The organism is Pseudomonas sp. IT-196MI5, from assembly GCF_949767415.1.
GTDB lineage: Bacteria > Pseudomonadota > Gammaproteobacteria > Pseudomonadales > Pseudomonadaceae > Aquipseudomonas.
This window is the reverse complement of sequence record NZ_CATKPZ010000018.1, coordinates 1-57671: the sequence shown is the minus strand read 5'-3', so window position 1 is coordinate 57671 and position 57671 is coordinate 1. Positions and strand designations below refer to the sequence as shown.

Annotated in this window: 43 protein-coding genes and 1 pseudogene (1 of these 44 running past the window's edge); 27 read left to right on the top strand and 17 right to left on the bottom strand. The window is 59.2% G+C overall.

Going from position 1 to position 57671, the window contains the following annotated elements; all coding sequences use genetic code 11:
- Both ACM6IK_RS13675 and ACM6IK_RS13670 read left to right on the top strand, forming a co-directional pair.
- Window positions 1-382, top strand: partial view of an ABC transporter substrate-binding protein gene (locus ACM6IK_RS13675; RefSeq protein ID WP_414874760.1) — the final stretch only. 407 nt of this gene lie to the left of the window's left edge; only the last 382 of its 789 coding nucleotides appear in the window; the start codon falls outside the window, past its left edge; it ends in the stop codon at window positions 380-382.
- Between the two features lie 30 nt (window positions 383-412).
- Window positions 413-532: pseudogene (locus tag ACM6IK_RS13670) on the top strand (histidine/lysine/arginine/ornithine ABC transporter ATP-binding protein); the annotation flags it as partial.
- Window positions 533-539: 7 nt separating this feature from the next.
- On the opposite strand, the gene ACM6IK_RS13665 reads toward ACM6IK_RS13670, so the two are convergent.
- Window positions 540-1280 (bottom strand): Mut7-C RNAse domain-containing protein, encoded by a 741-nt coding sequence (locus ACM6IK_RS13665; RefSeq protein ID WP_414874759.1) that lies wholly within the window; start codon window positions 1278-1280, stop codon window positions 540-542.
- A 181-nt stretch (window positions 1281-1461) separates the two neighbouring features.
- On the opposite strand from ACM6IK_RS13665, the gene ACM6IK_RS13660 reads away from it, so the two are divergent.
- The gene (locus ACM6IK_RS13660) at window positions 1462-1650 is read left to right on the top strand and encodes a ribbon-helix-helix protein, CopG family (protein WP_414874758.1); all 189 of its coding nucleotides are present in this window, start codon (window positions 1462-1464) and stop codon (window positions 1648-1650) included.
- Between the two features lie 21 nt (window positions 1651-1671).
- Here ACM6IK_RS13660 and ACM6IK_RS13655 read toward each other — a convergent pair whose 3' ends face one another.
- Entirely contained in the window at window positions 1672-3333 is a 1662-nt protein-coding gene (locus tag ACM6IK_RS13655; protein ID WP_414874757.1) for a SulP family inorganic anion transporter, read from the bottom strand.
- 175 nt (window positions 3334-3508) lie between these two features.
- Between ACM6IK_RS13655 and ACM6IK_RS13650 the strand changes: the two genes are divergently transcribed.
- The 3 genes from ACM6IK_RS13650 (at window position 3509) to ACM6IK_RS13640 (ending at window position 7836) form a co-directional block, all read left to right on the top strand.
- A complete protein-coding gene (locus ACM6IK_RS13650; protein WP_414874756.1) occupies window positions 3509-3739 on the top strand; it encodes a hypothetical protein in 231 nt (76 codons plus the stop codon).
- Between the two features lie 277 nt (window positions 3740-4016).
- The gene (locus ACM6IK_RS13645; RefSeq protein WP_414874755.1) at window positions 4017-4403 is read left to right on the top strand and encodes a YkvA family protein; all 387 of its coding nucleotides are present in this window, start codon (window positions 4017-4019) and stop codon (window positions 4401-4403) included.
- A 922-nt stretch (window positions 4404-5325) separates the two neighbouring features.
- On the top strand, window positions 5326-7836 hold the full coding sequence (locus ACM6IK_RS13640; protein WP_414874754.1) for a putative bifunctional diguanylate cyclase/phosphodiesterase: 2511 nt from the start codon (window positions 5326-5328) through the stop codon (window positions 7834-7836).
- A gap of 179 nt (window positions 7837-8015) precedes the next feature.
- On the opposite strand, the gene ACM6IK_RS13635 is transcribed toward ACM6IK_RS13640, so the two are convergent.
- A complete protein-coding gene (locus ACM6IK_RS13635) occupies window positions 8016-8336 on the bottom strand; it encodes an isochorismate lyase (protein ID WP_414874753.1) in 321 nt (106 codons plus the stop codon).
- A gap of 326 nt (window positions 8337-8662) precedes the next feature.
- On the opposite strand from ACM6IK_RS13635, the gene ACM6IK_RS13630 reads away from it, so the two are divergent.
- A complete protein-coding gene (locus tag ACM6IK_RS13630; RefSeq protein WP_414874752.1) occupies window positions 8663-9214 on the top strand; it encodes a VOC family protein in 552 nt (183 codons plus the stop codon).
- A 61-nt stretch (window positions 9215-9275) separates the two neighbouring features.
- Here ACM6IK_RS13630 and ACM6IK_RS13625 read toward each other — a convergent pair whose 3' ends face one another.
- Window positions 9276-11225, bottom strand: a complete 1950-nt coding sequence (locus ACM6IK_RS13625) for a sigma-54-dependent Fis family transcriptional regulator (RefSeq protein WP_414874751.1) — start codon at window positions 11223-11225, stop codon at window positions 9276-9278.
- 681 nt (window positions 11226-11906) lie between these two features.
- On the opposite strand from ACM6IK_RS13625, the gene ACM6IK_RS13620 reads away from it, so the two are divergent.
- The 8 genes from ACM6IK_RS13620 to ACM6IK_RS13585 all read left to right on the top strand — a co-directional run bounded on the left by ACM6IK_RS13620 (window position 11907) and on the right by ACM6IK_RS13585 (window position 18707).
- A complete protein-coding gene (locus ACM6IK_RS13620) occupies window positions 11907-12425 on the top strand; it encodes a transcriptional initiation protein Tat (RefSeq protein WP_414874750.1) in 519 nt (172 codons plus the stop codon).
- A 50-nt stretch (window positions 12426-12475) separates the two neighbouring features.
- The gene (locus tag ACM6IK_RS13615; protein WP_414874749.1) at window positions 12476-14056 is read left to right on the top strand and encodes a GMC family oxidoreductase; all 1581 of its coding nucleotides are present in this window, start codon (window positions 12476-12478) and stop codon (window positions 14054-14056) included.
- A gap of 12 nt (window positions 14057-14068) precedes the next feature.
- The gene (locus ACM6IK_RS13610) at window positions 14069-15058 is read left to right on the top strand and encodes a thiamine pyrophosphate-dependent dehydrogenase E1 component subunit alpha (protein ID WP_414874748.1); all 990 of its coding nucleotides are present in this window, start codon (window positions 14069-14071) and stop codon (window positions 15056-15058) included.
- A 59-nt stretch (window positions 15059-15117) separates the two neighbouring features.
- The gene (locus tag ACM6IK_RS13605) at window positions 15118-16197 is read left to right on the top strand and encodes a 2,3-butanediol dehydrogenase (protein WP_414874766.1); all 1080 of its coding nucleotides are present in this window, start codon (window positions 15118-15120) and stop codon (window positions 16195-16197) included.
- Window positions 16198-16221: 24 nt separating this feature from the next.
- Entirely contained in the window at window positions 16222-17247 is a 1026-nt protein-coding gene (locus ACM6IK_RS13600) for an alpha-ketoacid dehydrogenase subunit beta (RefSeq protein WP_414874747.1), read from the top strand.
- Between the two features lie 4 nt (window positions 17248-17251).
- Complete coding sequence (locus tag ACM6IK_RS13595) at window positions 17252-17485, top strand: lipoyl domain-containing protein (RefSeq protein WP_223547023.1); 234 nt, start codon at window positions 17252-17254, stop codon at window positions 17483-17485.
- Window positions 17486-17488: 3 nt separating this feature from the next.
- Window positions 17489-18193 carry a 2-oxo acid dehydrogenase subunit E2 gene (locus ACM6IK_RS13590; protein ID WP_414874746.1) on the top strand — a complete coding sequence of 235 codons (705 nt, stop codon included), beginning with the start codon at window positions 17489-17491 and terminating at the stop codon, window positions 18191-18193.
- Between the two features lie 211 nt (window positions 18194-18404).
- Window positions 18405-18707, top strand: a complete 303-nt coding sequence (locus tag ACM6IK_RS13585; protein WP_414874745.1) for a metal-sensing transcriptional repressor — start codon at window positions 18405-18407, stop codon at window positions 18705-18707.
- 94 nt (window positions 18708-18801) lie between these two features.
- On the opposite strand, the gene ACM6IK_RS13580 is transcribed toward ACM6IK_RS13585, so the two are convergent.
- From ACM6IK_RS13580 to ACM6IK_RS13550, 7 genes are all read right to left on the bottom strand, one after another.
- Window positions 18802-20118, bottom strand: coding sequence for an MFS transporter (locus ACM6IK_RS13580; protein ID WP_414874744.1), 1317 nt, complete (start codon window positions 20116-20118; stop codon window positions 18802-18804).
- A 313-nt stretch (window positions 20119-20431) separates the two neighbouring features.
- Entirely contained in the window at window positions 20432-20884 is a 453-nt protein-coding gene (locus ACM6IK_RS13575; RefSeq protein WP_414874743.1) for a chromate resistance protein ChrB domain-containing protein, read from the bottom strand.
- Window positions 20885-20967: 83 nt separating this feature from the next.
- Entirely contained in the window at window positions 20968-22326 is a 1359-nt protein-coding gene (gene chrA, locus ACM6IK_RS13570) for a chromate efflux transporter (protein WP_414874742.1), read from the bottom strand.
- The gene (locus ACM6IK_RS13565; protein WP_414874741.1) at window positions 22319-23263 is read right to left on the bottom strand and encodes a chromate resistance protein ChrB domain-containing protein; all 945 of its coding nucleotides are present in this window, start codon (window positions 23261-23263) and stop codon (window positions 22319-22321) included. Before ACM6IK_RS13565 ends, chrA begins: the two co-directional genes overlap by 8 nt.
- Window positions 23264-23545: 282 nt before the next feature.
- Window positions 23546-23752, bottom strand: coding sequence for a co-regulatory protein PtrA N-terminal domain-containing protein (locus ACM6IK_RS13560; protein WP_414874740.1), 207 nt, complete (start codon window positions 23750-23752; stop codon window positions 23546-23548).
- Window positions 23753-23833: 81 nt separating this feature from the next.
- Window positions 23834-24487 (bottom strand): hypothetical protein, encoded by a 654-nt coding sequence (locus ACM6IK_RS13555; protein WP_414874765.1) that lies wholly within the window; start codon window positions 24485-24487, stop codon window positions 23834-23836.
- A gap of 277 nt (window positions 24488-24764) precedes the next feature.
- Complete coding sequence (locus tag ACM6IK_RS13550) at window positions 24765-25043, bottom strand: DUF2790 domain-containing protein (RefSeq protein WP_414874739.1); 279 nt, start codon at window positions 25041-25043, stop codon at window positions 24765-24767.
- A gap of 659 nt (window positions 25044-25702) precedes the next feature.
- Between ACM6IK_RS13550 and ACM6IK_RS13545 the strand changes: the two genes are divergently transcribed.
- Window positions 25703-26395: a response regulator gene (locus ACM6IK_RS13545; RefSeq protein WP_414874738.1), complete on the top strand. Its 693-nt coding sequence runs from the start codon at window positions 25703-25705 to the stop codon at window positions 26393-26395.
- A 63-nt stretch (window positions 26396-26458) separates the two neighbouring features.
- Here ACM6IK_RS13545 and ACM6IK_RS13540 read toward each other — a convergent pair whose 3' ends face one another.
- A complete protein-coding gene (locus ACM6IK_RS13540; protein ID WP_414874737.1) occupies window positions 26459-27955 on the bottom strand; it encodes a sensor histidine kinase in 1497 nt (498 codons plus the stop codon).
- A gap of 715 nt (window positions 27956-28670) precedes the next feature.
- Here ACM6IK_RS13540 and ACM6IK_RS13535 point away from each other — a divergent pair.
- From ACM6IK_RS13535 to ACM6IK_RS13510, 6 genes are all read left to right on the top strand, one after another.
- The gene (locus ACM6IK_RS13535; RefSeq protein ID WP_414874736.1) at window positions 28671-39512 is read left to right on the top strand and encodes a peroxidase family protein; all 10842 of its coding nucleotides are present in this window, start codon (window positions 28671-28673) and stop codon (window positions 39510-39512) included.
- A gap of 580 nt (window positions 39513-40092) precedes the next feature.
- Window positions 40093-40374, top strand: a complete 282-nt coding sequence (locus tag ACM6IK_RS13530) for a hypothetical protein (protein WP_414874735.1) — start codon at window positions 40093-40095, stop codon at window positions 40372-40374.
- 53 nt (window positions 40375-40427) lie between these two features.
- Window positions 40428-40862, top strand: coding sequence for a hypothetical protein (locus ACM6IK_RS13525; RefSeq protein ID WP_414874734.1), 435 nt, complete (start codon window positions 40428-40430; stop codon window positions 40860-40862).
- A 231-nt stretch (window positions 40863-41093) separates the two neighbouring features.
- Window positions 41094-41600 carry a GNAT family N-acetyltransferase gene (locus tag ACM6IK_RS13520; RefSeq protein WP_414874733.1) on the top strand — a complete coding sequence of 169 codons (507 nt, stop codon included), beginning with the start codon at window positions 41094-41096 and terminating at the stop codon, window positions 41598-41600.
- Window positions 41601-42694: 1094 nt separating this feature from the next.
- Entirely contained in the window at window positions 42695-43513 is an 819-nt protein-coding gene (gene blaOXA / locus ACM6IK_RS13515; RefSeq protein ID WP_414874764.1) for a class D beta-lactamase, read from the top strand.
- Between the two features lie 75 nt (window positions 43514-43588).
- On the top strand, window positions 43589-44116 hold the full coding sequence (locus ACM6IK_RS13510) for a RidA family protein (RefSeq protein WP_414874732.1): 528 nt from the start codon (window positions 43589-43591) through the stop codon (window positions 44114-44116).
- Between the two features lie 290 nt (window positions 44117-44406).
- Here the strand turns inward: ACM6IK_RS13510 and ACM6IK_RS13505 are convergent, their stop codons facing one another.
- The 4 genes from ACM6IK_RS13505 to ACM6IK_RS13490 form a co-directional block, all read right to left on the bottom strand.
- Complete coding sequence (locus ACM6IK_RS13505; protein WP_414874731.1) at window positions 44407-45312, bottom strand: DUF2950 domain-containing protein; 906 nt, start codon at window positions 45310-45312, stop codon at window positions 44407-44409.
- Window positions 45313-45338: 26 nt separating this feature from the next.
- Window positions 45339-46829 carry a DUF3300 domain-containing protein gene (locus ACM6IK_RS13500; RefSeq protein ID WP_414874730.1) on the bottom strand — a complete coding sequence of 497 codons (1491 nt, stop codon included), beginning with the start codon at window positions 46827-46829 and terminating at the stop codon, window positions 45339-45341.
- A gap of 165 nt (window positions 46830-46994) precedes the next feature.
- Window positions 46995-48272 (bottom strand): flavohemoglobin expression-modulating QEGLA motif protein, encoded by a 1278-nt coding sequence (locus ACM6IK_RS13495; protein ID WP_414874729.1) that lies wholly within the window; start codon window positions 48270-48272, stop codon window positions 46995-46997.
- Window positions 48273-48359: 87 nt separating this feature from the next.
- Window positions 48360-50486, bottom strand: coding sequence for a TonB-dependent receptor family protein (locus tag ACM6IK_RS13490; protein WP_414874728.1), 2127 nt, complete (start codon window positions 50484-50486; stop codon window positions 48360-48362).
- Window positions 50487-50822: 336 nt separating this feature from the next.
- On the opposite strand from ACM6IK_RS13490, the gene ACM6IK_RS13485 reads away from it, so the two are divergent.
- The 5 genes from ACM6IK_RS13485 (at window position 50823) to ACM6IK_RS13465 (ending at window position 55652) form a co-directional block, all read left to right on the top strand.
- On the top strand, window positions 50823-51395 hold the full coding sequence (locus tag ACM6IK_RS13485; RefSeq protein ID WP_414874727.1) for a hypothetical protein: 573 nt from the start codon (window positions 50823-50825) through the stop codon (window positions 51393-51395).
- Between the two features lie 362 nt (window positions 51396-51757).
- Complete coding sequence (locus ACM6IK_RS13480) at window positions 51758-52282, top strand: hypothetical protein (RefSeq protein ID WP_414874726.1); 525 nt, start codon at window positions 51758-51760, stop codon at window positions 52280-52282.
- 130 nt (window positions 52283-52412) lie between these two features.
- The gene (locus tag ACM6IK_RS13475) at window positions 52413-53255 is read left to right on the top strand and encodes a DUF6502 family protein (protein WP_414874725.1); all 843 of its coding nucleotides are present in this window, start codon (window positions 52413-52415) and stop codon (window positions 53253-53255) included.
- On the top strand, window positions 53252-54799 hold the full coding sequence (locus ACM6IK_RS13470) for a DUF5666 domain-containing protein (protein WP_414874724.1): 1548 nt from the start codon (window positions 53252-53254) through the stop codon (window positions 54797-54799). The genes ACM6IK_RS13475 and ACM6IK_RS13470 overlap by 4 nt, the downstream gene beginning before the upstream one ends.
- A 103-nt stretch (window positions 54800-54902) precedes the next feature.
- A complete protein-coding gene (locus tag ACM6IK_RS13465; RefSeq protein WP_414874723.1) occupies window positions 54903-55652 on the top strand; it encodes a hypothetical protein in 750 nt (249 codons plus the stop codon).
- A gap of 237 nt (window positions 55653-55889) precedes the next feature.
- Here the strand turns inward: ACM6IK_RS13465 and ACM6IK_RS13460 are convergent, their stop codons facing one another.
- A complete protein-coding gene (locus ACM6IK_RS13460; RefSeq protein WP_414874722.1) occupies window positions 55890-57074 on the bottom strand; it encodes a hypothetical protein in 1185 nt (394 codons plus the stop codon).
- Between the last annotated feature and the right edge of the window lie 597 nt (window positions 57075-57671).

Genomic DNA, 57671 nt, shown 5'->3' with positions numbered 1-57671 from the left:
CATTGGTGTGGAGCAGGGCTCGACCCAGGAGTCCTATGCCAAAGCGATTTGGGGTGCCAAAGGCGTGGACGTTCTTTCCTATCAAAATCAGGATCAGGTGTACGCCGACCTGGTCGTGGGGCGGCTTGATGCCTCGTTGCAGGGTTCCATTCAAGCCAGTTACGGCTTCTTGAAAACCGCGGCGGGTAGTGACTATGAATTTGCCGGTGCCACTCTGGATAACCCGGGGTTCTTCGGCGTTGGTGATGGCCTTGGTCTGCGCAAGGACGATGTCGAATTGCGCGAAGACTTGAACAAAGCCCTGGCAACCATTCTCGCCAACGGTACTTACGCGCGGATCAACAACAAGTACTTCGATTTTGACGTCTACGGCGCCCAGTAACGCGTCGTCGTCAGCTTGAACAGGGCGCTCGTTCGAGCGCTCTACCCCAGGCAGTTACGGAGCCTGCGCAGCCGATTGTCGATGGTGTTTCAGCACTTGAACTTGTGGAGCCACATGACTGTGCCGGAAAACATCATCGAGTGCCCGCTGCGCTCGGCTATCGGTTCAGCAGCGGTGCCAGCAATGCACACATGCCGCGCCAGTGCGAACCTTCCCAGTAAACCCGTTGGCAGGCGTCGCAGCGCAGGAAGTGCGAATAGAGTGCGCCAATGCGTGGCGGTACCAGCGGCCGAGCCAGTTCCGGACTGATTTCGTGCAGCGGCAGGTTGCAATGAAGGCACAGGCTGAATGGCCGCGCGCTACGCGCCAGGTCGAGGCGCTCGTACAATTCGCGCAGCTGCAGCGACGGTTTCAGGGCATGCACGTAACAGCCGTGGCTGATGATCCGCCGCTTGAGCAGTTCGCGGTCACGGGTCAGCACGATGCGTCCTTGCTGCGCAGCGATCTCGGCGATCTCGCTATCCTCGAAACCATTGTCGTAGAGCGTGTCGAAGCCACTCATGCGCAGCAGGCTGGCCAGCCCGCCAAGGTGCGCATCAGCGACGAAGCGCAGCACCCGTAAAGGTTGCGCGCGAACCTTGAGCAGCGGGCTGATGTCCAGCGTTTCGAACTTGGGATACACCGCCAGTCGGTCACTGTCGAGGATCACCCGCTCCAAGCCCGCCGACTCGCCGTTGAGCAGCACCAGCTCGACCTCGGTGTGCGGTACTCCGAGCGCCTCGATCATGTGCTTGACCGTCGCCCCTTGCGCGCACTCGCAGGTGAAGGACTGCCGCCGCCGTTCGGCCGGCAGGAAATCGTTGAGCTCCTCATAGAAGCGGAAAGTTGCACGGGTCATGCTCAACAGTATGGCAGGGCTGCGGGATGTGCGAGTCTGGTCCGGACATCACACCTCTCGCTTGGGAGAACCAAATCTTTTCCTGTGGGTAAAGTCCAGGTAACGAGCAGCACAGTGACAGCACCGGACAAGGCAATTACAATTTGATTAACATCTAGCGACTTGAGCGATTGAATACCCCATGGAAAGCAAGACTGCGCGCCTCACTGTGCTCATTGATCCCGTCAAGAAAAAAGCGTTCGAGGAGCTCTGTGCAGCACAAGACCTGACGTCTTCGCAGGTTGTCCGTCAACTGATTCGTGACTACCTGGACACCCACGGTGCCAGCTATTCGACCAAGAGTAAGCATGCCGCCAGCACCAGGTCATGACCTGACACGGGCGGTAAGCCTCTAGAGCGTTGACGGACCCTCTGCAAGACTGACCGCTTTAGCCAGCGCGGTGGTGAAGTCGGCGTGGTAATGCTCCGTGCCGATTTTTTGCAAGATCCCCACCCTGTCGAGCTTGTTGAGCACCTTTGTGTTCGCTTCGCAGAGTTTCACCACGATATGGCGCTCGTGCAGCTGCTCAATGACCTCCTCCAGCACCTGCAAGCCAGTGATGTCCATGAACGGTACACGATTCAAGCGAATAATCAGCAGACGTGGATCGGTATGGGTCTGTGCCAACACACGTTCGAAGGTCTCGGCCGCACCAAAGAACAATGGCCCTTCAATTGTATAAATCAATGTCCCTGGCGGCAGGCGAGTGTGCCCATTGGCCCTCAACTCTTCTTCAAGCTCGTGCTCGACGACCTGTTGCACCTCCACCGATGAGGCCATGCGACGCATGAAGTGCAGCATGGCAAGAATGACGCCGATATTCACGGCGATCACCAGGTCGCTGAACACGGTGAGGCTGAAGGTGATGAGCAGGATAGCTACGTCTGCGCGTGGAGCCCGTTGGACCATGCGCTTGAAGTGCTTCAACTCGCTCATGTTGTACGCGACCACGAAAAGAATGGCGGCCAGGGCGCACAGCGGGATGTTTGAGGCCAGAGGTGCCAGGAACAGAACAATAAGCACCAGGGTGACCGCGTGCGTAATGCCGGCCAGCGGGCTCGTGCCGCCGTTACGGATATTGGTTGCAGTACGGGCAATGGCTCCGGTGGCTGCGAAACCGCCAAACAATGGCGTGACCAGATTAGCCACTCCCTGACCGATCAGCTCCTGATTGGAGTCGTGCTTGGTGCCCGCCATGCCATCGGCCACCATGGCGGACAGCAGTGATTCGATTGCTCCAAGCATGGCGATAGTGAACGCCGGACCAATCAAATCGACGACGCGAGACAACGTGATTTCAGGCAGGCTGAACGCTGGCAGACCTTGGGGTATGCCTCCAAATGCACTGCCAATCGTGGCGACCCCCTCGAAATGAAAGGTTGACTGTATCGCTGTAGCGACTGCCATTGCGATCAGCGGGCCAGGTACCCGTTTGAATCCGGGAATCCTGGACGCGGTGATGACCAGCAAAAGACTAAGTACCGCCAGCAGGGTCGTGGCCATGTGAAGATCCGGCAGGGCCTGGAGCAGATGCCAGAGCTTTTCATGGAAATGCTCTCCACTGATCTTCGGTAAACCGAAAAAGTCTTTCCACTGTCCGACCCAGATGATCACGCCGATGCCCGCAGTGAATCCGACTATCACCGGGTCAGGGATAAACTTGATGATTGCACCGAGGCGGGCCATCCCCAGCAATAACAACATGGCCCCCGCCATCATCGTGGCGATTTGCAAACCGTCAACACCATGTTTGGCCGTGACTCCGGCCAGAATCACGATGAACGCACCGGTCGGCCCGGCAATCTGCAAGCGGCTTCCGCCAAAGAGCGAAACCAGCAGGCCACCGATGATTGCGGTATAGATGCCTTGCTCAGGCTTGACGCCAGATGCAATGGCAAACGCCATTGCAAGGGGGAGTGCCACGACCCCGACGATCACGCCAGACACCAAATTGCGCAGCCAATGCTCTCGCCCCAACAACCCCGCCTTCCATGCCTCACCTATCGCAATCATGGCTAGCCCCTCAGTGGATGCATGTGCATAATATTAACATACAGTGATAATTGAAATGCCCTTGATCCAGCGCTTCGTGCGTTTGGAGATGTTTATCGTGAAAGTTCAGATGGAGCTGGGCGGGCATGCACTGCAAATAGAGAATCTTGAGAACGCGCGTAGCGTGGTGACGGACATGAATCGTAAAACTGTGAAAACCAAACATGCCGAAGGCGTGACCTTCGACACCCATGTGATCGCAAACCCGACCAACCCCAAGGAGTGGATCGTGTTTTTCAAGAAGGACGCCGGGAGAAGTTATTTCCTGGTCGACGACAACGAAGAAGTCGAGTCTTTCGGGCATCTGGATGACCTGATCGCCGAGCTTCGAGAGCTGGGTCTCAAGACTGCTGAAATCCATTTCTGAAAATCATGGCTGATCGGTACAGGCAGATTGAACCTCACCCTGCATATCTACCTGCTTGTTCTACATAATGGATCCGATTGAACTCGGGACCTCCGGTAAAAAGGCCGGGCAGCTCAATCGCCGGACAGATAGGCGTGTAACTACAAGGGAGGAAGCGTGGGGCACCGCTCCTCAAGAGCCTCGATTTTGGTTGACTGACTTCCTCAGGCGTGAGGCAGTCAATCACCCAAGGCGTTACGCTCGCAGGCACGCTCCTTCAGGTTCTGACAATTACGACATGAAACGCATACTTGATCCTTTACGTGGCTGGGCCAGAAAGCTGAAACGGCAAACCATGGTTCTCTGGTTTTGCTATCAGCATCCGCAAACACCCTGGTTGCCCAAATGGATTGCGGTTTTTGTCGTGGCGTATGCGCTGAGTCCAATCGACCTCATTCCTGATTTCATTCCTGTGCTTGGATACCTGGACGACGTGATCATTTTGCCGCTTGGCATTCTGCTCGCGATTCGGCTGATGCCGGCGCAGGTGCTCGAGGACTGTCGGCTCAAAGCGAGTGAGTGGGAAAAAAGCCAAGTGAAGCGGCCAGCGAACAGCTTTGCTGCAGTGATCGTTGTATCAGTCTGGCTCATTGCTGCGGGTATTTTGGGGGCCTGCTTCCTCTGATTGGAAGTCGGCTCCCCCACCGAACGGTCATGTTTGAATGACGCCCCCTGGTCAGCAGACCTGAAATTTGCACAGGAACGCGATTTTCGTTCTGGTTCTGACCGTCAAACCTGCTCCAAAGCGTTTTTACACAGCTCCGGCTGATGGCAGCCTGTCGTGAAGAGCCGCAACCGTGTGATTGCAGGCTTGTTCACCTACCAGGCCACGGTTTCAGTCTGGGCTGCTGAAAAACGTCGGGGTTTCCTGGCGCAATGCCTCGTTCCCCACAAAAGGTAGGCAATCAGGCGAGGTCCACGGTTTCCACAGTGATTTGCGCAATCGTGTGAAACGGTGCAAGCGCTGCGTCACCGGCAGTCGCACAAGTGATCAATCGCCATTCACGTTCGATAGGCGTCCACTGCTGTTGCCGCGCCCGTCCCGGTTTGTCGGTGTCGGCGAGAACGACGATCTGCGCAGCCCGCTTGATGATGCATTCCTTGAGATAAGCCTGCTACGTACTCGCCTCGCACAAGCCGAACTCCGCGACGACCCCGTCTGCGCCGAGGAAGGCTTTGTCCACGCTCAGGCGGCTCAACGTCAGTTCGGCCAAGTTCTGCACGTCCGCCAGAGGCGCAGAACGAGGCTGAGGAAATTGAAAGGAACAGAACATCTGGCAAAAGTGATTGCCGGCGTTCAGTTCTACAATAGAGAGCGAGGAGAATAGTTGGTTGGCGTGACACTTAAGATGTATAGCTTCGGTAGCTATTGCTTGTCTCGGGAGCTTCGCTCACGAAAACCAGCGTGAGTCCAGAACAGAGAAAAAATTTGGCTAATGCTACGTGCGGTGTGTTCTCAGGTTCAGGTGTCGGCACAAAAGGTCAATGGGTATCCGAATACCGCTTCTGTTGGTCAACTTGGAAGGATTATGTTTGGAGATTGTGAAATGGATTTTTTCAGGAATAAAAACGCCGCAAAGCACGCCATGCCCACCAGTTCAAATAAGCCGCGCTCGACCAAATGGCACCGCATGTACTTTTTTCTTGCGGGATTCGACGTGCTGGTTGTTGTGCTGAGCGTGCTACTGAATCACCTGATCGTCGATACCTATCACCGCTCCATCACGGCAAACCAGTCGTGGGTCCAACAGCTGTCGAGTTATTCAACGCTGGGCAGCCTGGCTTCCAAAGTCAATGCGCCGGGCAATAATGTGTTCGATACCCATAATGTTGAAGCCGAATCGCGGAACATGAATGAAGCCTTGCGCGCCTTCAGCGAGCATCTGGCAATGGCCAAAAAACAGTTGGAAGTACGGATCGCCAATGAAGCTGAACACAGTGCGGATATACAAGCCTTTACCCTTGCATTGAAGGATGAGGTGGGTGCAATTGATGCCGCGATGGTCGAAATGGTGAACGAGGCCTTGCTGATCTTTTCCTACTTCAGGGAGGGGCAGTCGGATAATGCCGGCAAACGCATGGCAACGATGGACAGGAAGTATGCCCTGTTGCTCGCCTCACTCAGTACCGTGCGGGATCGCGTTGGCCTGATTCAAAGCAAGCTCCTGGAGGAGGAGCTTGAGTCGGTCGAAGAACTGCGCCGGGTCGAATACGCGATCATGCTGTTCGTGCTAATGATGGTCAGTGCGGCCGTGATCTACGGGGGCAAGATCAGGCGCGAAATGGAGTCGCAAGCAGCCGAAAGGGAAGGTTATCTGGCAGTGCTGCGCGAAAGCGAGAAGCAGGCCCGCCAGCAAGCATCGCTGCTGGACAAGGCCCAGGACGCCATTGTCGTTCACGGGATGGATAACCGCATCCTGTACTGGAACAAAAGTGCCGAGCGTCTCTACGGTCTGTCAAAGGAAGAGGCACTCGGCAAATCGGCACAGGAGTTGATCTACCAGGGTAGCGCCGCTTTCAATGCGGCCACTAACAGCCTGATAGAAACGGGTGACCGGGCGGACGAAGTTACACTTCGACGCCGGGACGGCTGCACCATCACGCTCGAAAGTCATCGAACCCTGGTGCGAGACGATGATGGCCAGCCGCAATCCGTTCTGTCGATCAACACTGACATCACCCACCGTAAGACCGCTGAGCAAGAGGTCCAGCGTTTGGCCTTCTACGATCAGTTGACCGGGCTGGCCAACAGGCGGCTCATGTTGGACCGGTTACAGCATCTGCTGGCGGGCAGCTCCCGTAGCCTGCATACGAGCGGGATAATTCTCATTGACCTGGATAACTTCAAGGCACTGAACGACACGCTGGGGCATGACAGAGGCGACATGTTGCTGCAGCAAGTTGCTCTGCGCCTTTGCGGCTGCATACGCGAGAGCGACACCGTGGCTCGCCTGGGCGGAGACGAATTCGTCGTCCTGCTGGATGGCCTTAATGAGAATCCTCCAGAAGCAGCTATCCAGGCCAAGGCTGTTGGCGAAAAGATTCTCAACTCTTTGAATATTTCCTACCATTTGGATGGATATGAGCACCACAGCACCCCCAGCCTCGGCATTGCGCTGTTCCAGGGGCAGTTGAGCACAGTGGACGATATTATGAAGCGCGCTGACCTGGCGATGTATCGTGCCAAGGCGGCGGGCCGCAATACCATGCGCTTTTTCGATCCGCAAATGCAGGCGGTTGCCACGGCACGCGCCAGACTGGAAGTAGCCTTGCGCCAAGGCTTGCAGGACAACGAATTCCTTCTTCATTACCAGCCGCAAGTGAATAGTGAGGGCCGTATCATTGGCGCAGAGGCACTGATGAGATGGCAGAGTCCTGAGCGCGGAGTCGTGTTTCCAGGCGAGTTCATTCCATTGGCAGAGGAAACGGGGTTGATTCTGCCATTAGGCCGTTGGGCGCTGCAGGCAGCCTGCACTCAGCTGGTTGCCTGGGCAAAGCATTCGGAAACCGCCCGACTGGGTATGGCTGTGAATGTCAGCGCCCGCCAGTTTCACCATCCGGACTTCGTCGAGGAGGTACTGCAAGTACTGAAATACACGGGGGCCGATCCGAAGAAATTGAAACTGGAACTGACCGAAGGCCTGCTGGTAGAGGATATGGAAGGTACTGTCGCCAAAATGATCGAGTTGAAAGAGATCGGCATAGGCCTTTCGCTGGATGATTTCGGAACCGGCTACTCGTCACTGTCATACCTGAAGAGCCTTCCGCTGGATCAACTCAAGATCGACCAGTCCTTCATCAGAGATGTGCTGGTTGATCCCAACGACGCCGCCATCGCCTGCGCGATTGTGAGCCTGAGCCAGATATTGGGGCTTTCGGTGATTGCAGAAGGTGTGGAGACAGAAGCTCAGCGCACCTTTCTGGTCAAGCATGGCTGCCAGACCTACCAGGGCTTCCTGTTTTCCCCGCCACTGCCAGCGGAACAATTTGAGGCGTATGTTCACGAAAAATTCATGGCGAGCGCTGATTTTCCACGGACCAAGACTAAATCGCCATAACTTCGCAGGTGCCTGGGAACGTCCGCTTTCGGCTGTGGATGTTTCATTGTTCGTCTCCAAGCTCCATGAATCAGTCCTTTAGCTGAGTCCCAAGGCTAGCGCAGGGTGATGGAAAGCAATGGCATGACCGTAAATGGCCGATTGCAGCTGACATGAAGGGCGGTTGACGCCCCCTGGCGTCAGGTGTTGGATTGATGAGCCACCCAGTGTTTCATCTCTTGTGCAATGAAGTGGTTCACCAGGTCACTGTACATTTTCTCGATTGCATCCGGGTTCAGGCCCTCAGCCTCGGCCCACTCGCGTCGTGTCGCCAGCATGGCCTTGAAACGCTCCGCAGCTCGCACCGAAGTCGCTGAGGTCTTGTACTTCGAGGCGGCCAGTACGTAGTGAAAACGCTTGCCCAACAGTTTGATGACAACCTGGTCAAGGGCATCGATTTCGCGTCGAATATCCTCCAGGCCTGCACACTCTTCGGGCTGCAACTGATTGATGACGTCCATGTAGGTGACTCCGGTTACTGAAAAAAATCTGGGCCGTTGCAAGAAGTATCGGCGAACTCTTTAGATTACGTTAATCGATAAGGGTATGTCCCCAAACATCACGCAAGAGCTGGACCAACCCGTGCAAGGCCCATTGGCAAGGGCTAGAGAGGATGGGCGGTGGCTGTTGTAACGCCTTGCAGTTGTAAAGGCCTTTACACCGTTGCTGCCAACGGCGGGAGTGACTGCTATTCAATTCAATGGGTTAGTTTGTGGCATCGGGCGTGCAGCAGGGAATGTGTCAGCACGAAGCTGGCGAATCTCATACAACAACAAGTGAGCCCCCCATGACCCACAAGAACAACCTGAATGACGCTCTGCCGGGAATGCGCGGCATGCAGCATATTGGCATCACGGTGCCGAACCTGTCTGAGGCAGTTGCCTTCTTCGTCGAGGTGCTTGGCTGCGAGCCATATTTCACCTTTGGCGAGTTCCGTTTTGAAGACGACTGGATGGAGCGGCACCTCAACGTGCATCCGCGCGCATCTATTCGCGACTTCCAGATGGTTCGATGTGGCAATGGCACCAACCTGGAAATATTCGAGTACACCGCTCCCGACCAGAATCGTCGGTTGCCCCGCAACAGCGATGTCGGCGGGCACCACTTGGCGTTCTATGTGGACGACATGGCGGCGGCGGTGCAGTACCTGCAGTCCCGTGGCGTGCAGGTACTGGATACGCCATCGACCTTCACCGATGGCCCGGCCAAGGGCCTGACCTGGGTGTACTTCCTGGCGCCCTGGGGGTTGCAGCTGGAGCTGGTGAGTTTCCCGGACGGGATGGGCTACGAGAAAGGCGTGACGCGCCTTCTCTGGGACCCGCGCACACCTGAGCACTGATTCGACTTGAAAGCCCGGCCGGCCCGGCTCGGGCCGGTTACGGGCATTTGAAACTTTTGGTTTAGCTGTCCAGGGCGTTGGGAGGAACGATGTCGTGAAGCTTCATCCAGCGATATAGGGTCGGGCGCGACATGCCGAGCTCGCGTGCCGCGGCGCTGACATTCCAGCGCTGCCTGCGCAAGCAGTCCTCGATTTCGCGCGCGTGGGATGTCTGTTGTTCCTGTACGGGAACCGAACGCCTGGCCTGTTTTTGATTGACGCTCGGCAGGCATTCTTCGGGCAGGTCGTTCACAGTGATTTCATCCGTCTCCGCGGTGGCCAGCGCGTACTGCAACGCATTGCGCAGCTCGCGGATATTGCCTGGCCAGGCGTAGCCGAGGAGAGCGCTCATGGCATCGCCCCGGATTCGTGCGGGACGTTGGCGCTGTTCACAGAGCTCTCTGAAAATGCGTTCTATCAGGTAGTTCTTGTCGGCCCGTTCGCGCAGCGCCGGCAGGCGCAGGATCGCGCCATTGAGGCGGTAGTAGAGGTCTTCGCGAAACTCGTTTCGTTCAATCAACTGCCGCAGGTCACGGTGACTGGCCGCGATGACGCGGATATTGACCTTGATCGGTTTTTCGCCGCCCAGTGGCATCACTTCCTGCTCGGCAAGCACGCGCAGCAGCCGCGTCTGCAGATGCAGCGGCATGTCTCCGATTTCATCGAGGAACAGCGTGCCGCCATCGGCCTGCTGGATCAGCCCTCGCATACCCTTGCTGCGTGCCCCGGTGAAGGTGCCTGGCTGGTAGCCGAAGAGTTCGCTCTCTATCAATGACTCAGGCAATGCTGCGCAGTTGATGGCGACGAAGGGGGCCTTGCGCCTGTTGCTGCTGTCGTGCAAAGCGCGGGCAAGGCGTTCTTTGCCGGTACCGGTTTCGCCATTGAGCAGCACGTTCAGCGGCTCGCTGCACAGTCGCTTGGCACGAGCGAGCATCTTGCGCATGGCGGGGTCATCGTCGGAGAGCTCATCCAGCGGGCAGCGTTCCTCACTCGAACGTTGAGCTTGAGGGGCCGCGGGCGTTCGGCTGGGCTCCATCAACGCGGCGAAGAACAGGGCGTTTTGACGGTGGGTACGGAACGCGCGTACCTGGTCGGGGCTGGCGCGGGGGATGCTGAAGATGTCTTCAGGTTCGCAGTCGAACAGATCCTGGATACCGATCCGACGCGCCAGTGCCGAAGGCCGCTCCGGCAACTGCAAGCCACATTCGGCGAGCAGTACACGGGCCGCGGTATTCGCCGCCAGGAGACTGCCATCCCCGGCAATCGCCAGCAGGTACTGGCGATTGATCAGGACGAACTCGCGGGAACGGTCGAAGCAGAGGATATGAGCTTCACGGTAGCGACGCAGGAAGTAGGCATCCTCGATCATTCGCGCGTACTGCTTGACCAGTTGCAGGGCGAATTGCTGGGAATCCTTGGACGGGGGTGAATTCAATGCCGAGATATCCAGCACGGCCAGCAGCTGCCCGTGGGGATTGAAGATGGGCACTGCGGTGCAGGTCAGGGCGATGTGGTGGGCGCTGAAATGATCATGGTGGTGGCAGGTCAGCGGCAGTTGCTCCTTGATACAGGTCCCCACCGCGCAGGTTCCTGCGTGGTTCTCGCTCCAGTCGGCGCCCAGGTACAGGCCAGTCTTGCGATGCGCCGCCTCATCCAGTGGATCGCCGAGGAACTGCACGGTGATCCCCCGGCTGTCGGTGAGGAGAATGACGTACCCCAGCTCGGCGATGTGGCGGTACAGCTGCTCGACGCCTGCACGGGCCACGTTGATCAGTTCGTCCGCGTGGTCCTGGTGTTCGCGCAATACCTGACGAGGAACAAACCGCGGTGGCGCGGGCTTGGCCGGATCCAGACCGTAATCCTGGATACAACGCTTCCAGGACCGGGTGATGATGGACTCGTGCCCAGCGCTATCGCTGGCGTAGGACAGCACAGTGTCGATGTGCAGGCTGGGGGTCGAAAGGGTGCTCATGCGGCCTCCCGGACACGGGATGAGGGGCCCGTGACGATCTTGTTCTTGTTTGGCATCAGCACGTGGGGGGCGGGCTGGCACGGTTGCAATCACATTACGAGTTTAGCCCTGCGCTGTCACTTCCCTCGTTGATCACGGCTGGACCACCGCCAGAAGACCGGTAAAGGGTCCCCCTTATTTGTGGTTCTTCATGCAATCCCGGGAAACACCGATAACGCAATACCTGTAGGAGCCGGCTTGCTGGCGATGGACTCAAGTACGCCGCGTTTATCCGATTTACACGCGTTATCGTTAACGACCTTCGCTGCGATGCGGCGACCCGACAAGCCAGCTCCTACAAGGTGGCGTGCCCACGCTTTTTTTAGGTTCTTCACGGATTACCGGGAAAGACGCTGCGATCTTGCGCTCAGTTCAGGTATCGCCAGCCTTTACGTATGTAAAACGCCTGGACGGATGCTTACAGGTGTAAAGCCTTCGCTTTACAGGTCATGCGCTAATGAAGTCTTTTTTATTCTAAAAATTCATTTAAAAACAGTAGGTTAAGATCTGTTTTTGGCATTGGCACACAAGTTGCCCCTTCACTGCCGAAGGGGCCGAAAAGGCACCCGGACTAATAACAATAACGTCGGCCACACCTGTTCCCACCTTACAGGCGTGCCGGCAAAAGCCTGGAGCTCTGCCATGCATGACTCTTCACCCCTGAGTGGCCCTCTGAGCCGTCGGCGCTTCCTCAGTCTTTCGGGGCAATCGGCCCTGATCATCGGCGCTACCGCCGTTTTCAGCCAGCTCATTCCCGTCACCGCCATCGCCGACGATGTGTTGCCCCGGTTGCCCGCCGGGCTGCTGCAGATGGGGCGCGATATCTATCCCCATGACCGGCTCGGCGATGCACCGTATGCCAAGTCGCTGGTCGAGCTGCTCGGTAAACACCCGGACCTGGTCAACGATGGCTTGAAGGCCCTGCAGGGGCGCGCCCGCGCCACACAGGGTCGGCCTTTCGAAGAGATCGTCAGCGAGGACGATCGCGTCGCTCTGCTTCGCGAGATCGAGACCACGCCGTTCTTCCGCGAAACCCGCAGTGCGCTGATGTTTGGCATCTACGACAACAAGACGCTGTTCCCACTGTTTGGCTACGAGGGCTCGTCGGTGGAGAAAGGTGGCTATATCGCGCGTGGCTTCAACGACCTCGACTGGCTCTGATCAGTCTTCTCTTCGCGGCTCCATCCATTCCAACAATGAGGGTTAACCCCATGGCAGCGAAATACTCCCAGGACGACAGCGATGTCGTCGTGATCATCGGCTCGGGCGCCGGCGGCGGGACCCTGGCTCACGCCTTGGCCAAGCAAGGAATCCGTACCGTGGTGCTGGAAGCCGGCAAGCGTTACGAGATGTCCGACATCGAAAACGATGAGTGGGCCATGTTCAACAAGATTTCCTGGCTCGACAAACGCATCGCCACCGGCGGCTGGGACGTGGCGCGCAACCACCCGAACCTGCCGGCCTGGATCGTCAAAGCGGTGGGTGGCAGTTCCGTGCACTGGGCCGGCGTGGCCCTGCGTTTTCGCGACTTCGAGTTTCGCATGCGCACCGAGAACGGCGATATCAAGGGCGCCAATGTGCTGGACTGGCCAATCAGCTATGAGGAGCTGGAGCCCTGGTACGTCAAGGCTGAGCAGCACATGGGCGTGACCGGTCCAAGCACCGGAATGCCTTATCACCAATGGCACAACTCCTTCAAGGTCCTGGCCACAGGCGCCCAACGCATTGGCTACAAGGAAATCCAGTCCGGCCCGATGGCGATCAACACGCAGCCCTATGACAGTCGTCCTGGTTGCATGCAGATCGGCTTCTGCATGCAGGGCTGCCGCATCGGCGCCAAGTGGTCGACGCTCTACACCGATATCCCCCGCGCCGAGGCTACCGGCAACTGTGAGGTGCGTGCGCAGAGCATGGCGCTTCGCATCGAACATGATGCCCGCGGTCGAGTCACCGGGGTGGTTTACGCCGACGCCGAGGGCCGCCAGCAGCGCCAGAAAGCCAGAGTGGTGTGCGTGGCCGGTAACTCCATCGAGTCGCCGCGCCTGTTGCTCAACTCCGAGTCCTCGATGTTCAAGGACGGCCTGGCCAACTCCTCCGGTCAGGTTGGGCGCAACTACATGTGTCACACCACTGCGGGCATCTACGCCGTGCTGCCCAAGCCGATTCACATGTATCGGGGCACCACCTGTGCCGGAATCATTTCCGACGAGTCCTACAACAACACTTCGCGGGGCTTCGTCGGTGGCTACCGGCTGGAAATCCTGTCCCTCGGCCTGCCGTTCATGTCCGCCTTCCTCGATCCGACCCCGCAGGGCTGGGGGCGTGCCTTCGCTTCGCGGATGGAGCGCTACGACCATATGTCCGGCGTGTGGTTGTGCGGGGAGGACCTGCCCATGGAGAGCAACCGCATCACCCTCCACGGCGCCGAGAAGGACCAGTACGGCCTGCCCGTCCCGGTGGTGCACAAGGACGACCATGCCTTCGACACCGCCATGCGTGATCACGGTGTGGAGCAGACCCGCAAGTGCTATGAGGCGGTCGGTGCCACCGAGGTGATCCGCCTGCCGTCTTACCCGGCCAGTCACAACATGGGCACCAACCGCATGAGCGCCAAAGACTCCGACGGCGTGGTGAACAAATGGGGCCAGAGCCACGACATCCCCAATCTATTCGTCTCCGACGGAAGCCAGTTCACCACCAGCGGCGGGCAGAACCCGACCCTGACCATTGTCGCCCTGGCCTTGCGCCAGGCCGAGCACATCGGCGCGTTGATGAACCAGCGCGCCCTCTGAGGAACCAATCCCATGACCACGCCCAGCAAAGCCCAGCGACTCTGGATGCTCGAGCAGATGCTCGTCAGCCGTTACCTGGAAGAGTCTATCGAACGAATCTACATGGAAGGCAAGACGCCCGTATTCAACATGGCCAATGGGCCAATTCCCGGTGAGATGCACCTGTCCAATGGTCAGGAGCCTTGCGCCGTCGGTGTCTGCGCCCACCTCGCGGTGGAGGACATCGTCACCGCCACTCACCGCCCACACCACATCGCCGTGGCCAAGGGCGTAGACCTGGACGAGATGGTCGCCGAGATCTTCGGCAAAAAGACCGGTCTGTCTGGCGGCCGCGGCGGCCATATGCACCTGTTCGACGCACGGGTGAACTTCTCCTGCTCCGGCATCATCGCCCAAGGCATGGGCCCTGCGGTAGGTGCTGCGTTATCACGCCATCTACAGGGTAAGTCCGGAGTCGCCGTGGCCTACCTGGGTGAAGGCGCAGCGAACCAGGGAGCCTTCCACGAAACCCTGAATCTGGCCGCGCTGTGGAAGCTGCCGGTGGTCTTCGTCATCGAGGACAACGCCTGGGGCATCTCGGTGGCCAAGGCCGCTTCGACTGCCATCGAGCGCAACTACCTGCGTGCTGCCGCGTATGGCATGCCCGGCGTGTTCGTCCCGGGTAACGACGCCGACGCCATCTTCGCCGCGGCCGGTGAGGCCATTGCTCGGGCCCGTGCCGGTGAAGGGCCGAGCCTGATCGAGATCGAAACTCACCGCCTGGCCGGCCATTTCATGGGTGACGGCGAAACCTACCGTCCTGCCGGCGAGAAGCAAGCCCTGCTGGCAAAGGACCCGATTCCGGTTTACCGCCAACGCCTGTTGGATCTGGGCGTGCTGGACGAGGTCGGCGCCGCCGCCATTGAAGAACGTGCCCGAGGACGCGTCGACGCTGCGGTGCAGTTCGCCCGCGACAGTGCCTATCCGGCACCGCAAGAAGCACTGGAAAGGGTGTTCGTGTGAACGGAGCCCGCCACAACAACAACGACAAGAAGGAGAGCGACATGTACCGACAACCGACGATGAAGGCCGCAGTCTGGCATGGCCGACGCGACATCCGCCTGCAGGACGTTGCCTGCCCGCCGCAACCTCAGGCGGGGTGGGTGCAAATCCGTGTGCAATGGTGCGGGATCTGTGGCTCGGACCTGCACGAATACCTGGCCGGGCCGGTATTCATTCCCACTGATACCGCCCATCCACTGACTGGCCTCAAAGGGCAGTGCATTCTCGGCCACGAGTTCTGCGGCGAGATTGTCTCCGTGGGGGAGGGGGTTCAGAACTTTGCAGTAGGTGAGCGTGTGGCCGCCGATGCTTGCCAGCATTGCGGCAAATGCTGGTTCTGCCAGCAGGGCCGATACAACCTGTGCGAGAACCTCGCCTTCACCGGATTGATGAACAACGGTGCGTTCGCAGAACTGGTCAACATCCCGGCCAATCTGCTGTACCGCCTGCCGGAAGGTTTCCCTGATGAGGCCGGCGCGCTGATCGAACCTCTGGCCGTCGGCATGCACGCGGTGAAGAAGGCCGGCAGCCTCCTCGGCCAGACAGTGGTGGTAGTCGGCGCTGGAACCATCGGTCTGTGCACCATCATGTGCGCCCGTGCCGCGGGTGCGGCCCGGATCATCGCGCTCGAAATGTCCACGGCGCGCAAGGCGAAGGCGCTTGAGGTGGGGGCCACCCTGGTGCTTGACCCCAGCCAGTGCGATGCCATTGCTTCGGTGCGCGAACTGACAGATGGATATGGTGCCGCGGTTTCCTTCGAGTGCATCGGCCACAAGACCACTGCCAAGTTGGCGATCGATGTCATTCGCAAGGGCGGGCGCTGCGTGATGGTGGGCATCTTCGAGGAGCCCAGCGAATTCAACTTTTTCGAAATCGTCGCCACTGAAAAGCAGGTCATTGGCGCCTTGGCCTACAACGGTGAGTTCGCCGATGTCATCGCGCTGATCGCCGACGGCCGCCTGGACGTCACTCCGCTGATCACCGGGCGGATCGAACTGGAACACATCCTCGAGCAGGGCTTCGAGGAGCTGGTCAACAACAAGGACCAGAACGTGAAGATCATCGTCAGGCCGTCCGCGCTTGCCGCTGCCCGTCACTGATCCCATCGACGGAGGAAACGAGACATGTCCGCAACAATCAAAGAACGCAAACTCACCATCGCCCGCGCCATGGCCGAGGCGATGGCCCAGGAAATGCGCCTCGACCCACGTGTCTTCGTGATGGGCGAGGACATTGGCCAACTCGGCGGGGTGTTCGGCAACACCCGTGGCCTGCATGAAGAATTCGGCAGTGCGCGCATTCGCGATACGCCTATCTCGGAAACCGCCTTCATCGGCGCTGCCGTGGGCGCGGCCTCTGACGGCATGCGTCCGATTGTCGAACTGATGTTCGTCGACTTCTTCGGCGTCTGTATGGACGCGATCTACAACCTGATGGCGAAGAACACCTACTTCTCCGGCGGCAAGGTCAGCGTGCCCATGGTGCTGATGGCATCCACCGGTGCCGGCTACTCCGACGCCGGGCAGCATTCGCAATGCCTTTACGGCACCTTCGCTCACCTGCCAGGCATGAAGGTGGTGGTGCCGAGCAACGCCTACGACGCCAAGGGCCTGATGACTGCCGCCATTCGCGATGACAACCCGGTCATCTACCTGTTTCACAAGTCGCTGCAGGGCATGGGCTGGCTGGGTACCGAAAAGGGCGCCACGGTGGCTGTTCCGGAGGAACCCTATACCGTGGAGATCGGCAAGGCGAAGACGGTCCGTGAAGGCAGTGATGTCAGTATCGTCAGCCTGGGTGCCGGCGTGCATCACGCGCTGCGCGCTGCCCGGCAGTTGGAGCAGCAGGGTGTCAGCGCCGAAGTCGTGGACCTGCGCAGTCTGGTGCCGCTGGACCGTGAGCACGTCATCGCCTCTGTGCGCAAGACCGGCCGACTCATCGTGGTCGACGAGGACTACCACAGCTTCGGTGTGAGCGGCGAAATCATCGCCAGTGTCGTCGAACACGACATCGGGATGCTCAAGGCGCGCCCGCAGCGGGTGGCTTTCCCCGACATTCCGATTCCTTTCACACCGCCTATGGAGCAATGGGCGCTGCCTTGCGCAGCAAAGATCGTTGCGGCCTACCAGAACCTGAAGAACGAGGAATAACAACATGTCCAACTCAATCCTGATTCCCGCTGACCTCTGGGAAGGCGACGCCGAAGCCGTCATCACTTCCTGGCTGGTCAGTGATGGCGCCGAAGTTGCCCAAGGCGATCTGGTGGCAGAAATCATGTCTGAAAAGGCCCAGTTCGAGATCGAGGCGCCGGCTTGCGGCGTGCTGAAAATCCTCGAAGAAGAAGATGCGGTGGTCGTCAAAGGCGCGACCATCGGGTTAGTGGAGTGAGCCATGGGGCACATACAGAATGTCGCTGCCGGTTCCGGTAGCACCGTGCTCTTGAAAGGCATGCGAAAAATGATCGCTGCGAAGATGAGCGAAAGCTTGCAGACTGCCGCGCAACTGACTCACCACGCTGAATGCGAGTTGACCAACCTGCAGGCGAAACGGGCGCAGCTGAAGGCTGCGGGTAGCCAGGTATCGCTCCAGGACCTGCTGCTGTTCGAGATCGTCTGTTCCCTGAAGAACCATCCGGGACTCAACGCAACCCTGCAGGATAACCAGATCACGCGGCATGGTTCGGTGCATCTCGGTCTGGCGATCCCCCTGCCGGACGATCTGCTGGTGGCGCCCGCACTGTTCGATGCCGACCAACTGGATGCGCAGGGCTTGGCACTTGCACGCCGGGCCCTGGTGGACAAGGCACTGTCCGGGAAGCTCTCGGTGAAGGAGCTGACGGGTGCCACGGTGACCGTGACCAACCTGGGGCTGTCGCGGGTGCGTTTCTTCACGCCCATCCTCAATGTCCCTCAGGTGGCCATTATCGGGCTGGGAGGCATCCAGCGTCGCCTGCAACGAAGTGCCGATGGTTCGTTATCGGAGCGCGACTTCATGGGCCTTTCGCTGACCTTTGATCACCGGGCCGTGAATGGTGCTCCCGCCGCAGACTTCCTCGATGATCTGTGCCAGCGAATCGAAGGGGTAGAGCCACCATGAGCCGGATCTGGCGCGTCAGTATCGAGGCCGGCCGGGAAGGCTGAGCGGCAGTTGCTCGACCGTGTGTACACCGCAGAGGAGGAGTGGGGGTTGCTGCAATGGCGACCCTGCGACTCGTTTCCACACCCGTGTGCAGGCGGATACTCATTTGCTTGCATCCCCCATGGGGGGATAAAGTTCGCGTTATTCATGAATCGCGAAGACTCAAATTATGAGTGAGCTCGAACACAGCCATCCCCACACCCCCCACACCCACCAAAGTCACGAAGCGATCATCAAGCGTCTCAAACGCGCGGACGGTCATTTGCGCGGCATCATCACCATGATCGAAGAGGGGCGTCAGTGCGTGGACATCGCCCAGCAACTGCATGCTGTTGAAAAAGCGGTGTGCCAAGCCAAACGCACGCTCATTCAGGATCACATCGATCACTGCCTGGAAGACACCGTCTCGGCGTTGAACAATGGTGAGCGTGCACCGCTGGAAGCCTTCAAGCAGATCACCAAGTACCTCTAGGCCGGCCATGCCCGACTTCGCTGAGCCGTTACAACAAGGCGGGGCTCACGCATTGGCATGACAACCCGGCATTCCGAGCTCAAGAGTCAGGCACTTACGGTTGTCTGTCTGGCCATCGGCGATGCTGATCATCGATCACGTACGGGTGTTCGTGATCCACACCATCCTGCCCGTGGAGGTGAGGGTGATCAACCGGCAGGTTCTCATGGGTGTGTTTGATCGACTCCTGGTCATGCACAGGACGCCAGATCACGATGCTGACCACCAGTGCGCCACCTGCCACGACAGCGAGCCCGACAAACGACGCCGTAAGGCCGATGTTGGCACCCAGCCATCCCGCCAGTGGGTAGGTAATCAACCAGCAGGCATGGGACAGTGCAAATTGCGCGGCAAACAGTGCCGGGCGGTCTTCGGCATGCGCCGAGCGACGCAACAGCCGACCGCCCGGGGTCTGGGCCAGGGAATAACCCACGCCGAGTACCATCCACAGAGGCAACAGGAAGTTGTAGGTGCTCAGGTTGATGCCAATGGCCAAGCCTGCGACCAGAATTGCTCCGCCAAACAGCATGGCTGTTCGGTCTTTGATGTCTTTCAACAGCCGAGGCAACACCAGGGCTGCGATCATCGAGCCACCGCCGAACGCGGCCAGCGCCAGTGCTGTGGAGCTCTGAGGCAAAGCGAAGCGCGATTGGACCAGCACCACCGTATTGACGATGACCATGGCACTGGCCGCCGCTACCGTCAGGTTCAACGCCAACAGCCCGCGCAAGCGAGGCGTTGCCAGGAAGATGCGCATGCCGCGGGTGGTTCGCTCGTAAATACTGCGCCGTGGCGTCTGCTTCGCCTTCGGCAGCAGGACTGTCGAGACCAGGGCTGCCGAGGCGAGAAAACCGATGACCGTGCCGGCGAACAGACTATGGAAGCTGACCACGGTCAGCAACGCGGCGGCGAGCATCGGGCTGGCGACACTCTCGAGATCGTAGGCCAGGCGCGATAGGGACAGGGCGCGGGTGTAGTCGTCCTCATCCGACAGTATGTCCGGAATGGTCGCTTGGAATGTCGGGGTGAATGCCGCTGAGGCTGATTGCAGGACAAAAATCAGTACGTAGACCTGCCAGACCTCCGTCACGAACGGCAGAGCCAACGCGACCAAGGCTCGTACCAAATCCAGTGAGACCAACATTGTTCGCCGGGGTAGACGTTCTGCAAAAGCCGCTGCAATCGGCGCAACGCCGATGTAGGCCGTCATTTTGATCGCCAACGCTGTACCGAGGACAGCGCCTGCTTGGGCGCCTGCAAGATCGAATGCCAGCAGGCCTAGCGCGACAGTGGCAAGACCAGTCCCTACCAGTGCAATCACCTGGGCCAGGAAGAGGTGACGGTAGGTTCGGTTGGCCAGGATTGTCAGCATGAGAAATCTCACAGGAAGAGGCGAACGCCTGTCTGGTTGTCGGGCTTTGCTCGAAAAAGAGAGCGACGAGTTTGTTGTTTGATGCTTCATATCCCCCCTGGGGGGATATGAAGCCATCCTAAACCAGAGGCAGGGGCAGCTCAAGAAATGGGCGTTCAGCCTTTCATCGAATTTCAGGGAGAGATTAAGGAAATTGTAGGAGCGAGCTGGCTCGCGATGGACTCAAGAGCGCCGCGTTTAGCCAGTAAACACGCGTTATCGTTAACGACCATCGCGAGCAAGCTCGCTCCTACATTGATGCGAGCTGGCTTTCTCACATTTGTGGAGGCCAGTTATGCGATTCACCCTGGCATTCCTTGCACCATGCATAGAGTGCGTCGTACAGGATCAGTCCATGCGAAAGCATTTCATGATCATCGCAATATCGCTGCGACAGTCCCAGTGAGATGGCGTACAGCCCAGCCGATTGCGGAGTCAGATCCAGGCGGGAGGTGTCGGCTCCACGGACGATCCTGGCCAACTGCTGCAAAGCGGGCTCACTGAGCTGGTACTTTTTCAGAAAAGCGTCGAAGCTGCACAGCTCGCCCTCATGAGTCAGTTCTACGCCGGGAATGTCGTAGGGCGTAGCGTCTTTCTGCGCCGCCAGACGCAGTACGTCACCACTGGGCACGTATAAAAACTCGGGCTGCGAATCGATAAAGCGCGCGATCAGCCAGGGACAGGCGATGCGGTCAATCTTGGGCCGTTCACGGGTAATCCACCTCATGGAACACCTCCTGCCTGGTTCGGTAGGCTGGGTGATCTGGCGAGCCCAGTGCCCGCCAAAGACTGTTGATCCACTCGTGCGGTCTAGCGCAGCAGATGTACCGCCAAACCGACGAGCGCACAGGCCATCAGCACCTGGATGACGCCCCGCTTGAAGCGGAACAAGGCAATTGCTGCTGCAATGGCGATCAGTGCAGAGGGCCAGTCGAGGTTGCCGCTGAAGCCTTTCGGCCAAAGAACGTGATAGCCGAAGAAACACGCCAGATTAAGGATCACACCGACGACGGCCGCCGTAATGGCGGTGAGCGGTGCGGTGAATTTGAGTTCGTTGTGAGTCGACTCTACCAGCGGGCCACCGGCAAGGATGAACAGGAACGAGGGCAGGAAGGTGAACCAGGTCACCAGGGCGGCGGCCACGGCGCCCGCCAGAAATACTTGATCGGCACCGAATACTTGCAAGACATAGGCACCGACAAAGCCGACGAAAGCCACCACCATGATCAGTGGCCCCGGAGTGGTTTCTCCTAGCGCCAGGCCATCGATCATCTGCGTCGGCGTCAGCCAGCCATGGTGACCGACTGCGCCTTGGTAGACATAGGGAAGTACAGCGTAGGCCCCACCAAAGGTCAGCAACGCGGCCTTGGTAAAGAACCAGCTCATCTGGGTCAAAGTGCCTTCCCAGCCAAAGAGAGCGGTCAAAATCCCCATTGGCAACGCCCACAGTGCGGCGCCGATCAGTGCGAGCGGCACCAGTTTCAACCAACTGAATCGGGCATGCTCAGGGGAGGGCGTGTCGTCATCGATCAACGCCGGACCATAAGACTTTTTGGCGGCGCTATGGCCGCCAGCCCTGAACTTCTCGGGCGCCAGGCGTCCACCGACATAGCCGATTGAAGCTGCACCCAATACGATCAGCGGGAACGGGACATTGAACGCGAAGATGGCGGTAAATGACGCCGCCGCTATCGCCCACAGCCAATTGTTCTTCAACGCCCGAGAGCCGATTCGATGGGCCGCCTGCACCACGATGGCGGTCACGGCAGGCTTGATCCCATAGAAGAGCCCGGCCACCACGGGCACTTCGCCGAACGCGATATACATCCACGACAGAGCGATCAGGATGAACAGTGAGGGCAGCACAAACAGCGCCCCCGCAATCACTCCACCCCAGGTTCGATGCATCAGCCAGCCGATGTAAGTCGCCAATTGTTGAGCCTCTGGCCCAGGCAGCAACATGCAGTAATTGAGGGCATGCAGAAAACGTCGTTCGGAGATCCAGCGCCGACGCTCCACCAGTTCCTGATGCATGATCGAGATCTGTCCGGCCGGCCCGCCGAAGCTGATGAAACCCAGCTTCAACCAGAACCAGAAAGCCTCGCGCAAACTGATCGGCTTTGGCCTCGACAGATCCTCTTCAACCGCGGGTGCGAAAACCTTATTCATTGGGTTGTTCCTCTTTTACAAACCCGGCGAGCAGGCCGTCGAAGATGGCGCTCGCGGCAACCAGCAGCTGGTCGTCATGGAGAATGGTTTCACGTAGCCCTGCCAGCACGCGCTCGATGCCGGCAGCCTCCACCGGTTGAATGCCTCCGACATCGAGGTAATGCACCAAAGCTGCAATGCGGTTCAGGCCTGGCTCCTGAAGTTCAAAGCTGGCTTGCAGGGTTTCGAAGGTCACGCGGTTGCCGGCATGACTGAAGGTCGCATCATCGAAATCAAAGCCCAGGGCGTCGGCTGGGCAGTCTTGGGGGTGCTCGAGCCAGAGGATCCGAGCGTGGGGGTCAATGAAGCGGCGAATCAGCCAGGCGCACGCCAGCCGGTCGACCCAGGGACGCTTGCGTGTTGCCCAGATACGACCCTGATAGTCGCCAGGATTGAGTGCCGTTATCGGGTGGTTGCTGCTGTGCGGCTCATCCGGCGACAGGGCTCTACTGACCGCCGTCTCTAGCGCCTGCAACGCCGAATCGATCTGCTGCTTCGGCTGGCCTGGGAAGTAATCGATGCTTGCCAGTTGATCGTAGACTTTGCGCAGCTTACGAATTTGTCTGGTCGTCGCCAGCGCATTTTCAGCATTCAGCCGTCCACGGCATTCTTCGATCTGCGCACGAAGCTTGACGTAATCATCGCTACGGTCGAACCACTCGACAAAGCGCTCACCATCAGGATCGACGACGGGCAGGACGAACGCAGTGCCCTTGATGGCAAGGATGTCACGCTCTACAGACGCCAGCACTTCACGACACAAACCGGTGTCAGGCAACAGGTAGGCGCCATCGCGCAAGACCGCAGCACCTGCCGTTTTCAAGGCACGCCAGGCGCGCATGCGTTCGGTGGCATTCGCGGTGGGTAGGCCTAGAATCAAAGCCAGCCATTTCTTCATGTAGAGATCGCAATTTATTTTGTAATGCGCATTACATTATCTCTGTTTTACATGTTTGGAAAGCTGTCCATGAGAACAGAGAATTCTGGCAAGCATGGATGACGCCGCCGGGATAGGCGCGCTGGAAAACAGTGATACCTTTCGGGATGACGACTGCGGATTCAACCCACTGGATTTTGTGTAATCTGGATTTGTGTTAAACAAGCAAAAGCAGCACCCTGGGTGCTGCTTTTGAGGTTGGAGGCTGCACATTTCTGTCAGCCCGGGGATGCGCTACACCGCTCAGCTGTCGGTGCGATCGGCGGCCTTGGCCTTGCTTTGAGCGACAGCGGCTTCAGCCTTCTGTTTCTGGGCAACCTGGAAGGCTTTCATCGAGACTGTGCGGGCCGACTCCATGCGTGCGACGGTCCGGTCACCGCCACCGGTGGCCATCGCCAGAGAAGAAGCGGTCAGAGCGGCGACTACGAAGAGAACTTTCATGGATTTCATTTGGGTATCCTCAAGTGAGACTTTTAAACAGTTAAAACGCAATTCATGGGCCAGCGCTGAACGTCCTTGTTCAACCTGGATTCACCAGCCAGCCAGGGCGGCGTTGCCTGGAGTCCAGGTGTCTCGCTCCATGCGCGCTTCGGCGTCTTTGTTTTTTGCCCAGACGGTGAGCAGTACCATCATCCCGAAGCCGCCGACGATGAGCACCGGATAGGCTGCCAGCAACTCCAGCAGGGAGTACTTCCAGGCCAGCGGACGACCCACACCCAGCATGGCGGCATAGAACCACGACACGCCAGAGAACGCCCCCGAGAACAGCGCCAGCATGCGCAGGCTGAAGGAGAGTTTCAGTAACGAACCGGCCTTTTTCAGCGCCGGCAATACAGCGCGATGCAACACGAAGCCGTTAATGGTCAACAGCACAACGATGCCGATCTTGGCTTGCAATTTTGGATTGAGGAAATACTCCATTCCCTTGCCGGCATAATCGATCCCGACAATGGCAATGCCCGTAATCCAGAGCGCTACAAGTGCATACGATACGGTTTTTTGCAGACTGTCCATGTGCGCGTCATCATGGTGACCTGATGCATCGCCCTTCAGGAGTTGCTTGACCATTGCAATGTCACTGGTCAAAACCAGCCCGATTGCTACGCAGCAGGCGATAAGGTGAAAATATACAACGCCCAAACGCACATATTCCACGGTGGACGAAGAAAACATACTAAGTTCCATGGTGACCTCTTGGTTGTAATAGTGAATCAACTTGGCTCTGGACACGGCATCATTGGAATTTGTCGTGGCTGAGTGCAGTCAAGATCCAGTAATTATTATTAATTAATCTTGCGGCATTACGCTGCCAAGATAAGAGTGACGCTCGCGAATGAACTTTTAATCATTCAAATGTTTTCATTTTCAGGTAACAACAAACATCATCCGCACGGGGTGCCTATGAAGTTTGACTTCCGCTTCTGAGGCGCAGGCGAGGCCCGGAACTCTATCGGCGAGCAGATCAGGCAATGCTGGTGGGGTCGGCGGGGCTTGCACCCCATTCGAGGAAGCGGATCTTGTGAATCTCGCCCTCGCTGTCTTCGTAGACCAGGGTCACCGGCACCATGCCGGTCTTGTCGGAGGTATCGGTGCGCTGCAATACCCGTTTCACATCGATGTCCATTCCGTAGTGATATTCGACGGCCGAGACATGCGCGCCGGGTTCCTGCAGGCTGCTCTGGTCGAAGACACTGGGTGCGAGACTGGAAATCACGGCACTGACAATTGTGGCGATGCTCATAAGGCTGACCTCTTTTGTAGTTCGCTTGACAAGGACCTAATGTGACACGTGATGAGAGTGAAGTTCACTGCACCGCGACGAACGTGCCCGCCTGAAAAGCCTGTAGTGGCTGTAAACTCCCGGCAATTCCCCGCGCTTGACGCCTCTCGACCGTTCGTCCTTAAACCCCCGTATTTGTTGGGTAAAGCCCGTTTTTGGAGGAGGTTATGACATGTCATGACGGATTTTTCGTGCGGTGGTTGTGACAGTACGTGGACCGAAAATGCCAGCTGTCGAGGCGGGGGGAAGGTCGGGTATTGGCTGTGGATTCAACCGGTCACCTCAGGGCAATCAGCCCCAGGCGAAAGCGGTCGGTATCTCCATAAATGGGGCATTACACCCACCCAACCGGGCGTTTGCCACCTGATTTGAGGAATATCCCCCTCTCATCCTTTCTCTCGCTTGAAATACTCAGAAACAGCCTGCTAATTAATTTGGGTTTTATCTTCGTCCTATTGAAATGGCTCATAAGTTGCAGCCCCTCGAATAGTACCCGCACAGCTGTCGTCCCGGACATCATGGAGACGGTTGGACTTGCCGGATCGGGTATGGCGCGAGGGGTGAAAAATGAAACGTGCGACACCACCATGCAGCTGCATCGGCTCTTATAAGGAGTTCTTATGAGTTCCATGATCAAGATTGGCATCGTTGATGATCACCCGCTGTTAAGGGATGGAGTCACAATGGCGCTGAGGAAAATAGCCGACTTCCAGGTGGTCGGGCAGGGCGGGTCCGCCGATGATGCCCTGGAAATTACCGCTCGTTTGGCTCCGGATGTTTTGCTGATGGATGTCAATATGCCGGGCGATAGCTTTGCTGCCGTGCGAGCGATCTCCGCTTCTTCGCCGTCAGTCAGAATTTTGATGCTGACGGTATCCGAGTCCATCGAGGACGCCTATTCCGCCCTCGAAGCAGGCGCGCAGGGGTATGCGTTGAAAGGCATAAGCGGTCGCGAACTTGTACAAGCCATCAGACAGGTCGCCGGTGGTGAAACCTTCATTACACCCAAGCTGGCCAGCAAGCTCTTGGGCAGTTTCAGAAAGCACGCGGGTGATAAGCAAAAGATCGAACTGACCCATCGCGAAGAACAAGTTATCCGGGAGGTATCGAAGGGCCTGACCAACCGCGAGGTGGCTATCAAGCTTGAGCTCTGCGAGAAGACCATCAAGCACTACATGACGAATGTCATGTACAAGCTACGGGTTCGTAACCGGACGCAGGCAGTCGCAGCCGTGAGACGACATTGGGAGAGTGACCATATACCTGGTTTATGCAGTGCTCTTCAACGCCGCGACTTGAATGACAACGGCTAGACAAGCTCCGAGCCATAAGCGTTTCCGGTGACTTGGGTGCGATGATCGTTTGGGTACGGGGGATCAGATTTTGAACAGCGCCCTGGCTTTGGTTCCGGCATGGGGCGCCGATTCAATGATGAATATTCCGCCGAGGGATTCGACGCGATAGCGCATGCCGACTAGGCCCAGATGAGTCCGGCCTCGACCTGGCACGCTCGGTTTCTCGGTTGAAATACCCACTCCTGTATCCTCGACTTGCACTTGCAGTAGCCCTTCGGAGTGAGATGCGCTGAGTTTTTGGCCTTTTCCTCCTGCGTGAAGGTAGGCATTGTTCAATGCTTCCTGGGCGAAGCGGTAAATACAGATTTTATGCGCTGTCGGTACATCGTCCGCAAGCGTATCAAGCTCCAGTTCGACTCGCGTCTCGGTTCGCTCTTCGTGCCGCTGGGCAAGCAATAGCAGCGCATCGTGCAGGCTCAGATCATTGATTTCCGGAAGTGCCAGGCCGAGAGAAATTTCCCGCACTTCGTTTAACGCATCTTTGCCGGCCCGCCTGATCATGTCGAGGGCTTCCCCATCCGAGGCGCCTTGCGAGTCTTCGAGTTCTTCAAGGCGAAGGAGAATAAGTGACAACAGCTGAGCGGGACCATCATGAAGATCTGCCCCGATCCGACGAAGGGTAAGTTCATTGATCTTTGAGAATTCGCGATTGGCTGTAGTGACTTTAAACTGAAGGGCGGCATTATTTGAGTGCAACCTGGCTTGCTCCTGCATTCGCCATTCAAGTGCTGTTTCCTGCTGCTTTATGATCTTGTCGTCACGCCGAACGATAAAAAACAGCAACAACAGCATGGCCATCGTTGCTGTACCAACAATCGCCCACACTTTCTGGCGAACGTTATTGATTTCGCGCTGTAGCGCTTGCGCGGTTTCGTAGAACTCACCCACCGCAACAATCTTTCCAGTACCCGTTTCGCGCAGTGGAGCAAAAATTTCATAGAACGGAATATTCAGGCTTCGCTCAAACACATCGTCAGTATCGTCCTCAAGATCATTGTCCAGTTCTGTATAGATCTTGCCTGTCAGCGCCTGTGAGATCTCCTCTGTCGGAAATTTTTTCTGGACCGCGGATTTGTCGGTGCTGTAGACAATCGTGCCGTCTGGAAGCCAGATCTTCACCGAGACGACATGTGTACTGAGCGAGGTGCTGGACAGCAACTGATCGATGGTCTGAATCGTTCCATCGGGGAGTTCTTTGGCAGTGGTCAACCCTTGGACAAAAGGTTCGAGAAAGTTCTGCATATAACGCGCCCCCGTCTCTGCCGCCGTTTGAACCGTTGCCTCTTCGATACTCTGGCTTACGAGGTTTCCAACGAGCGTCATGGTCAAACCCAGAATGATTGTGGCGCAGATTGCGAACTGGGTTGAGCGGCTTAAATGGCGCAATTTCGTACCGGTGATCTGTCTCCCGGGCACTGCGTCACTGGACGTTTGGCCAGCCTCTGATTCGACCAAGGTCTGATCCGATTCTTTGACCAAGGTCTCAGAATTTGGCTGGGCTTTCGTCTCTGTACACATCCGGGTACCACCTCAATACTCATTTTCAATGGAGTGTAAAGCTAGCGTTTAAGGTTGAGGGCGGGACGGGCGATGAATAGTTTAAAAAGATTCTCGATCAATCCGGGTAATCGCTATTTCCGGCAAAAACAGTCGGGGGGTATTACCAATAGCAATGATTTCCTGACTCCGCCACCTGGCGAGTGGACCCCGTCTCCAATACAGACTAGTCAATTCCTAGTCGATGCCAGTTTGCTCATGGATAAAAGGCTTGTTGACGAAGCCGCATGGACGCAGAACCGTGCCATCACCCCTCAGGAACTCCCGGACTTTGGCGATCTTCGCGAGCCTGTTCCGGCCAATGACTCTGATCGCTGGATGTGTGGCATCTGTGACAAGCCCCCTATGCCTGAGAGAGCCATATGGACAGATGTTTAGAGCCCCGATACCCGACGGGGCCATTAGTAAGTTACGTCATCTATCCAACCCGTGTTCATGGGCCGTCGCCTCCTTGAGGCGCAATACCAGCCTGTAGTTACGGTTGTCATGGGGAATTGATCCTCAGTTGAGCACTGCTGATCGCACGCGATTCAGTAAGGGCTTCGTATGGCCGTGAAATCAGGCCCCGTCGTTCAATTTCTGTTTTTTGTTTATGGGGTTCAACACTAAACCACGCGTTTACAGCGGTGTTTTATGCGTGTGGTTTCCTGATCAGTCAAGCATCGAGGAAACAGCCATGGCCAGCTTCAACAAGTCCGATCTCGAGTTCATTCTCGAACAAATTTTCATCGCCGAACGGCATGCGGCAGGCGCGAGTCTGGCTGACATGCTGCCGAACGTAGAAGTACCCTTCGGCCTGCGCACCGTGTCCGGCTTCGGCAACAACCTGGCCAATCCCCAGTTCGGTGCCGCCGACAATTTCTTTCCGCGCATGACGACGCCGGTGTTCAATACCGCGCAGGTCCAGCCGGTCGGTTTCTTCGGCCCGACCGATCCTGGCGGAACCACGCCGACCTCCTACCTGCAGACCAGCGGTGCCGTCTTCGACTCGCAGCCGCGCACCATCAGCAACCTGATCGTGGACCAGACCGCCAACAACCCGGCGGCGGTCGCGGCCGCGGCGGCCAATCTGGGTTCACAGGTGGTCACCAGCCCCGGTCTGGATGGCCTGTTCGGCACCGCCGACGACGTTTCCGTCTTCCAGATCCCTAATATCACGCCGGACGCGGGCCTGACCGCGCCCTTCAACGCCTGGATGACTTTCTTCGGCCAGTTCTTCGACCACGGCCTGGACCTGGTCACCAAAGGCGGCAGCGGCACGGTGTTCATTCCGCTGCAACCCGACGATCCACTGTTCGTGCCTGGTAGCCCGACCAACTTCATGGTGTTGACGCGGGCCACCAATCTGCCCGGTGCCGACGGCATCCTCGGCACCGCCGATGACGTCCACGATCAGAGCAACACCACCTCGCCGTTTGTCGACCAGAACCAGACCTACAGCTCGCATCCCTCGCATCAGGTATTCCTGCGCGCCTATGAGCTCAACGCCGCTGGCGATCCGGTCGCCACCGGCAAGCTGATCACCAATCGTGACCTGGGTGTCGATGGTGTGTTCGGCACCGCCGACGACGTCGAAATCGGTGGCATGGCCACCTGGAAGGTGGTCAAGGCCCAGGCCCATGATCTGCTCGGGATCAACCTGACCGATGCGGATGTGTTCGATCTGCCGCTGCTGGCGACCGACGCCTATGGCAACTTCATCAAGGGGCCCAACGGCCTACCGCAAGTGGTGATGAAGGGCGCGGATGGCATTGCCGGCACCGCCGATGACATACTCGTCGAAGGTAACCGGGCCGCACCCATCAGCCTGACGAACGCCGTGCGCACCGGTCACCAGTTCCTCATCGACATCGCTCACAGCGCCGATCCTACCGGTGGCCTGACGGCCGATGCGGACACCATCATCGGCGGCCCGCAAGCGCCCGGCACCTACGACAACGAGCTGTTGGATGCGCATTACATCGCCGGCGATGGCCGCGTCAACGAGAACATCGGCCTGACCACCGTCCACTCCGTCTTCCACCACGAGCACAACCGGCTGGTCGATCAGACCAAGGCGACGGTACTGGCCTCCGCCGACCTCGTCTTCCTGAACCAGTGGCTGATGCCCGACGCCCAACTGGCAGCGTTGCCGGTGACGGCGGCCGACATCGCGGCCCTGCACTGGAACGGCGAGCGGCTGTTCCAGGCGGCCAAGTTCGGCACCGAGATGCAGTACCAGCACCTGGTGTTCGAGGAGTTCGCGCGCACCGTCCAGCCGCAAGTGGACGTCTTCCTGGCGCCCATGGGTAACGACACCACGATCGACGCGTCGATCGTCGCCGAGTTCGCGCACACGGTCTTTCGCTTCGGCCACTCGATGCTGGTGGAGACGGTCGATCGTTTCGATCCCAACTTCAACGTCGTCGGCGACGGCAATCCGATTGATCCGGGCAATCAACAGACCGGCCTGATCGCGGCCTTCCTCAACCCGCTGGCATTCGCTGCGAGCGGCCCTACCCCTGAGCAGGCGACAGGCGCCATCGTGCGCGGCCTGACCCGCCAGGTCGGCAACGAGATCGACGAGTTCGTGACCGATGCGGTGCGCAACAACCTGGTCGGCCTGCCGCTGGACCTGGCCGCCCTCAACCTGGCGCGTGGCCGCGACGCCGGCATCCCGTCACTGAACGCGGCGCGGCGCGAGTTCTACCAAATGACCGGCGACAGCCAGTTGACCCCCTACACGAGCTGGGCCGACTTCGTGCAGCACATGAAGCACCCGGAATCGCTGATCAATTTCATCGCCGCCTACGGCACGCACTCGACCATCACTAGCGCTACGACGCTGGCGGGCAAGCGCGCCGCGGCTGCGGATCTGGTGCTCGGTAGCGCCACGGCGCCGGCCGACCGCCTGGACTTCCTGCACAGTACCGGCGCCTGGGCCAGCACCGCCGGTGCGGACGGTATTCTGAACACCGCAGACGACGTGACCACCACCGGCCTGGACGCCGTCGATTTCTGGATCGGCGGCCTGGCCGAAGAGAAGATGCCCTTTGGCGGCCTGCTGGGTTCGAGCTTCAACTTCGTCTTCGAAACCCAGATGGAAAACCTGCAGAATGGCGACCGTCTCTACTATCTGGCGCGCACCGCGGGACTCAACTTCGGCACTGAGCTTGAGAACAATTCGTTCGCCAATCTGGTGATGCTCAACAGCGATGCAACACACCTGTCGGCTAACATATTCCTGACACCGGCCTTCACCCTGGAGACCGACCCGACGCGCCAGTTCAACCAGAGTGTGGTGGCCGGCCCGGATGGCATACTGGTCGACAATCCATTGACACCAGTCAATGAGGCCGCCGACAACCTGCCCGCCAACGCCGACCCCTTTGGCCCGTCGATCCACCCGATCGGCTCACCACGGATTGACCATTTCACGCCGCTGGTGATCCGCGACAACCCCGCCACAGTGGGCCTGGATACCAACTACCTGCACTACACCGGCGGCGATACGGTCGTGCTGGGCGGCACGGTCGGCAACGATATCCTCATTGCCGGCGACTCGGACGACGACACCGTCTATGGCGACGCCGGCAACGACCGGCTCGACGGCGGCTACGGCAACGACAACGTCTTCGGCGGCACCGGTGACGACATCATCACCGACATCGGCGGCGACGACACCATCCACGGCGAAGACGGCAACGACGTCATCCAGGCCGGTAACTCGACCCTGGCCGGCAGCAATCTGGTCCTCGGCGGTGCGGGCAAAGACTTCGTCATCACGACCGAAGACATCTCGACGATCTTCGGCGGAACGGGCGACGACTTCATCCTCGGCGCCAAAGTCAACCTGTCGCCGCAGGGCGGCGAAGGCGATGACTGGATCGAGGGGGGCACTCAGGACGGTGCGGTCGGCGACAACAACAGCCCAACATTAACCGACGATATACCTGGCAACGACATCTTCATCGGAAAAGGCGGATTCGATGAAATGATCGGCGAGGGCGGCGACGAAGTGTTCGTCGCCAGCGACGCTCAGGACAAGATGGACGGCATGTCCGGGTTCGACTGGACCACCTACAAGAATGACCAGTTCGGCGTGACCGTCGACATGGTCACCCCGTTCTTCAGTCCCTATCACCCGGTGGCCGATGCCGCGGGCAATATCGTGGGCGCGGTGGCGCAATCGGCCGATGCGGTCTATGACCGGTTCGCGGAAGTGGAGGGCCTGTCGGGGTCGTCCTTCGCCGACTTCCTGCGCGGCGATGATCAAAACGCGGCCATCATCGCCAACTTCACGGCCAGGGGCAGCATCCTCACCAACTTCGATCTCGTCAGCGGCCTGCGGGCCTTCGTCGGTGCCGCTGCTGCTGGCCCCGACGGCATCGTGGGTACCGCAGACGATCAGTTCGGCGCGGGCAACATCATCCTCGGCGGCGATGGCAGCGACATCATCGAAGGCCGTGGCGGCAGCGATCTCATCGACGGCGACAGTTGGCTCAACGTGCGCATCAGCGTGCGGCAGAACATCGATGGCACCGGGCCGGAGATCGCCACCTTCGACGGCATGGAGCCCCTGATCCCGCTCATGCTGAACGGCACCTTCAATCCCGGCCAGCTCGTCGCCGTGCGCGAAATCCTGCCCGGTACATCCGTAGGCGGGGCTGCATTCGATACCGTCAACTTCATGGGTCCTCTGGCGAACTACACGATCGCCGTCAACGGCATCGTCGTCGATCCTGCCGTTCCCCTCGACATCGCCGCCACCGACATCGTCACCGTGACCGACAATGTCGGCAAGGAAGAAACCGACCGTCTCACCCACATCGAGCGGCTGCAGTTCTCCGATCAGGCAGTGGTCCTCGTGCAGGGGGTCAACGCCGAGCCTGTGGGCGCGCTGACAGTCGATATCACTGCACCGACCGTAGGCCAGACGCTGACCGTGTCGGCGGCAGGCATCAGCGATGGCGACAACGCGGGCGGGGGGATCAACAACTCCATCAGTTACATATGGCAGGTTGAATTGGCACCGGGTTCGGGCGTCTTCGAGGACATCATCCTCGGGCCAGGCCGCATCGGTATCGGATTTACAAGAGCGGACGCGCCCACTCTCACGGTGACGGCAGATCTTGCCGGCCTGGCAGTGCGGGTCAAAGGCATCTATGCCGACGATAATGGCGTGACCGAGCAGGTGTTCTCCGCGCCAACCACCGCCATAGTGGCCGGCGCGCCGGCCCCCGTAGTGGCGCCTTCGCTGATCGATCCGCAGACCACTGCCCCCAGCAACGGTGTGCGTTACACGCAATCGGACCTGGCGTTCATCCTTGACCAGATCAAGATCGCGGAACACCACGCGGCGGGCGAGAACCTGGTTACTCTGCTGCCGAACATACGGGTGCCATACGGATTGCGCACGGTCGAAGGGACGGACAACAACCTGCTCCATCCCGAGTTCGGTGCCGCCGATACGGTATTCCCGCGCCTGACCACGCCGGACTTCCGCACGGCCGAAGCCGGCACGAGCTACACCCAGACCAGCGGCCTGGTGACCGATTCGCAGCCGCGCACCATCAGCAACCTGATCGTCGACCAGACCGCCAGCAACCCGGCAGCGGTCGCGGCTACCTTCGATCCGGGTCTGGATGGCATCCTTGGCACGGCTGACGATGTCTTGAAAGTCGGCTCACAGGTGATTACCGGAACCCGCACCGACGGCACGACGTTCCAGACCTTCTTCAACTCGAACGTGAGCCCCGACGCGGGCCTGACCGCGCCCTTCAATCAATGGATGACTTTCTTCGGCCAGTTTTTCGACCATGGCCTGGACCTCGTCACCAAGGGCGGCTCGGGCACTGTGTTCATTCCGCTGCAGCCGGATGACCCGTTGTTCGTGCCCGGTAGCCCGACCAACTTCATGGTGCTGACGCGCGCCACCAATCAGCCCGGCCCCGACGGCATCCTGGGCACGGCCGACGACATCCACGAGAACACCAACACCACCTCGCCGTTTGTCGACCAGAACCAGACCTACAGCTCGCATCCTTCGCATCAGGTGTTCCTGCGTGCCTATGAGCTCAATGCAGCCGGCGACCCGGTGGCCACCGGCAAGTTGATCGAAAATCGTGATCTGGGCGCCGATGGCGTGTTCGGCACGGCCGACGACGTAGGGATCGGCGGCATGGCCACCTGGAAGGTGGTCAAGGCGCAAGCTCATGACCTGCTCGGGATCGACCTCACCGATGCCGATTTCAACAACGTGCCATTGCTGGCGACCGACGCCTACGGCAACTTCATCAAGGGTCCGAACGGTTTTCCTCAGGTGGTGATGGTGGGCCCGGACGGCATTGCCGGCACGGCCGACGATGTGCTGGTTGAAGGCAATCCAGCGGCGCCCATCAGCCTGGTCGATGCCGTACGCACCGGCCATGCCTTCCTCAACGACATCGCGCACACCGCCGTTCCGATCGACGACGCGACCGGCGCAGCACTCCTGCCCGATGTGGACACTGTTGTTGGCGGTACGCCTGCACCGGGCTTCTACGACAACGAACTGCTGGATGCGCACTACATTGCCGGCGACGGCCGGGTCAACGAGAACATCGGTCTGACCACCGTCCATTCCATCTTTCACCATGAGCACAACCGCCTGGTCGATCACACCATGGCCGTGGTCCTGGCGACAGCGGCAAGCGGCGATGTGTCGTTCCTGAACGAGTGGCTGCTGACGCCTGTCACTGCCGTTCCCGTCGACACCACGACCCTTGACTGGAACGGCGAGCGTCTGTTCCAGACGGCGAAGTTCGGCACCGAGATGCAGTACCAGCACCTGGTGTTCGAGGAGTTCGCGCGTACGATCCAGCCGATGGTCGATCCCTTCTTCGCCCCAGGCCAGGTGTACGACACCGCGATCGATCCGAGCATCGTTGCCGAGTTCGCGCACACCGTTTATCGTTTCGGGCACTCGATGCTGCTGGAGCAGGTCGACCGGCTGGATCCGAACTTCGCCTCGAGCGATATCGGGCTGATTCAGGCCTTCCTCAACCCGATCGCGTTCGCGGGCAGTGGTCCGACCCCGGAACAGGCGGCCGGTGCCATCGTGCGCGGCGTGACCCGGCAAGTGGGCAACGAGATTGACGAGTTCGTCACCGAAGCCCTGCGCAACAACCTGCTGGGCCTGCCGCTCGATCTGCCCGCCATCAACCTGGCGCGCGGCCGCGATACCGGCATTCCGTCCCTGAACGCGGCGCGGCGGGAGTTCTATCTGCCTACTGGCGACGCAGAGCTCAAGCCTTACACCAGTTGGGCCGATTTCGTGCAGCACATAAAACATCCGGAATCGCTGATCAACTTCATCGCCGCCTACGGCACGCACGCGACCATCACCGGCGCCCTCACGCTGGCGGACAAGCGCGCCGCGGCTGCGGACCTGGTGTTAGGCAGCGCGACTGCACCGGCCGACCGTGTCGACTTCCTCAACAGCACGGGAGCCTGGGCCAGCACCGCCGGTGCGGACGGTATTCTGAACACCGCGGACGACGTGACCATCACCGGCCTGGACAGCGTCGACTTCTGGGTTGGCGGGCTGGCCGAGGAGAAAATGCCCTTTGGCGGCATGCTCGGCTCGACCTTCAACTTCGTCTTCGAGAACCAGATGGAGAAACTCCAGGACGGCGACCGCTTCTACTATCTGGAACGCACCGCCTCGATGGACTTTGGCGCCGAACTTGAGAACAACACGTTCGCTTCTCTGGTGATGGCCAATACCGACGCAACACACCTCTCGGCCAGGGTTTTCCTGACGCCGGCCTTTACCCTCGAGGTCGACCCGACCAAGCAGTTCAACCCGAGCGTGATTGCCGGGCCGGATGGCATACTGGTCGACAATCCATTGACACTAGTCAATGAGGCCGCCGACAACCTGCCGGGCAATGCCGATCCTTTTGGACCGTCGAACCATCCGATTGGCTCACCACGCAGTGACTTCCTCACACCGCTGGTGATCCGCGACAACCCCGGCACAGTGGGCCCGGATACCAACTACCTGCACTACACCGGTGCCGATACGGTCGTGCTCGGCGGCACACCCGGCAACGATATCCTCATTGCCGGCGACTCGGACGATGACACGGTCTATGGCGATGCCGGTAACGACCGGATCGATGGCGGCTACGGTAACGACCAACTCCTTGGCGGTACCGGTGACGACATCATCACCGACATCGGCGGCGACGACGTCATCCACGGCGAGGACGGCAACGACGTCATCCAGGCCGGCAACGGCCTGAACCTGATCCTCGGCCAGGCCGGACAGGACTTCATCATCACCGGCGAGGACGCGGCCGACAGCAGTGGCGGCCTGGGCAACGACTTCATCCTCGGCAGCAAGGCGAACGAGTTTGCGCGCGGCGGCGAAGGCGACGACTGGATCCAGAACGGATCCGCCGATGGTGCTGCCGGCGACAACTTTGACGCATTCGGCGACGATAAGATCATTGGCAACGATGTCTTCTTGGGTGATGGCGGACCGGACAACTTCGACGGGGAAGGCGGTGATGACATCATGGTCGGCAGCCCCAGCGAGGCGGATGTTTACATCGGGTTCTCCGGTTACGACTGGGCGACCTACAAGGATGATCCAGTCGGCGTGACCATTGGCCTCAACTCCAGTCAGCGCTTCTTCGATCAGCCGGCGGTGCCCGGTTCCACCGCGTCGATCCTTGCCCGTCTGGACCTGGTGGAAGGGCTGTCGGGATCGGCACACGCCGATTTCCTCAGCGGCGATGATTCCACCGCGGTAACGCTCGCTATCGCTGGCGCCACGGGTAGTGTGCTCACCAACCTTGACCTCATCAGTGGTCTGCGGGCGTTCGTTGGTGCCGCTGCTGCTGGCGCTGACGGCATCGTGGGTACCGCAGACGATAAGTTCGACGGGGGCAACATTATCCTGGGTGGTGCCGGCAGCGACGTCATCGAAGGTCGTGCCGGCGATGACCTCATCGACGGCGACAAGTGGCTCAATGTGCGCATCAGCGTGCGGCAGAACATCGATGGCACCGGGCCGGAAATCGCCAGCTTCGACGACATGACACCGCTGGTCCCGCTGATGTTGAACGGTACCTATAACCCCGGCCAGCTCCAGATCGTCCGTGAAATCCTGACGGCGCCCGGTCCCGACTTCGACACGGCGCTGTTCTCCGGCAATTTTGCGGATTACACCGTCATCGAGAACGTCAACGGCACCGTGACGGTCACCGACAGTGTCGCTGGCAGAGACGGGATCGACACCCTCAGCAATATCGAACGGTTGCAATTCTCCGATCAGGCGATCGTGCTGGGCGGTTTGAACTCGGCGCCAGTCGGTTCGCTGAGGATCGACGATCCTACGCCGGCTGTCGGACAGACGCTGACGGTATCGGCGGCAGACATCACTGATGCCGACAATACTGCAACCGGCGGCGCGATCACCAGCCCCATCAGTTTCTTCTGGCAGTTCGAACCAAGCCCGGGCTCGGGCGTCTTCCAAGACGTCACTTTCTTTGCCGCCGGCGAGACCGCGCGCGCGGAGGGCACGACCGTCACGGTGAGCACGGAATTCATGGTCGCACCACCGGCGACCCTCATTGGCGCCGTGCCGGCTATCCCGCAACTCGTCGTGCCAACCGGACTGGCGCTGCGCGTCAGGGCGGTCTACAAGGACGCCAATGGCGTGCTGGAGGAGGTGTTCTCGGCGCCGACCGCACCGATCACCCCGGCCGGTACCGGCACCGTCAATGTCCTGCCGGTCGGCACTGTGCTGATCAGCGATACGACTCCGACGCCAGGCTTTGCCTTGACCGCCACGGATGCGTTCACCGACGCCAACGGGACCACGACTTCGGTGATCAGCCATCAGTGGCAGGTGGGGAGCGGTGCGATCTTTACCGACCTCGTCGGGGAGACGGGCACGACCTTCACGCCCAGCTCGGTGCAGACCGGTCAGCAACTGCGTGTCGTCGCGAGTTACGTCGATGACCTCGGCACACTCGAGCGAGTCACCTCTGCCGCAACGACAGTGGTCGGCGAATTGTTTGTCGGTACCGCCGGTGACGACATATACACCGGCACGCCAGGCGACGACTTGGCCAGCGGAGGTGCTGGCAACGACATCCTGAGCGGCTTGGGCGGCAACGACATCCTCAACGGTGACGCAGGCAATGACATGCTCATCGGGGGGACGGGGGCCGATACCATGGCCGGCGGTGTGGGCGACGATGTCTACGAAGTCACCGACCTCGGGGACGTGGTGACCGAGCTCGGCGGTGAGGGTATTGACACAGTCTGGACCTCGCTCTCGGGCTACACGCTGAGTGCCAACGTCGAGAATCTGTTTTTCGGCGGCAGCGGCAACTTCGCGGGCACCGGCAACGCGCTCGACAACACGCTCGTGGGCGGTGCGGGTAACGACGTCCTGATCGGTGGCGCAGGTGCCGACACGATGGCTGGCGGTGGCGGCAGCGATGTCTACGAAGTCACCGAGCTTGGGGACGTGGTGAGCGAGAACGCCGGTGCCGGCAGCGACACGGTCTGGACCTCGCTCGGGAGCTACGTCCTGGGTGCCAACGTCGAGAATCTGTTTTTCGGCGGCAGCGGCGACTTTGCGGGCACCGGCAACACGCTCGACAACACGGTCGCGGGGGGGGCGGGTAATGACGTCCTCGTCGGTGGCGCAGGTAACGACATCCTCATCGGTGGCGCAGGTACCGACACGATGGTCGGTGGCGTCGACAACGATGTCTACACAGTCGACAACCTCGGGGACGTGGTGACCGAACTCGCCGGTTCGGGTAACGACACGGTCTGGTCCTCGCTCGGGAGCTATGTCCTGGGTGCCAACCTCGAAAACCTGTTTTTCGGCGGCAGCGGCGACTTTGCGGGCACCGGCAACGCGCTCGACAACGTGATCGCGGGGGGGGCAGGTAATGACATCCTCGTCAGTGCCGCAGGTAACGACCTCATCATCGGTGGCACAGGTGCCGACACAATGACCGGCGGTGTCGGCAACGATGTCTACGAAGTCACCGACCCTGGGGACGTGGTGACCGAGCTTGGCGGCGAGGGTATTGACACGGTCTGGACCTCGCTCGGGAGCTACGTCCTGGGTGCCAACGTCGACAACCTGTTTTTCGGCGGCAGCGGCGACTTTGCGGGCACCGGCAACGCGCTCGACAACACGATCGCGGGGGGGGCGGGTAATGACGTCCTCGTCGGTGGCGCAGGTAACGACGTGATGAGTGGCGGCGTCGCCGGCAACGATATCTTCGCGTTTGCCCCAGGCTTCGGCAACGATACGATCCTGAACTTCGGAGCCAATCCGGGCGCAGGGCAGGACTTGCTCAATATCACGGGGATGGGGGTCACCAGCGCGGTGTTCGCGACCAACGTGAGCATAACGGCTGACGGGGCGGACACGGTGGTAGGGATCGGGACGGACTCCATCCGCCTGGTGGGTGTCAACAGCGCGGCCGTTGATCAGACGGACTTCATTCTGGTCGTCTGAGGTCCTGGTCAGTACCGTCGCAGGAGGGCGGAACAGTAGAGGGGAGGGCATGGATGCCCTCCCTTTCTCTTTTCAATCAAATGCCCATTAGTTATCGGGGTGGTCGGCAGCGTTTACTTTCTGCCGCAAAGGTTCGTCAACGCTCTGGAATTATCAGGTATTGGATTTAGAACAGATGGGGATGGACTGCTGCAACGATATGAAAAGCCCGTCCGGGCACGGCAACTCCTGCAATCCATTCGTCGGTCCTGAGGCTCTTTTGTTGAACTCGGGCTGAATGCATTTATCCAACAAAACTGTGGGAATGCTTCCCACTCAATGATGCCAGCCGGCTCTCAGGGATCGTGCGGATACCGCGGTTGCTCGTGGTTGCTGCACATTTATGACCATGCCGGTTGCCCGGCCGCTCCCGTGGGCGGCCGGGAACTCAACTGGACATTGCGTTCGATACGGAGATGACGACGCAACGCGAAGCGGAGGTACATCATGCTGCTCAAGAAAACTTTGTTGGCTCTGGCAATCGGCGGGGTCCTGTCGGCATCGACTGCCCTGGTACCCGATTACATCGCAAGTTTCTCCAGTGTGTATGCCAAAGATGGCGGTAGCGGAGGCGGTGGTGGTCACGGCGGCAGTGGTCATGGTGGTCACGGCGGTGACGGCGGAGGCGGCGGAGGCGGCAACGCTGGTAGCGGCCATGGAGAGGGCGGCGGTCATGGCGCTGCAGGCACTGGCGGTGCAGGCACTGGTGGGGGCGCTGGCGGTGCGGGCACTGGTGGTGCGGGCGCGGGCGCTGGCGGTGCAGGTCATGGCGCTGCAGGCACTGGCGGCCCGGGGCGCGGCGACGCTGACCATGGCGCAATAGCCGGGAATAGAGGCACTGGCATTGCGCATGACAACGACGATGACCATGGTGGCATGGCCGGGAATAGAGGCCCCGGCAATGCGCGTGACAACGACGATGCCGATGACAACGATGCCGCGGATGCAGCCAGGGATGCTGCAAAAGCTGACGCAGATGGGGCCAGAGACGCCGCCAGGGCTGATGCGGACGCAGCACGGGACGCTGCCAAAGCCGATGTAGCCGCAGCCCGGGACGCCGCCAAAGCCGACGTAGCTGCAGCCAGGGACGCCGTCAAGGCCGACGTAGATGTCGCCAGGGACGCCGTCAAGGCCGATGTAGATGCAGCCAGGGATGCTGCCGTGGCTGTCGCAGATGCAGCCAGGAACGCTGCCAATGCCAAGGTGAACGCAGTCAGAGAGGCTGCCCAAGCCAAGGCGAGGGAAGCCAGAGCGGCTGTGGCTGACGCCCTGGATGCCCCGGATATCGACGCGGTTGAGGTAGAAAACTAAACCTGCACGTTCACCGTAGAAAACGTCCCGGGAGCTTGAGGGACGTATAGCAAAGAGTCGCAAGCCCTGAAGCGTAGCGGGGGCTTGCGACTTTTTTTGAAATCGTGTCGCCTTCACGAGTGATGAGCAAGCCGCTCAGACTTGAGAGAGGGGATTGCTCTGCCCGGCAAGGTTGTTCGGGTATGAGATAAGCTTCGGCTCTTTCGGCACAAGACTCAGAGGAGGTGATGAATGGAATTGTTTAGCGTTCGCGAGCTGAAAAAGACTGACGCTCAAGCGTTGCTGGCATTCGAAGTTGATAACCGTGAATGGTTCGAGTCCCGTATTGATGCGCGCGACCCTGCTTTTTACTCGTTGAAGGGTGTCGCCGATCACATTGAAAGCTATTTGTCCGATTTTTCCATGGGTGCCTGGCACCCGTTTGTCATCGAGGATTCCAGTCAAAGAATCGTGGGGCGAGCCAATCTGAAAAGCATCGACTCATCGACGGGTTCTGCGCAAGTCGGCTATCGGATCGATCAGGGCGCGTGCGGGCAGGGGCTGGCGACACTGGCGCTGAGGCATCTGATACATGAAGCAAAGACGCGCTGGGGGCTTACGCAACTGGTTGCCTTTACCTACAAGGAAAATGTGGGCTCAAGAAAAGTCCTCGAACGTTGCGGATTCCAACTGGAACAACCCTCCTGCAACGAAAATACGGGGAACGAAGACCGATTCGTCCTGTTGCTCCAGATATGATCCCCCGGCGATTCAGAGCGTCGGCAGCAGGTCGGCGACGCCCCGGTCACTCCTGCTGTGCATGACCCCATTTGTCATTTTTGTCCGTAAGATCAATCCTTGATTTAGGTAGCATTTGTCAATGCAACGCTTTCTGATCAGGCGATTGTCTGGAAAACTTTGAACGACGATTTTGAGCAAGCCAGCTTTACCATAATAGAAACCGTCGCCGCTGATATATGCAGCTTCTTTGCCGTTTCCAGTATCGTATATCCCCTGTTATTTCTCGCTATAGCTGCTCAGCGGTGCTGGCGTGTATTAATACTTTTTCTCTTAAGTAAAAATTCGAAGGATGGTCATCGATGCCTGGACCAGTGACTGGTGAAATGCTAAATGCTGCAGGCGTTTAACTATAGACGTGCGACTGCAGCTGCAGCCCAATCATTTTCTAGCTTCGGTTGCACTCATGTACTTGTTTTTGAATTTTTTCGAGTATTATTATTGTCATTAAAATACTCTCCTCCTTTGCATTTTCGCCGCACACAGGTAAGTAACTACGCCTTTATCAAGTGGCGTACCACGCTCTCACATATACCGGGACACTCTGCTGTCATGTGGGTGTGTAACCAACTTTCTGGGAGGCGGAGTGTATCGGGTTAAGGAGGGCGACGGGCAGATGCTGTGTTACCTCGCTGTTGATCAACGCGAATAACCCATTCAATGATCGAACGACTAGTTTGGATTTTTTATAAGATGACGACGAAGGGTACGGTCCTCGAATTCAAGCTGAGGTGTCTTCAATCGCTTGAGGGTTTTGCGAATTTGTTGAGTCGAAATCCGGAATTGAGTGGATAGAAGCTGAATTGACATGAAATTTTCAGAGAGTTGTTCCACATCTCTTGTTTCAAAAAAAAACACTGCGCCCCCACCTCTTGGTGGGCGTCAATAGGCGCAGTCCTTGACTGCGGCTTTTCTCACGGCAACTGTTTGCGCACCTAAACTCCGCGCGCGAGACGTATCTTGATACAAACTTCCCGTTGTGCTAGTGCAACAACCAATGCTTTTTTGTATTTAAAGAAACGATGGAGTGAAGAGTGGTGTGTGAAAAAAGATCTTTGAGGTTTTTGTTGTTGGCTGCTTGTCTTGTGACTTTTTCAAGCGGGGTGTTGGCGGGTGCTAAAGGTAGTATTGTTGAGGAAAAGGGCTGGAAAAGTGTCTTTGATAAATTCAACACTAATGGCACCATTATCATCAAGGATGAACGGGGTAATCAAGGTAAAACATTTATCTACAACAAGGAGCGCTCGATAGAGCGTTTTACACCCGCTTCAACTTTTAAAATACCTCATACGCTATTCGCTCTTGACTCTGGCGTTGTTCGTGATGAATTTCAGGTCTTTAAATGGGACGGAGAGAAACACGAAATTCCTTCCCACAATGCAGACCAAAATTTAAGATCTGCGATGAGGCACTCCGCCTTGTGGGTGTATCGTGGGTTTGCAAAGGAAATCGGCAAGGAGAAAGCAACAAGTTACTTGCAAAGTATAAGCTACGGAAATCAAGATACAAGCGTAAAAAAGCGTGACTACTGGGTTGACGGTGGGCTGGAAGTTTCAGCGCAGGAGCAGATCGACTTTCTTGAAAAGCTTTATAGGAATGAACTGCCTTTCAAGGTTGAGTACCAACTCTTGACAAAAGACATCATGGTGATTGAGGCAGGGCGTGAATGGATTATGCGCGCTAAAACCGGACTTGGGAGCCAAGTAGGTTGGTGGGTCGGCTGGATAGAATGGCCAACAGGCCCGGTTTTCTTCGCTTTGAATATCGACACTCCTCATAGAATGGCCGATGCTCCCAAAAGAGAAGAAATTGGCAGGCTGCTATTAAAGGCGGTTGGGGCATTACCTTCTGCTCAAGCGGTTGTAATTCAATAGCTGATTTTTTCGTAAGCAATGACATGGATGTCATTTTATATAAAATCAGACTGAACTGATCATAAAGGTTGTTTTATGCCGAAGTTACTGGGCAACAAGCCTCTGGCTATTTTGTGTTTTATGTCTTTTTTCACCGTGAACGCTGCACAGGCTGCGCAGGAGGGGGTTGTGCGTCACCGTGTCGCTAACTCAACCATTCCTGTCGCCGCTGCCGTTGAAGTACCTGGTTCCATTTCAACGATATACCTGTCGGGAAAGCTTCCACCGGTGCAAGATCCTCGCCAGAGTATCACTAGCCCGCTCGCTTATGGTGGGGACACAAAAGGGCAGACGATTGCAGTTTTTAAAGCGATAGAGAAAAGTCTGAACGATATTGGGCTTGGGCTGGGCGATGTGGTCAAACTACAAGTTTTTTTGGTGGGGGACCCGGCCAAGAATAACAAAATGGACATGGAGGGCTTCATGGAAGGTTATGTGCAGTTTTTCGGAACAGAAAATCAGCCCAATGTACCCGCTCGCTCCGTGCTGAAAATTGCTGGGCTACCCAATGACGCGTGGCGAGTAGAGATCGAAGCAGTAGCTGTACGCCAAAAGAGCTTGTAAAAAGTGACATATATTAGTCTTGAATATAAAAAAGTGCGTATTGGTAACTTGAGGGATTCCCGGGACAGGTTTGCGGAGGCACAATATTTTGCATCTCGTGGCATGGGCTTGATATAGCATTGGCCAGATCACCGAGTGGCTCAGCCATCCAGCAGATTCGATCCCGATCGACGGTTGCGTTCAAAACGTTTATGCGAAAAATCACCTTGGCGCGTTGGTTTGGGTGATTTTTCATTTTTTGCACTGATTGATGCGCTAAAGCGTTCTCATGTCTGGTCATCGACAATGTGTCAATGCGTCGTGACAAATGGCACTTGATCTTCAGCCACCTCTTTCCAGCTGTCATCCGGATCGAAGCGTTTCATCGATTGCGCCAGTTTTTCACCAGCGGGCCCCAGGTCTTTCTCGAACACCTGTCCTTCATGACTGATCATGAAGCTCATCACCCCGGTGTCATCGTACTTCGCCGGCCACGCGATCAGGGCAAAGCCGCGGCTCATCTTGTCACCGATGAGGTAGCTGTAGGCGCCACCCGGCGCCGAAGGGCCCTGGCCATCGAGGATGCGGAAGCGGTAACCATGCCACTCTTCGTCGGCAATGGCTTTGCCGAACGAAGGTCCCAACGGGCTGATCTGGCCGCTGTCGTCTTGCGCCCAGTAGAGTCCATCGTGCTTGCCAGGGGTGCTGACGATTTTCTGCGCGTACTCGAGTGCGCCATCACCGTCTCGATCGACTGACGCATAGTCCATCTGGGCGTCGTGATAGGCCAGCACCGATTGCACCGCGGCCAGTTCATTGCGGCCGATTTGACGGGCACGGATCTCGGCACTGCCGGCCTTCAGGTCGAAGCGCCAACCGTTCGCGTCCTTTGTCATGGGGATGGGCAGTGTCCAGTTCTCGCTGCCGACCGCCAGGATCGCCTTGCGCTCGCTGGAGTTTTCTATGTGATGTCGCTCGCGGTATTGCTGCAAAAACGCATCCACATCTTCGCGCTGCACGCCTTCACGCGGGATGTAAGTGTGCCAGTCACTGCCCAGCAGCTCGGTCAGGCGTGCCTGGTCGGAGTGCTCCGTGCCCAGTGCTGCGACAAAGGCTTCAGCGGCCTTTTCCGGTGTTGGAAAGGTCTGCTGCGCCGTCGCCATGCACGACCACAACAAGCCGGCTGCTATCGCAAGGCCATGGGGGAGCAAGCCCATGAGTCTCTTCACTCGAGGTTGGTTTTTCAACGACGGCCCCCTCTTTGACGCGCTGGTGGACTGGACGGGCGACTGACCTGGTGACCGGCCGATCGCGAGGCACTTGGGCGTTGGGCGGATGCCTGGCTGGCCCGGCCGCGATTGGCCTGGACGTTGGCCTGGGACGGTGAGCGTGCGCCGGCGAATGCGTTGTTGCGGGCACTGCCGGTACTGGCGGTCGGCCGTTGATTCGCCGTTTGACGCGTCTGTGCCTGGCCCTCTCTGCGCTGATTCAGCTGAGCGCTCTGGTTCCTGGGTTGCTGATTCTCCCGGGTGTTTCTGGCCGTGCCCTGGCCTCTGTCAGCCGCTTTTGGCCTGTCTGCACCGGCCTGTAACCGATTGTCGCCCGCGGTACCAGACTGGAGTTTGCGTGTTTGATCACGGGCTTCGAGGTTACTGGTGGCAGGTCGTTCGATACCGTGCCTGTCCATTGAGGTGCGGGCGTTTTCACGGGCCTGGGCGCGCTGGGCAGTGTCCCCGCGATAGGCTTGACGCTGACTGGCACCGTTCAATTGGCGGCCGTACTGTGCGCGGCTCGCGCTGTCTCGATAGGGCACGCCATTGCGGTGCACCGGGTTGTGCTGCCATTTGTTCTGGTTATTGGTGATCCGGTTGTTGGCATTGATGTTGTTATAACGATTGACGTCGATATCGACGTCGTTATTGCCCCAGTCACATTCACCCCACAACGCCCCGACGATGGCCACGCCGGTACCAAACGCCAGCCCGGCCATCAAGGCCTGACCGGGGTAATAGGCGGGTGGCGGCGGATAGTACACGGGCGGCGACGCCGGGTAGGCCCAGGTGCCGTAGGTGGTGGTCGGGTTATAGGTGGGGACGTACACCACCTGCGGATCGGCTGGTTGAATGATGATGGTGGAGCTGCTGGCCGGTGCAGGGGCTGGAGCCGGTGCCTGCGTTGTGGTCGCAGGTGCCGGCGCCGCGACATTCTGGATCGTCACGTTCTGATACTGGTTGCTCTGCAGGTTGCCAGCGGCCTGGGCCTGATGACGCAAGCGTTGCACGCCGTTCATGACATCGTCGGGCTGCGCCAGGAAGGCATCACCCAGGCGTTGGACCCAGACGGGATCCTGTCCCAGCGTTGCCAGAACCTGCGGGAAGGCGACCAGCGCCTGCACGCTCGGATCCCAGGGCTGGTTCGCAACCTGTTTGACTGCCTCATCGCCCTTGGCGTCCGGGTTTGCTTTGGACCAGTTGACCGCCTCGCCGATTTCCCCCGGGTAGGTAGTGGCCATCAGTACCTGTGCCAATAGTGGGTCCGGGTAAAGCGCAATGGGCGCCAGCATTTGATCCAGTTGTTCCTGGGTAAACACGGGATCTTTGGCAGCCGCGGTGACGGACGCTGTATCGGCAGCATTGGCCGGGGCCGGTGCGGTCGCATCCGCAGCCTGTGTCAGGCAGGAAGATCCACTCAAAAACAGAACGGCTGACAACGCGTAAAAAAATGGAATGCGCATTGGCACCCCCTATGTGGTCAGGCAGGCTTGAAATGAGTGAGTCGATGCGGCAGAGGTGAAAGCTGACTTTGCAAGCCACAGAGCCCAGCTTCGATGCCGCTTCCTAATGGTAGCAGCTCATTCGAACGACCCAGGTTGTCTTTAAAACGGCGTCAACCTGATCGATCACTGGGCGCTGGCATCGCTTTCGTGTTCTTCGGCGAATGCCATGAACACCTCCAGGTCCAGCACATCCAGCTTGATCTGGGCGATGAACGCCGAGAAGGCCAGGTTGGCCGCGAGCACGCGCAAGTCGCTGGCCCAGGCCGGAAGGTAGGTCGGCCCCTTGAGCCAACCGGACTCGAACAGTGGCGCCAGGCGCACGGTGTCAGCCAGGCTGAGGCGCCCGGCAAACAAATGCCCCACCAGTTCCGGCCGGTTATCGCGGATTGCCATGCGCAGCAAGGTATGGACGCCGAGCAGCCCGGTCAGGTAGGCGGCGTCCTTGGTGAACGCCGAACCACCCCGCAGGTCGGCGCCGCGGAACACCCGTTGGGTCGAGCGGAAGGATTCCTCTTCGGTCTGCCCGGCCGCCAGAAAACCTTCGAACACCTGGATGAAGTCGGCACCCTCCAGTGCCTGCTGGATGGCGAGCACGCGCAGGGCCAGACGACGCAAACGATTGATGTCCATGCTGCCGGTGAACAGTTCGGCCAGGGTGGCGATGCCTTCCTGGGTCTGGGTCGTGCGGGGCGCCCCCAGGCCCAGGCTTGTGAGGTTGGGCTGTCGTGCGCCGTTTTGTGCCGTGGCGACATGCACGAAGGCCTCGTGTTGCAACAGCTGGTTCTTGTCCAGTTCCGAGAACAGCGCGCTGGCCCGCAGGCGAATGCGGCTCGATCCGGCGATGGCCTTGGCGGCCAGGTTCGGATCGAGCACGACCGTGATCTGTCCGACGCCGAAGAAACGGTCCAGTTCAGGTTGTATCCAGGCGGCGAACACCTTGGCCGGGATCTCGGCCGGGCAGGGTGGAATCCGCGCACTGCCGAGCAGGGCGTCGGTGGTCTTGAGGAAGAAACGGGCCGCGTCGAGCATGCTCAGTTGCAAGCGCGAGTAATAGAAATCCGGGCGCCGATACAGTGCAGACGAATAGTGCGTAAAGGCGGGAGTGCCAATGGCCCCCAGCATGTGCCCGGCGGTGGCATAGCTACGGGCGGTCATGGCGAGGAAATTCCCGGCCGGATGCCCCACATCGCAGCGGCTGATAAAGGTTTCCAGAGCGGCGATGTCGGCGCTGTGCTCGCGGGGCTGCAGCTTGACATCGGGTAACTGCGCCCGCCCGCTGCGCCATTTCGCCAGGAAGTCTTCCTCGACGCCATCGGGCCAGGACAAGGCATCCAGCACGCGGATCTTGCGGGTCAGGTCGGGCAGGGCGGCATCGAGTTCGGACAGGGCGGCGGCGCTCATGGAGTTCTCCTTGAGGGACGAAGTGACGTTACTAAAGCTTAGTCGTCGCGCTCGGTTACGTGCGTTTGCGAAGACAGGCAAGCGGCCTCAGAGCAGGCTCCACGACACCCCGACGTACATCGCCATGCCCTCGCCGGGCGTTGAGCGTGCCGTGTCCAGCCCTTTGTCGTCGTAGCCCGGCGTGACCGTGGCGGCGTAGTGCTTGTCGGTCAGGTTGCGCAGGTCCAGCCAGGTCTGCCAGTCGCCCTTGGGCGCGTTGTAGCCCACCGTCGCGCCGAAGATTGCGTAGGGATCGGCGTAGTAGCTGTTGGCGTAATCGACCGCCACTTTCGACACCCATTGCGTGTTGAATGCGGCAAAAAAGCCTTGTGGCCAGTCGTAGCGCAGTTCGCCCTGGTAATAGTGCATCGGCAGGCCCGGCAGGCGGTTGTCGCCGAAGCGGTCATCGTCGCGGTAGTGGAAGTCACTGAAGGTGTAGCTCTGGCGCAGGCTCAACTGGCCGCCATCGTCCGGCGACCAAAGAGGGCTCAGCAGGCTGGCTTCCACGCCCTGGTGCACGGTTGGGCTGGCGTTGAGTTCGTAGGGGGTCGTGGCGTTGGCATCCGGTAGCACCGACAGCAGTTCATGGCGCACTTGGGCGTAGTACCAGGCCAGGCTCCACTGCCCCAACGTGCTGTCACCGCGGCCGCCGATTTCCAGGGTGGTGGCGGTCTGGTTTTGCAGCTTGACCGGATCACGCTGGGCGCCTGTGGCGGGGCCACTGCCTGCCGGGAATCGAATGTTGGAGCTATAGATCAGCGACCACGGGTGCGGTGCCTCGACCGAGCGACTGAGATTGCCGAACAGTTGCAGGTCAGGTGTCAGTTGATAGCGCAGGCCCACGCGCGGGGCATAGTCCCAGTCGTGCAGGCTGGTCTTGCCACCACTTTGCGGGTAGGTGACATCGCTTTCACGGCGGGTGTAGATGGCCGCGAGGCCGGTGGTCAGCCACAGGTCGTCGGCGATTTCCAGGTCATTGCCCACATGCAGGACGGTGTCCGAGCCCTGGTAGGTGAAGTTACGAGTCAGCGTGCCCGGTGCATAACCGGCGGTGTTGCCGGTGGGGATGCGCACGAACTCGCTGGCGCCGGCATTGGGCAGGTGTTTGGTCATTCGCAGGCCCAGGGTGCTTTGGCTTTGCAGCCCCCAGAGCGTGTCGCGACGCTTGTAGTCGAACGTGCCGCTGACGTCCGTGTACGCCACCTTCAGACGGTTGGGACCCTCACGCAAATCCATCGGGTAGTCGTGGTAGACAAGGCCGGTCTGGATGCTCGAATCGTCATCGATGAACCAGGTGGTCTTGTTGCCGATAAAGGTGCTGCCCGGCTCATCGCGGCGGTCGTCGCGCGCCACGTAGGCAGGGTTGGCCGCCCGTGGGTCATGCTCGATGGAGTGCTTGGTCACGCGCCCCGCGAGGTCGTTGTCGGTCTGGCGGTGGCGCAGGTAAAAGCGCGTTTCCAGGTTGGGGTTGAAGCGATAACCGAAGTTGGCGATGACACCCTGGCTCTCACTGGCCGTGTGGTCCTGGTAGCCGTCGGCGTTGGCGTCGGTCATGGCCAGGTAGTAATCGAAGGCGCCGAGCACTTGTCCGGAGCTGACCTGGCGCTGCTGATAACCGTGGCTGCCCGTCGCGTAGCGCACCTGCAACTTCGGCGCGTCGTAGCCCGTGTGGCTGACGTAATCGATGGCCCCGCCCAAGGCCAGGGCGCCCCGGTCGAAACCGTTGGCGCCGCGCAGCACTTGCACATGGTCGAGCCACAGCGGCTCCAGCAGCTCATAGGGTGTGCCGCCAGGGCCGGTCAGCGGCAGACCGTCGAGCATGGTGTACAGCCCGGAGGCGTGGGCGCCCGGTGCACGGTTGATCCCCGATCCGCGGATCGAGATCTTCACCCCTTCGTTGCCTGCCGACTGGGCATAGATCCCCGGCTGGTAAGCCAGCACATCCTGATTACTGGCCACGCGACCCTGCAACGGGCGGCGCATGTCGACCACGTTGGTGCCGCCGGGCACCTGGGCCATTCGGGCCCTGGCGTCCTCGATCCCCTGGTCTTCGTCGCTCTGGTCCTCAGCCCCGATCAGCACTTGCCCCAGCTCCAGGCTCTGGGCTTCGGCCATGGCCGGACAAACGAGGGCCAGGCCCAGCAGCGCAGCGGGCAAGTATTCAGGCGGGGGCATGGGGGGAACTCCAGATGTACAGAAACGGGCAAAGAACAGTGCGACGCAAGACAGAACGAAGGGAGCACATGGCAATTTTGCTTTTTTCACGCCAAGGGCAGGGCGGCCGCGATGCAACGCTACAACGGTTTACAGCATTTCGACGATGAGGAGGGATGCGGCATTTATCCGCCACAGGAATAACTGTCTCCAAATACGACGAAAGTCGTATGGAGGTCGGTTCCGGCGCATGCTAGTAGACGTTTGTCTTGAAAACGCAATTGCTAATTTGTATCATTCGTTTTCAATTCAGCGAAGCATGGAACGCAGCGCCCAAACAATAATAAGGTCAAGGCAATGCTCAAAATGCTTCTCGTATACGGTCATCTGCTCGCTACGTGTATTGCCCTGGGGAGGGTGTTGCAGGCGGATCACAAGCTTTGGAGTTGGCGCAAGGAAATACTGGACCAGGCGCGCCTCGAGTACCTTGATGAAACCCGGAAGATCGTCAGCCTCGCACTGTTGGGCCTCTGGGCAAGCGGATTGTTGCTGGTGCTCCAGGGTTACCTCAATGAAGGCGACGCGTATCTGCTCAATCAGAAACTCTGGGCCAAGGTGACTGTCGTCGCGCTGCTTAGCCTGAACGGTGCATTGTTGCATCGAGTTGGTTTCCCGCTGCTGCAAAGGGCTCCATTCGTCGCGCTGCGCACTGCAGGGCGCACGCGGCTTGCCTTGTTGGGTGCGTTTTCCATGAGCGGTTGGCTATTCGCCGCATTCCTGGGGGTGGCTCGAGCCTGGAATCACGTGTTGCCTTATCTGCATGTGATGGGCGCATTCGCTGCATTCTCGTCACTGGCTTGTTGCGTGGCACTTGTAGTCGCCGGCAAGGCGGGCAGTGTCGGTGCGCAAAAATCCTCGGTACCGGGGTAGCCGTCAACAGACCGTGAGAAGCCCGCTCCTGAAGTGGCGGGCTTCAGCGCATCCGGGGTTGCCTGAGCCGCCGTCACCTCCCGGTGATTACCCGTGGTAGAAACCTCTCGATCCCCCGTCCTTTTGCCATGACCCATAGGCGGTCTCCCGACAGTTCGATGGCTTGCACAAAGCCGTCGGTCGGCTTTCTCCTGCGCGGCTTGACCCGGTGCCAGAAAGGGTTAATTTAGAGATGTGGGAAAAAATCCCACGCGAAAAACGCAAGAGAAATTGTAAGTTTACGGGTTACTCCCATGCCGCTCCCGGATCGCAGCGCGAATTGCGTTGGCACTGCTCGCGGTAAATCACCAGGAGAATGCACGATGAACACTTACCTGCTTTTCAAGAGAGGATTACTGGCGCTGGCAATCGGTGGCGTCCTCTCGGCTTCCATCGTTTTGGTACCAGATTCCGTTTCCCACGAATCGAGTGCCTATGCCAAGGATGGCGGTGGCGGTGGCGGTGGCGGCGGTGGCGGCGGTAGCGGCGGTAGCGGCGGACATGGCGGCAATAGTGGGAGCGGTGGCAGTGGTGGCCATGGCGGCAACAGTGGGAGCGGTGGCAGCGGTGGCCATGGCGGCAACAGTGGCCACAGCGGCAGCGACCATGGGAACGGGAATTCAGGCCATGCCGGTTCTGGAGGCTCGAACTCCGGTCGCGGCGGTACCCATGCAGAAGCGGGTGACGACCACGGCGTCCACGTTGGCGGCGAGCCTGGAGACGACCACGGCGTCCACGTCGGTGGCGAGCCTGGTGATGACCGCGGCGTCCATGTCGGTGGCGAGCCGGGTGACGACAATGGCAATCATGATGGTGGCGAACCCGGCGACGACAACAGCCGGATCTGAAGCGGCCTGATGACCTCATACAAGACCCTGAAGAGCGGTTTTGTATGAGGCAGGGCAAAAAAAGCGCCCGTCTTCATGGGATTATTTCCCACGCGGCTATACTGGGGTTAACTGACCAGGAATGCGCTGAATGCAATCGTCTACCTTGCCCACCTCGCTCCTCAAAGCCTTGCGGCATGTCATGCGGCCGCTGGTACGCCTGATGCTGCGCCAAGGAGTCACCTATCTGGTGTTTGCCGACCTGCTCAAGGAGGTTTTCGTCGAGGTGGCGGACCGAGAGTTCCGTCTGGGCGACAAGGCACCGACCGACAGCCGCATCAGCCTGCTCACCGGCGTGCACCGCAAGGATGTACGACGCTTGCGCAACACCAGCGACCCTGCTGCTTCCACGCTTCCGGAAAACATCACTTTCGGTGCGCAACTGGTTAACGCCTGGGCCAAGGCGCCGTTCTGCAACGACGCCGGCCAGCCACTGCCACTGCCGCGATTGGCCAGTGTCGGCGGCGATCGCTCCTTTGACGCTCTGGTGGCGAAGGTCAGCACGGATATCCGGGCGCGAGTGGTGCTGGACGAGTGGCTGCGCCTGGGGGTCGTGCGCCTTGACGAACAAGATCTCGTGCACCTCGAAGCCCAGGCCTTCGTGCCGCAAAAGGGCTTCGATGAGAAAACCGCTTACCTGGGGCACAACCTGCACGATCATGCTAGCGCCGCGGTACACAACCTGAGCGGCGAAGTTCCGGCCTTTTTTGAACGCAGCGTCCACTATGACGCGCTGACCCCAGCGAGCGTCGAGGCGTTGCGCGAGGCCGTTGCCAGCGAGGGGATGCAGGCCCTGTTGAGTTTCAACCGACTCGCCGCCGATCTGGAATTCCGCGACCTGCCCAGTCTTGAGACGCGCCAGCGCATCACGGTCGGCCTGTACTTCTACACTGAAGCTTCAGATACCAATTCATCAACGGCCCCTAAGCCATGACCCTCAACTTGCGCCTGATTCGTGCAATCGCCCTTGCTCTGGGCCTCGGGCTTCCGATTGTGTTGCAGGCCGCCCCAGCCTGTGTGAGCCAGAACGACGCGGGCACAAGTGAAGTTCCGCTCATCCAGGCTCCGGGTGGCACCGGCGGTACGGGTGTGGCGCCTGGGGGGATGGGCGGTACCGGCATCAGCACCGACAACGGCGGGATGGGCGGTACCGGCGCACCGCTGAAAAAACACCCTGGCGGCATTGGCGGCACCGGTGCGGTTGCAGGCGGCGTGGGTGGCACGGGCATCGACAGTGAAAGTGACAACGGCGGGATTGGTGGCACCGGCATTGTCGGTACCATCACCGGGTTCGCCTCGATCTGCGTCAATGGCCTGGAAGTGCACTTCAGCAATAACGTTCCTGTCAGCGAGAACGGCATTGCCACCACCAGCACCCAGCTGGCAGTCGGCCAAGTGGTTGCCGTGGAAGCGTTCAATTCCAAGCGAGGTCTGGAGGCCGGGCGCATTTCTATCCTGCACGTCTACGAAGGCCCTTTGACAGCCCTGCCTAGAGACTCCATGCCCATGCGTGTCATGGGACAACCGGTGCGCCTGGCCAGCGGTGCTCAAGTCGCTGCGGGTCTGCGCCCGGGTGATCCCGTACGGGTCAGCGGACTGCGCGATGCCCGTGGCGACGTGGTAGCCAGCCGTATCGACCGGGCGCCCGGCCTCAAGGAGGCCAGTGCCATCGGATCGGTGGATCGCAGCGGCTATCTCCTGGGGCTCAAACTCAGCAATCACCCAGGTCCGGCGCAGGAAATGCTGGTGCGCGGCCAGTGGTCCGGCCGCGAGCTGGACGTGACCCAAAGCCGCTCCGACCCGAGCCTGCCCTTCATGGGTCGGGTACATCATGCGGTGATCGAGGGCCTGGTGCAGGGTCGGCAGGACCACCGTTTGGTGGTAGGTGGCTTTAATGTGACGCTGGCGCACGACACCGTGTTTGTCGGTGTGCAGCCTTCGGAACTGGCACTGGACCGACGCGTGCGGGTCAACGGCGTATTTACCGGCGCGCGGGATGTGCAGGCAACGCGTATCGAATTGTCCCGCGAGCGCTCCGATTCGCCAGCCAGCAACCAACATGGGCGCCTGCGGGGCAGCGAGCAAAGTACGGACGACTCAAGTGGTTCGAGTAACTCGGGCGGCGCCAACAGTACTGACAATTCCGGCAGCTCCGGCAACTCGGGCAGTGACAGGAGCGGCCGCTCCGGGAGCGAAGACCGCGTTGGCGACGATACCCGTCACGGGGGCGGCGACAGTCATGGCGGCGACCAGAGGGAAAGCGTGGACAGGTCCGGCAAGTCAGAGCGTGTCGAACAACCCGACAAAGTCGATAGAGTCGAGAAGGTAGAGCGAGTCGAAAAAATCGAACGCCCGGAGAAGGGCGAGAAAGTAGAGCGGCCAGAAAAAGTCGAGAGGGTGGAGAAAGTCGAAAAGGTGGAGAAAGTCGAGAAGGTTGAACCGGTTGAAAAAATCGATCACTCCGGCAGGTCGGGTTAAAACAGTGCAGTCATGATGCACTATCGTCATAAGTAACTAGGCTTGGTAAGTCACGCAACAAAGCATGCGTGTGAACTTCGATGACGCAAGACACGAGGTGAACATGAGCCCCAAACGCATCCTGCTCGTCGGTTTGCTTGCCAGCCTGGGCTTGCCGGCCTTGGCTGATACCTTCACGACCTCGATCGGAACCGACTACTCTCGGGGCGACTATGGCACGGGTACAACTTCCGAAACCTGGTACGTCCCGCTGGTGGGCAAATACCAGACCGGCCCCATGACCTACAAGCTCACTGTGCCCTGGCTGCGCATTACCAATCCTTCGGTCGGCCCTGATGGCGAGCCGTTGCCCGGCGGCTGCGGCAAAGTGGAAAGCGGTTTGGGTGACACCGTTGCCGGTGCCGATTATGCCGTGATTGACGGCAGCGTTGGCGGGTTGTTCGTGGACCTGATCGGTAAGGTCAAGTTGCCCACGGCCGACGAAGACAAGTGCCTGGGCACGGGCAAAACCGACTATTCCGGGCAGGTCGACGTCGCCAAAGCCTTCGGCCCTGTGACCGGGTTCGCCACCCTGGGCTGGAAAAAATTCGGTGACCCGTCGGGCTCCGACTTCGACGACCCGATTTTCGCCGGCCTGGGCTTCGCCATACCCGTGTTCGCGCGTACCACGGCGGGAGCGTCCTACGACTGGCGGCAGAAGGTCGTTTCCACGGGTGACCAGATCAAGGAGCTCACCCTGTTCCTCACGCACAAGCTCAATCAGAACTGGAAGTTTCAGTTGTATGCCGTCAAGGGGTTTTCCGACGCCAGCCCGGATGGCGAGGCTGGGCTGTTGTTCAGTCACACCTACTGATATCCGCCTGTTTTCCTGCACTGATGCGTTTCACCGCTTCGACCCAGGCTGGGTCCAGGCACGGCGGAGCGCGTCGAAAAGCCAGTCAGGACAGCCGGCTCAAGTCCTGATATTCGGTCGTTGACACTCAGGCTGACAGCACTAATCTATTAGGTGTGGGAATATTTCCCACGCAACGATACCGGCTGGCTCTGAGGGATCGTGCGAATACCGCAATTGCTCGTGATTGCTGCAGATTTATGGCCGTGCCGGTTGGCTGGCCGCTCCAATGGGCGGCCGGGAACTCACTGGACATTGCGTTCGATACGGAGATGACGGCGCAACTCCAAGCGGAGGTGCATCATGGTACTCAAGAAGTGTTTGTTGGCTCTGGCAATTGGCGGGGTCCTGTCGGCATCGACTGTCCTGGTGCCTGATTACATCAGTAGTTTCTCCAGCGTGCATGCCAAAGATGGCGGTAGCGGCGGAGGCGGAGGCGGCGGTGGTCACGGTGGCGGCGGTGGAGGCGGCAACGGTGGCGGCGGAGGCTCCGGAGGCTCCGGAGGTGGCGGTGGTGGTGGTCACGGTGGCGGCGGCGGTTCCGGCGGTTCCGGCGGTGGAGGCTCCGGAGGCGGTGGCCACGGTGGTGACGGCGGAGGCGGTAACGGTGGTAGCGGCCATGGAGATGGCGGCGGTCATGGTGCTTCTGGTCATGGCGGCCCGGGCCGCGGCGACGCTGACCATGGTGGAATGGCGGGGAATAGAGGCCCAGGCAATGCGCGTGACAACGACGATGACCATGGTGGCATGGCGGGGAATAGAGGCCCGGGCAATGCGCGTGACAACGACAACGACGATGACCATGGTGGCATGATCGGGAACAGAGGCCCGGGCAAAGCGCATGCCAACGACGATGACGACGACGCCGCAGATGCAGCCAGGGAAGCCGCAGAAGACGCCAATGACGCTGCCAGGGAAGCCGCAGAAGACGCCAATGACGCTGCCAGGGAAGCTGCAGAAGAAGCCGGTGACGCTGCCAGGGAAGCCGCAGAAGAAGCTGGTGACGCTGCCAGGGAAGCTGCAGAAGATAGGGGCGCTGCCAGGATCGACGCAGATGTAGCCAGGGATGCTGCCAGAGCCAAGGCGGATGCAGCTCGGGATGCTGCCAAAGCTGCAGCAGATGCAGCCCGAGACGCTGCCAGAGCCGCTGGCGTACCGAAAGCAGATGCAGATGCAGCCCGGGACGCCGCCAAGGCAGAAGCAGATGCAGCCAGAGATGCTGCCAGGGCTGCCGCAAATGCGGCCCGGAACGATGCCAAAGTAGCCAAAGTAGAGGCGAAGGAAGCCAGAGAGGATGTGGATGACGCCCCTGATGCCCCGGACGCTCGGGATGTCGATGTGGTTGAGGTACAGAACTGAGCCTGCACGTTGCGCAATGAACATGGCAGGCATATCCGAAGAAAACGTCCCGGGAGCTTGAGGGACGTATCGACCATGAGTCGCAAACCCCGAATAGTCGCGGGGTTTGCGACTTTTTTTGAAATCTGCCGCACGGCTCGAAATACCGACGAGGATGTCGGTAGAGGGGGACCGAGCAGGACGGGTATGGCGCTGTCATTGAATCTGGTGGTCTGGAACAGTGCTATCGCTGGGGTGCGAAATAAGGGGCGCTTCAGTGACGACGTAGTCCGGGTTCTCTGCTGCCCCGATGCTTTATATGGATGCCGGAGGTTTTCATGGTGGCAACCCGGGCGCTTTGATAAGGAAGAAGAATTTTCAGAAAGGGGGGTTGACCACGTATTTTAATACTGTACTATTCGCCTCCCGCTAACGAGCAGCTTGATGTTGTTCTTGGCTTAAGTAGTTGATTTTGTTGAAAAATCAGAAACTTTTAAGGTTGCAATTTGAAAGGATGCGCTGTAAGATGCGCACCTCGGTTGAGACGAAAGATCTTAACCAGCCGCTCTTTAATAACTGAATCAAGCAATTCGTGTGGGTGCTTGTGGAGTCAGACTGCTAGTCAACAGATTATCAGCATCG

Coding starts and splice junctions, on each gene's coding strand:
- ACM6IK_RS13620 (WP_414874750.1), top strand. CDS start 11,907: ATGCATGACTCTTCACCCCTGAGTGGCCCTCTGAGCCGTCGGCGCTTC.
- ACM6IK_RS13660 (WP_414874758.1), top strand. CDS start 1,462: ATGGAAAGCAAGACTGCGCGCCTCACTGTGCTCATTGATCCCGTCAAG.
- ACM6IK_RS13635 (WP_414874753.1), bottom strand. CDS start 8,336: ATGGACGTCATCAATCAGTTGCAGCCCGAAGAGTGTGCAGGCCTGGAG.
- ACM6IK_RS13470 (WP_414874724.1), top strand. CDS start 53,252: ATGACCCTCAACTTGCGCCTGATTCGTGCAATCGCCCTTGCTCTGGGC.
- chrA (WP_414874742.1), bottom strand. CDS start 22,326: ATGAATAAGGTTTTCGCACCCGCGGTTGAAGAGGATCTGTCGAGGCCA.
- ACM6IK_RS13580 (WP_414874744.1), bottom strand. CDS start 20,118: ATGCTGACAATCCTGGCCAACCGAACCTACCGTCACCTCTTCCTGGCC.
- ACM6IK_RS13535 (WP_414874736.1), top strand. CDS start 28,671: ATGGCCAGCTTCAACAAGTCCGATCTCGAGTTCATTCTCGAACAAATT.
- ACM6IK_RS13485 (WP_414874727.1), top strand. CDS start 50,823: ATGCTCAAAATGCTTCTCGTATACGGTCATCTGCTCGCTACGTGTATT.
- ACM6IK_RS13550 (WP_414874739.1), bottom strand. CDS start 25,043: ATGAGCATCGCCACAATTGTCAGTGCCGTGATTTCCAGTCTCGCACCC.
- ACM6IK_RS13520 (WP_414874733.1), top strand. CDS start 41,094: ATGGAATTGTTTAGCGTTCGCGAGCTGAAAAAGACTGACGCTCAAGCG.
- ACM6IK_RS13650 (WP_414874756.1), top strand. CDS start 3,509: ATGAATCGTAAAACTGTGAAAACCAAACATGCCGAAGGCGTGACCTTC.
- ACM6IK_RS13505 (WP_414874731.1), bottom strand. CDS start 45,312: ATGGGCTTGCTCCCCCATGGCCTTGCGATAGCAGCCGGCTTGTTGTGG.
- ACM6IK_RS13595 (WP_223547023.1), top strand. CDS start 17,252: ATGTCCAACTCAATCCTGATTCCCGCTGACCTCTGGGAAGGCGACGCC.
- ACM6IK_RS13490 (WP_414874728.1), bottom strand. CDS start 50,486: ATGCCCCCGCCTGAATACTTGCCCGCTGCGCTGCTGGGCCTGGCCCTC.
- ACM6IK_RS13625 (WP_414874751.1), bottom strand. CDS start 11,225: ATGAGCACCCTTTCGACCCCCAGCCTGCACATCGACACTGTGCTGTCC.
- ACM6IK_RS13540 (WP_414874737.1), bottom strand. CDS start 27,955: ATGTGTACAGAGACGAAAGCCCAGCCAAATTCTGAGACCTTGGTCAAA.
- ACM6IK_RS13605 (WP_414874766.1), top strand. CDS start 15,118: ATGAAGGCCGCAGTCTGGCATGGCCGACGCGACATCCGCCTGCAGGAC.
- ACM6IK_RS13460 (WP_414874722.1), bottom strand. CDS start 57,074: ATGTTCATTGCGCAACGTGCAGGCTCAGTTCTGTACCTCAACCACATC.
- ACM6IK_RS13500 (WP_414874730.1), bottom strand. CDS start 46,829: ATGCGCATTCCATTTTTTTACGCGTTGTCAGCCGTTCTGTTTTTGAGT.
- ACM6IK_RS13480 (WP_414874726.1), top strand. CDS start 51,758: ATGAACACTTACCTGCTTTTCAAGAGAGGATTACTGGCGCTGGCAATC.
- ACM6IK_RS13465 (WP_414874723.1), top strand. CDS start 54,903: ATGAGCCCCAAACGCATCCTGCTCGTCGGTTTGCTTGCCAGCCTGGGC.
- ACM6IK_RS13545 (WP_414874738.1), top strand. CDS start 25,703: ATGAGTTCCATGATCAAGATTGGCATCGTTGATGATCACCCGCTGTTA.
- ACM6IK_RS13585 (WP_414874745.1), top strand. CDS start 18,405: ATGAGTGAGCTCGAACACAGCCATCCCCACACCCCCCACACCCACCAA.
- ACM6IK_RS13655 (WP_414874757.1), bottom strand. CDS start 3,333: ATGATTGCGATAGGTGAGGCATGGAAGGCGGGGTTGTTGGGGCGAGAG.
- ACM6IK_RS13475 (WP_414874725.1), top strand. CDS start 52,413: ATGCAATCGTCTACCTTGCCCACCTCGCTCCTCAAAGCCTTGCGGCAT.
- ACM6IK_RS13555 (WP_414874765.1), bottom strand. CDS start 24,487: ATGGAACTTAGTATGTTTTCTTCGTCCACCGTGGAATATGTGCGTTTG.
- ACM6IK_RS13630 (WP_414874752.1), top strand. CDS start 8,663: ATGACCCACAAGAACAACCTGAATGACGCTCTGCCGGGAATGCGCGGC.
- ACM6IK_RS13615 (WP_414874749.1), top strand. CDS start 12,476: ATGGCAGCGAAATACTCCCAGGACGACAGCGATGTCGTCGTGATCATC.
- ACM6IK_RS13590 (WP_414874746.1), top strand. CDS start 17,489: ATGGGGCACATACAGAATGTCGCTGCCGGTTCCGGTAGCACCGTGCTC.
- ACM6IK_RS13495 (WP_414874729.1), bottom strand. CDS start 48,272: ATGAGCGCCGCCGCCCTGTCCGAACTCGATGCCGCCCTGCCCGACCTG.
- ACM6IK_RS13560 (WP_414874740.1), bottom strand. CDS start 23,752: ATGAAATCCATGAAAGTTCTCTTCGTAGTCGCCGCTCTGACCGCTTCT.
- ACM6IK_RS13610 (WP_414874748.1), top strand. CDS start 14,069: ATGACCACGCCCAGCAAAGCCCAGCGACTCTGGATGCTCGAGCAGATG.
- ACM6IK_RS13640 (WP_414874754.1), top strand. CDS start 5,326: ATGGATTTTTTCAGGAATAAAAACGCCGCAAAGCACGCCATGCCCACC.
- ACM6IK_RS13665 (WP_414874759.1), bottom strand. CDS start 1,280: ATGACCCGTGCAACTTTCCGCTTCTATGAGGAGCTCAACGATTTCCTG.
- ACM6IK_RS13565 (WP_414874741.1), bottom strand. CDS start 23,263: ATGAAGAAATGGCTGGCTTTGATTCTAGGCCTACCCACCGCGAATGCC.
- ACM6IK_RS13645 (WP_414874755.1), top strand. CDS start 4,017: ATGAAACGCATACTTGATCCTTTACGTGGCTGGGCCAGAAAGCTGAAA.
- ACM6IK_RS13510 (WP_414874732.1), top strand. CDS start 43,589: ATGCCGAAGTTACTGGGCAACAAGCCTCTGGCTATTTTGTGTTTTATG.
- ACM6IK_RS13575 (WP_414874743.1), bottom strand. CDS start 20,884: ATGAGGTGGATTACCCGTGAACGGCCCAAGATTGACCGCATCGCCTGT.
- ACM6IK_RS13600 (WP_414874747.1), top strand. CDS start 16,222: ATGTCCGCAACAATCAAAGAACGCAAACTCACCATCGCCCGCGCCATG.
- ACM6IK_RS13525 (WP_414874734.1), top strand. CDS start 40,428: ATGGCCGGGAATAGAGGCCCCGGCAATGCGCGTGACAACGACGATGCC.